A 56360-nucleotide genomic window follows, 5' to 3' on the forward strand; every position below is an offset into this window, starting at 1 on the left:
GACAGGGTCGGGGTCGGGGTCGGGAGGTCACAACACCCCGCTCAGGTTCGCCGAGCGGTCACGAACCGTCGGTTGTGCCCGTTCCAGTCGACACTTCGTGACCGTCCGGCGGCGCAGGAGCGGGGAGTCGTGGCCGGCTCGTGCGTGCGGCTTGCGCGTGTCCTGGGTCTTCTCTCCCGCACAGGAGGCCCGGCTCACCTCGTTCTCCACAGGTCCCGAGTGCGCGTGGCCGGCTCACGTGCCCCGCAACGACCATGACGGCATGCCAGCTGCCCGTCGCCTCCCTGCTCCGTTCGACCGATCCACCTTCCGCGTGGCCGATGCGGTGGGGCACGGCATCGATCCGGAACGACTCAGACGCGCCGACCTGGCAGCCCCGGTCCACGGTGTGCGTGCTCCGATCGACTCGGTGGACTTCATCGACGCCGTCGCCCTGGTCATGCGTCCCGACCAGTTCTTCAGCCACACGACCGCCGCCGCGATCTGGGGTGCGCCACTGCCGCAGTCGGTGCGCTCGGTCGGCCCGTTGCACGTCTCGACCGCGAGGGACGGGAGCCGGATGCGTCGGCCCGGCGTGGTCGCGCACCGGCTGGACCGGCCGAGGACCGTCGAACACCGCGGGTTCCCGGTCAGTGTCCCCGCGCAGATGTGGTTCGAGTGCGCCGGCGTGCTCGCACGTGACGCGCTGGTCGCGATCGGGGACCACCTCGTCGGACCAGCCGGGCTGGCGACGGCGGACGACCTCCGTGTGTCGATCCGCCCCGGCACACGCTTCGCGCTCGCTGCTCGGCGCGCGTTGGACCTCGTCCGGGCCGGGGCGGAGTCGCCGCAGGAGACCTGGCTCCGTCTGGCCGTGGTCGATGCGGGGTTCCCCGAGCCGGAGCTGAACGTCGACGTGCACGATGCTGCGGGGCGGTTCCTCGGCCGCGTCGACATGGCGTGGCCGGAGTTCGGCATCGCGTTGGAGTACGACGGCGATCACCACCGGGAGCGCGACACCTTCCGACACGATCAGCGTCGGGACAACGGGTTCGTGGTGAACGACTGGCTCGTGATCCACGCGACCGCATCGGACGCGCACCGACCCGCGGTGTTGTTCGAGCGACTCCGCCAGGCGTTCGAGGTCCGAGCGGTCGGAAGTCGTCGGCGGTCAGCGTGACGGCCGTGATCACCACGCGGAAGAGCTCTTCGCCGGGCGGTCACGACATGCCGTCGGCTGTGCGCCGGCCGGTCACGAACTGTCGGTCAGCGGGCGTGCAGACGACAGATCGTGACCGCTCGGCGGCGTCGGACGGGGTGTTGTGACCGCACGGCCCGCGGGACGCGAGCGCCCGGGCCGCACGGCGCGCGCGGGTCAGGCGGAGAAGTCGCGGGGGAGCAGGGGGAGCCAGACGCGGAAGGTGGCGCCGCCGCCCTCGGTGTCGAAGACCTCGACGGAGCCGTGGTGCGCCGCGACGATGCCGGACACGATGGCGAGCCCGAGGCCCGAACCGCCGGTGTCCCGGGCGCGGGAGGTGTCCGCACGCCAGAAGCGCTGGAAGATCTTCTCGCGCAGCTGCGGCGGGATGCCCTCACCGTGGTCGATCACGTCGAGGTGTGCCATGCCGCGCTCGTCGTCCACGCCGATGCCGATCTCGATCGGGTCGTCGTTCGCCGTGAACCGCATGGCGTTGCCCATCAGGTTCGTGACGATCTGGCGGATCTTGTTCTCCTCCGCCAGGACGATCGGCGGGCGCTTCGGCAGCACGACCGTGGGCAGCGGGGTGGTCTCGTCCGTCGGGGCGGCACCGGCGTCGATGTTCATGGCGCGGGTACGACGGGCCCGCAGGCGCGCGATGGTCTGGCGCGAGAACGCGATCGGCCCAGTGGTGTTCGCCGAGGTGGGCGACACGGGCGGTGCTTCGCCGGAGTCCGGAGAGCCGATGGACGACGACGACGCCGACGGGCGGACGGCCTGGGGCACGCTCTCGCCGGTGAGGGAGTCCTCGACGAGGACCTGGATCTCGCGGTCGGGGTTGGAGGCCATCGTGTCGAGCGCCGAGTCGCGGGCGATGGCGACGAGGTCGACCGGGCCGAGCTCGAGCGGCTTCGACTCGTCGATGCGGGCGAGCTGCAGCAGGTCCTGCACGAGCAGGCCCATCCGCTGCGCTTCCTTCTCGATGCGCTCCATCGCCTGGGCGACGTCCTCTTCCTTGCGCAGGGCGCCCATCCGGTACAGCTCGGCGTACCCGCGCAGGGACACCAGCGGCGTGCGGAGCTCGTGCGAGGCGTCCCCGACGAACCGGCGCATCTGGGCGATGGTGCGCTCGCGGTCCTCGAACGCGGAGTCGATCCGCTCGAGCATGACGTTGAGGGAGCGGTTGAGTCGGCCGACCTCGGTGTTCGGGGTGTCGGCCTCGAGGCGCTGGTTGAAGTCACCCGCGGCGAACCGTGCGGCGGTGTCCTCGACGTCGCGCAGCGGGTCGAAGGTCGCGGTGACGAGCAGCCGGGTGAGCATGGCGCCGAGCAGGATGACCGAGGCACCGAACCCGAGGAAGATCGCGGTGAACTTGCCGATCGTCTCGTCGGTACCGGCACTGGAGACCGCGATGAGCACGTAGCCGGTCTCGGTGGTGCCGTCGGACTGGTTCTGCAGCGACGCCGGGATGATCTGCGCACGCCACTCGTGGTTGTGCTGGCTGTCGTAGAGCGAGATGCGCTGGTTCGCCTGCGATGCCTCGACCAGGGTGGCTTCGCGGACGTCGGGCCGGCTCGACGCCTTCGTCTGGCAGATCCGGTCGCCGTCGGCGTCGTACGCGGCGACGTAGGCGCTCTGCGACACCACCACGGACAGCTTGCAGTACTGCTCGCCGTCACTGATGTTCTGGCCCTCGAGCTGTTCGGTCGTCTGCTTGACCGTGTTGTCGAGCTGCTGCATGAGGTAGGTGGACAGCACGGTCATCGTGCCGAGTCCGGCGACGAGCAATCCGAGCGCGACGAGCAGCACCGTGATCCCGGTGATCTTGGTGCGCAGGGAGATCCCGTCCCACCAGTGGTTCATTCGCGTGTGCATGCTGCCCCAACGATAGACAGCGGCCGCCCGGTGAAACCGGACGACCGCCGTGAAGTCGAGCCCCGTGGGACTCCTGCTCCTACGAAGCCTTGGACGCCTTCAGCATGTAGCCGAAGCCGCGCTTGGTCTGGATGATCGGCTCGGCGGAGTACTGGTCGAGCTTGCGGCGCAGGTACGAGATGTAGCTCTCGACGATGCCCGCGTCACCGTTGAAGTCGTACTCCCACACGTGGTCGAGGATCTGCGCCTTCGACAGCACGCGGTTCGGGTTGAGCATCAGGTAGCGGAGCAGCTTGAACTCGGTGGGCGAGAGCTCGATCTGCGCGTCGCCGATCGTGACCTCGTGCGTGTCCTGGTCCATCGTGAGCTCGCCGGCGCGGATGATCGCGTCTTCCTCGTCGTTCATGGTGCGACGGAGGATGGCCTTGATGCGGGCGACGATCTCGTCGAGCGAGAACGGCTTGGTGACGTAGTCGTCGCCGCCGACGGTGAGGCCGGTGATCTTGTCCTCGGTGTCGTCCTTCGCCGTCAGGAACAGGATCGGCGAGGTGTAGCCCGAGGAACGCAGGCGCTTGGTGACACCGAAGCCGTTCATGTCGGGCAGCATCACGTCGAGGATGATGAGGTCCGGCTCTTCTTCCAGCACGGCGGAGATCGCCTGTGCTCCGTTGCCCACCGCACGCACGGCGAAGCCGGCGAAGCGCAACGAGGTCGTCAGGAGGTCGCGGATGTTCGGCTCGTCGTCGACGATCAGGATCTTGGGGCCATCGCTCATGGTCTTATCTTCTGACTGTTCCCTCGGGGTTTCCTGAGAGCGGTTCGTACGTCAGCCCACGGGCGTCTGGACCTGGTCGGCGTCGAGGATCGTGTACGAGTACCCCTGCTCCGCCAGGAACCGCTGCCGGTTCTGCGCGAAGTCCTGGTCGACGGTGTCCCGGGCCACGAGCGTGTAGAACGACGCGGGCAGGCCGTCCTTGTTCGGGCGGAGGAGCCGGCCGAGCCGCTGCGCCTCTTCCTGCCGGGACCCGAACGAGCCGGAGACCTGGATGGCGACGGTCGCGTCGGGCAGGTCGATCGAGAAGTTCGCGACCTTCGAGACGACGAGCACGTCGACCTCGCCGGACCGGAACGCGTCGTACAGCCGCTCCCGTTCGTCGACCGGGGTCGCCCCCGTGATCTCCGCGGCGTCGAGCGACGCAGCCAGTTCGTCGAGCTGGTCGATGTACTGCCCGATCACCAGGATCTGCTCACCGTGGTGCTTCTCGATGAGTTCCCGCACCACCGGGGTCTTTGCCGGGGACGTCGCGGCGAGCCGGTAGCGCTCGTCGTCGCTCGACGCCGCGTACTCCAGGCGGTCCTGGTGGGGCAGGTCGATGCGGACCTCGTAGCAGGAGGCCGGCGAGATGTAGCCCTGCGCCTCGATCTCCTTCCACGGGGCGTCGTACCGCTTCGGCCCGATGAGCGAGAAGACGTCGCCCTCGCGGCCGTCCTCGCGCACGAGCGTCGCGGTGAGGCCCAGGCGTCGGCGGGCCTGCAGGTCGGCGGTCAGCTTGAACACCGGCGCGGGCAGCAGGTGGACCTCGTCGTACACGATGAGCCCCCAGTCGAGGGCGTCGAGGAGCGACAGGTGCGTGTACTCGCCCTTCCGGCGGGCGGTGAGGATCTGGTAGGTCGCGATCGTGACCGGCCGGATCTCCTTGACGCTGCCCGAGTACTCGCCGATGTCCTCCGGCTTCAGGGTCGTGCGCTTGAGGAGCTCGGTGCGCCACTGCCGCGCCGAGACGGTGTTCGTCACGAGGATGAGCGTGGTCGCCTTGACGGTCGCCATCGCACCCGCGCCGACGAGCGTCTTGCCCGCACCGCAGGGCAGCACGACGACGCCGGAGCCCTGGGCGAAGAACGTGTCGACGGCCTGCTCCTGGTACGGCCGCATGTGCCACTCGGCGGTGTCCAGGTCGATCGGGTGCGGCTGGCCCGGGGTGTAGCCCGCCAGGTCCTCCGCCGGCCAGCCGAGCTTCACGAGCTCCTGCTTGATCTGCCCCCGCGCCCACGGCTGCAGCTCGACCTCGGTCGAGGACCGCATGTCACCGAGCAACGGCTTGATGCGCTTCGACCGGATGACCTCGGCCAGCACCGACGGGTCCTCGGCGGTGAGGAGCAGGAGCGGCAGCCGCTCGAGTTCCTCGGTGGGGGAGTTCGCGATCACGGGCGCGTCGGGTCGTTCCTCGCGACGGATCACGAGCCGTCCGTAGCGCGAGACCGTGTCGCGGATGTCGACCGTGACGCTCTGCGGCACGGGGAACTTCGCGAAGCGTTCCAGGGTGTCGATCATCGCCTCGGCGTCGTGGCCCGCGGCGCGCGCGTTCCAGAGTCCGAGGCGGGTGATCCGGTAGGTGTGCACGTGCTCGGGAGCGCGTTCGAGCTCGGCGAAGGCCGCGAGCTCGTGGCGTGCGTCCTCGGCATCGGGGTGCGCGACCTCGAGGAGCACGGTGCGGTCGCTCTGCACGATCAGCGGTCCGTTCATGACCTGCCAGCCTAGCCGTCGGCACCTGCGTGCGGGTGACCGCGCGGCTCAGGCGTCGCTCTCGACCGACACCACGAGGGACAGCGGCAGGGTGCGCTCGACGTCGACGGCCGTGTCCCGCCCGCGGACGCGTCCGGCCGCGACCGAGGTCGGCACGATCGAGAACGGCCGCTCCGAGCCGTCCGGCATCCGGACGGTCACACGGATCGGCGTGCGTCCGCGCACGGCCAGGTCGATCTGCCGACCGAGCCACTCCTGCTCCGGCTCCGCGTCGCCGCGCTGCGTCGTCAGACGGAGCCGTTCGACGAGTGCGTGCGCCGACTGCTCCGGCGAGCGTCCGGTGGGGCTGCGCCGGCCGGGAGGCCCGTGGTGCGCCTCGGGGCGGGCTGCGGTCGTCAGGACGGCCGGGTAGCGCTGGTCCTCGAGCGCGGTGTGCACGACGTGCGGTGGGTAGCGAGTGGTCAGCGTCGTCAGGTCGGGCCGCTCCCACGCGAGCTGCCGGAGCTCGGCGTCCACCCCGACGAGGTCGAGCTGGTCGGCGGTGCCGCGGACCTCGGTCCCGACTCCGCCCGGCCCCCGGTCGACGACGATGCTGCCGTCGCGTCCGGCCACCTGGTCGATCAGGTAGGCGAGGGGCTGCGGGATCCCGGTCGCCGACAGCCGTCCGAGCAGGGACAGCAGGTCGTCGCGGGAGTGTCCGGCCCGGAACGCCGCACGCAGGGTGTCCTCGGAGATGCGGTAGCGCGCCGCGAGGCCCGGTGCCTCGAGCACGGCGACGGTGCGCAGGGCGTCGTCGTCCACCGGCGCGAGCGGCCCCGGTGCGATGACGGTGAGGTCGTGCTGCAGGTAGACCCGCTCGACGGTGCCCGGCAGGTCGTCGGAGGCATGCTCGGCGTCGCCGTCGAGGAGCGCCCGGCCGGTGCTCGTCACGATGCCGTCGACCGCCAGGCCGAGCGACGCCGCGGTGCCGGCGACGTCGAGCAGCAGGGCGTCGAGCCAGCGGGACCCCGCCGGGTACGCCCAGCGCCCGAGCGGCACGAGGTCGCGCAGGTCCCCGTCGGCCAGCTCGAGCACCTGGTGCACGGCGGGCGGGAGCGTGTCCGACCACGCGGACACCAGCGACACCCAGCGCTCCGGCCAGCTCGCGAGCAACCACGCGTGCCCGGGGTCGGTGACGATCCACCGCCCGGTGTCGGGGTCGGCGAACCCGATGCCGTCGAGCAGCGCCAGGCGACCGGCGACGAGCTCGGCATCGGTGCCGATGCGCTCGGCGAGGGTGCGGGCGAGCGGCATGCCGATCCCGCCCTTGACGAGTTCGCGGACCGCGCCGGCGTCGACCGCCCGCAGCAGTTCGGCGAGCACGGTCATCGTCGCGAACGCCTGCTCCGCGCCGGTGGTGCGCGCGCGCTCGAGCGCCGCGGCGTCGAGGGCGGGAGCAGCGGGGCGGACCTGCTCCGGGCCTCCAGGCTGCTCGTCGAGCGAGGTGAGGTCGGGGTGGGCGGCCACGCGTGCGGCGACCGCGTCGTCGACGGCGCCGTCCTCGTCGGCGAGGCCGAGCTCGATCGCGGGGCCGAGCGCGTCGACGGCTCCGCCGTCGCGCAGCGCCAGGATCGTGGCGCGCGGCAGGTGCTCGACGGCGGCGTCCACGGCGTCGTCGCTGCGGAGCGCCTCGGCGAGGTCGAAGAAGTCGGTGATGCGCTGCGGGCCGGTCTCGGCGAGTGCAGCGGTGGGGAGTCGCCTCGCCGCGACGAGGCGCTCGAGCGCATCGTCCGGCATCGCCCGGAGTCGGGCGGCGAGGTCGGCGGTGGTCGTCATCGTCCGGTGCCAGCGTCCGGGGGCGGACGTCAGCGAGCCGTCCGGTTCGCTCGTGCGCGACGTGTCCAGGTGATGCCGAGGAGCGTGAAGACCAGCACCATGGCGATCGGGAAGCCGTAGAGCGGGATCGCCATGACCACCGGCCACGGCATCGCACCCTGGGCGCTGGGAGCGGTGAGCCACATGATGATCATCGCGACGAAGCAGAGCAGGCCGAGGATGATGATCCCACCGATCATGAACGCCAGAGCGCGTTCGGTACGATTGAACGTCACCGGGGGTTCTGCGGAGTCCTGCGGGTTCCCGGTTGATCGGGTCGGCTTGGCCATCGACCCAGGATATCCGACGCACCACGGCCGTACCACGACCTCGAGGAGTCCACGCATGCCCACCGGCAAGGTCAAGTTCTACGACGACGACAAGGGCTTCGGCTTCATCACCGGAGACGACGGCGACCAGGTGTTCCTGCACGCGTCCTCGCTGCCCGACGGCGTCGTGACCGTCAAGGCCGGCACGCGGCTCGAGTACGGCGTCGTCCAGGGCAAGAAGGGGTCGCAGGCGTTGTCCGTGCGGCTGCTCGAGCCCCAGCCGTCGCTGTCGCGGATGACCCGTCGCTCCGCGGACGACATGGCCGTGATCGTCGAGGACCTGGTGAAGGAACTCGACCGGATCAGCGGAGACCTCCGCCACGGCCGCTACCCGAAGAACGGCGATCGCATCGCCGCCATCCTGCGGCACGTCGCAGACCAGTTGGAGGCGTGACCCCATGACCGAGTCCGAGACAGCAGGGGCCGAGACGGCTCCCGACGCAGCGTCGACTGACTACACCGACCTGGCGCGCGAGGCGCTGCTCGAGGTCACCCCGGAGTCGACCGTCGGCGCACCCGTCGGCACCGTGGACGAAGGGGACGGCGTCGTGTCCGTCCTGTTCGCCAACCGCCTGCCCGGGTACCCCGGGTGGCGCTGGACCGTCAGCGTTGCGAAGATCGGCGACGACGAACCCACCGTGCTCGAGGTCGAGCTGATGCCCGGGGACGGCTCGCTCGTCGCGCCCGAGTGGGTGCCGTGGTCCGAGCGACTGGCGGAGTACCGGGCCGCGCAGGAGCACGAGGGCGAGGACGCGGCGGACGAGGACTCAGACGACGAGGACTACGACGACGAGTCGGATGAGGACGACGACGAGGACTCGGACGAGGACGACGACTACGACGACTCGGATGACGACGAGGACGACGACGAGTCGGACGACGACGATGACGACGAGTTCGACGCCGACGAGGACGACCTCGACGAGTCGGACGACGACGACATCGAGGGTGTGGACGTCGATGCGCTCGCCGATGTGAGCGACACCGACAGCAACACCGACACCGACACCGAGGACGAGGCCCCGCAGCCGCCCCGTCGCCGCCGTGCCCGCCGCGTCCAGCCGTTCGAGCCCGACGCCGATCTCGAGGTCGACCAGCTCGACGCCGGCGAGGCCGACCCGGGCTTCCACCGCGCCTGACCCACCCGGACCGACGAACGGGCCCGGCACCACCGATCCGGTGGTGCCGGGCCCGTCCTCGTTCCGGCGGGTGTCCCCGACGTCAGCGCAGGGCGTCGATCGTGAAGTCGATCGCGCGCACGAGCTTCGCGACGTCGTCCGGGTCGATCGCGGTGAACGTCGCGACGCGCAGCTGGTTGCGGCCGAGCTTCCGGTACGGCTCGGTGTCGACGATGCCGTTCGCGCGCAGGGTCGTGGCCACGGCCTTGGCGTCGATCGAGTCGTCGAGGTCGATCGTGGCGACGACCTGGGACCGAGCGGCGGGGTCGGAGACGAACGGGGTCGCGGAGTCGCTGGCCTCGGCCCAGTCGTAGATCGTCGACGACGAGGTCTTCGTGCGGAGGTCGGCCCACGCCAGGCCGCCGGACTCGTTCATCCACCGCACCTGCTCGTCGAGGAGCAGCAGCGTGGAGATCGCCGGGGTGTTCAGGGTCTGGTTCAGGCGCGAGTTGTCGACGGCGTTCTTGAGCGACAGGAACTCCGGGATGTACCGGTCGGAGGCGGCGATCCGCTCGATCCGCTCGATCGCGGCGGGGGAGAGCAGCGCGAGCCAGAGCCCGCCGTCCGAGGCGAAGTTCTTCTGCGGGGCGAAGTAGTAGACGTCGGTGGCGCTGACGTCGAACAGGGCACCACCGGCGGCGCTCGTCGCGTCGACGACGGTGAGGGCGCCGGCGTCACCGGTCGCGCGGACGACCGGGGCCATGACGCCCGTCGAGGTCTCGTTGTGTGGGTAGGCGTAGACGTCCACGCCCTCCACCGGCTCGAGTGCGGCGAGGGAGCCACCCGGTGCCTCGACGACGTGCGGAGCCTCGAGCCACGGGGCCGCTGCGGCCTTGGCGAACTTCGACCCGAACTCGCCGAAGGACAGGTTCTCGGCACGGCGCTCGATGAGACCGAACGCGGCGGCGTCCCAGAACGCGGTCGAGCCGCCGTTGCCGAGGACGACCTCGTAGCCCTCGGGGATCTGGAACAGGTCTGCGAGGCCGGAGCGGACGCTGCCGACCAGGTCCTTCACGGGCTTCTGGCGGTGCGACGTGCCGAGGATCGTGGCGCCGCGCGTCACGAGGGACTCGAGCTGGGCGCCGCGGATCTTCGACGGACCACAGCCGAAGCGACCGTCGGTGGGGAGGAGTTCGGCCGGGATGACGATGTCTGCCATGCACCGATCCTACCGACGACGATCCGCCTGCCCGAGCCCGTGTACCGGCCGGACGGGGAGGGTCCGACCCACCCGTCCACCGCGTCGGATGACCCTTTCTCACGTGCACCCGGGCGCCGGTCGGTGTTCGTCGGTGCGAACAAGTAGTGTGGTCGGCGCTGGGCCCAGACATGAGAGGCGGACCGTGACCGATCTCGTCGACACCACGGAGATGTACCTTCGCACCATCCTCGACCTCGAGGAAGAGGCGATCGTGCCGCTGCGCGCGCGCATCTCCGAGCGCCTCGGACACTCGGGCCCGACGGTCTCGCAGACCATCGCCCGCATGGAGCGCGACGGCCTGGTCGTCGTCTCCGGCGACCGGCACCTGGAGCTCACCGACGAGGGTCGTTCCCGCGCCACGCACGTGATGCGCAAGCACCGTCTGGCCGAACGCCTGCTGGCCGACGTCATCGGACTCGACTGGGCCTTCGTGCACGACGAGGCCTGCCGGTGGGAGCACGTCATGAGCGAGCAGGTCGAGGTCCGCCTGCTCGAGATGCTCGGCAACCCGACGGAGTCGCCGTACGGCAACCCGATCCCGGGGTTGGCCGAGATCGGTGGCCCCGCGGCCGCCGGGTTCCTCGACGGCGTCCAGAACATCGTCGCCGCGACCGAGGGCACCGACGCCGTCACGACCGGGGTCGTCCGACGCCTGGGCGAGCCCGTGCAGTTCGAACCGGAACTCCTGCACCAGCTCCGCACCGCCGGCGTCATGCCCGGGCGCGTGGCGAGCGTGCAGCGTGCTGGCGCCTACGTCGCGGTCCGCGTCGAGGGTGAGGACTCGGGCATCGAGTTGCCGATCGAGGTCGCGCAGCACGTCTACATCGAACGCGGCTGACCGTTCCTGGTCGTTCCTGAGAGTCTTTACCGTTTCGTTACCTGCGGGGCGTTTGGTCTCGACTCGGTAACGACGCTTCCGTACACTCGTCCGAGTCGCCGCGCTGCCCCTGAGCCGGAGACCCGTGGCAGGACGTCTCGAACCCGTCTCCTGCCTCGATCGGAAACGATGACGAACGGATGGGGTTGCACACCGCCGGACACCCACGGCGGCGTGATGACGAGACGTTGGAGACACACCTCTTGACGCAGACCGGTACCGCCGCGGACGACCAGACGCCCGCGAACCCGACGAACACCGAGAACGCCACCACCGCCCCGCTCACCCGGCGGGCCGTGCGCGAGACCGAGGGCCGCCCGGTCCGCAAGGTCGTGCCGGTGCGCTCCGCCCCGCTGCCCGGTGGTCGTCGTGCCGCGCAGGCCGCGGCAGCCGCGAGCACCGCGAAGGCCAGCTCCTCGTCGCGCAAGCGCAAGTTCCTCGCGCCGGTCGTCCTCACCGTGGCCGCCGGCATGTTCGGCACGGTCGCGGTCGCCCCGGCCTTCGCAGCGACGACCTCGAGCAACTCGACCGCCGCCGCCGACGCCCAGCGTCAGGTCCGGGCCACGCAGAGCCAGGAACTGTCGGTCTCCGACGCCGTGGCGCTCGCCGACACGAGCCGTGACGGCTTCGGCGCGACGTCCACCGCGACGCTCGACGCCGAGAAGGCCGCGAAGCAGGCCGCCGCCGACCAGGCCGCCGCAGCCAAGGAAGCCGCAGAGCAGGCCGAGCAGACCCAGACCGCCCGTGCCGCGACCGCGAAGCAGTACTCCTCGTACACCGGGCCCACCGCCGCCGAGTACGCGGCCAGCTCGTCCGCCGCCGACACCCCGTTCTCGCTGCCGGCCGTGGTCGCCACGGGCAAGCAGTACATCGGCACCCCGTACGTCTTCGGTGGCGCGGACCCGTCGGGCTTCGACTGCTCCGGCTTCATCATGTTCGTGTACGCCCAGTACGGCATCAACCTCGCGCACTCGGTGCCGCTGCAGGACCAGGCCGGCACGACGATCCCCGAGTCCGAGGCGCAGCCCGGCGACGTCGTCATCTTCAACAACGAGGCGCACGACGGCTTCTACATGGGGAACGGCATGATCATGGACGCCCCGAAGCCCGGCGGCACCGTGCAGATCCGTCCGATCTGGACCAGCGACTACCACATCGTCCGCTTCGGCATCTAGCGAACACTGCCCCCGGGGGAGTGTGAACTTCTCCAGAACCGGCCCGCACACCCTCGTGCCGGGCCGGTTTCTGGGTTAACCTGACGCTGCACCGGTCCGCACCGGCGCGAACAGGAGACCCTCATGTCGATGTTCCGCACGACCCGCACCATGGGTCGGCGCGCGCGCGTCGACATATGGTCGAGCACAGCCTGCGTGCACGAGCACGCCCCTGCATGACGAGAGCACTGCCCATCCGGGTGGTGCTCTTCGTGGTTCCAGGGGTGTGAACAGGTCGTCCTCACCCGTTCGCGTCGTCGGTCCGACGCACCCGCAGCGCCTGGAAGCCGTCCAGGCACGTCGGAAGGGAACCCATGCGCACTCTCGTCCTCAACGCCGGTTACGAGCCCCTCGCGGTGATCTCGTTCCGACGAGCCCTCGTGCTGGTCATGAACCAGAAGGCCGCCATCGTCGCCGCCGACGTCGAACACCCGGTCACCGGGTCGACGTCGAGCTACGACCGTCCGTCCGTCATCATCCTCACCCGCTACGTGCGCATCCCGCACTCCAGGCTCGTGCCGGTGTCCCGTCGCGGTGTGCTGCGTCGGGACGGCAACCACTGTGCCTACTGCGGCCGGCACGCCACCACCATCGACCACGTGCAGCCGCGGTCGCGCGGTGGGCAGGACTCGTGGGAGAACCTCGTCGCCTGCTGCCTGGCCTGCAACAACACCAAGGGCGACCGCACCCCGCAGGAGATGGGGTGGCGCCTCCGGTTCCCGCCGAAGGTGCCGCACGGGTCCTCGTGGGTCGTGCGTGGCATCGAGCGTCCGCAGGCGGAGTGGGACGAGTACCTCGTGGCCGCGTAGCGGCTGTCGCTAAGCACCAGGAGACGGACTGGAGGCCCGTGGCGACGCCGCCACGGGCCTCCAGTCCGACGGTCGCACCGCGACTCCCGGCACCGCCGCGGGCGTCCTCGCCTGTCCGGACAGGTGCCCGCCGAGTTCACGCGCCGTCCACGCCGCGTGCACCGGGACGGAACCCCGCCCCACCGCTGACCTGCGACAGTTGCGGCATCCGCACCGGACCGGCATTCCGCGCCGCCCGAAAGGTCTTCATGCCCCGCTCCGCACGCACCGCACTCGACACTGAGACGGACCACCAGCCGCTGACCGAACGGTACGACGTCGTCGTGGTCGGCGCGGGCATCGTCGGGCTCGGCATGGCCTACGAGGCGCTCCTGCAGGGCGCCCGGGTCGCGGTGGTCGATCGTGCGGGCGCGGTCGTGGGGGCGAGCGTCCGGAACTTCGGCCACGCCTGCGTCACCCCGCAGACCGGCGAGGCGGCCGGGTACGCGCAGGAAGCACGCCGCCGCTGGCTCGCACTCGCACAGCTCGCCGGGTTCACGGCCCGCGAACGCGGTGCCCACGTCGTCGCCCGTCGTCCCGAGGAGCTGGCGGTGCTCGAGGAGTACCGCGACTCCGGCGCGGACCTGCGGCTGGCCGACGCGGCCGAGATCACAGCGGCGGTGCCGGTCGACCCCGGCTCGGCCCTCGGCGGCGCGCACCTCGCGCACGACCTGCAGGTCGACCCCCGGGAGGCGGCACCCGCGATCGTGCGCTGGCTCGCCGGGCAGGGGGTCACCTTCCACTGGCGCACTCCCGCGCTCCAGGTCACCACCGGCGCCGTCCGCACCGGTCGCGGCGTCGTGGAGGGCACCCGGATCGTCGTCTGCACCAACCACGACCTCGACCAGCTCTTCCCGGAGCTCGCCGAGTCGATCGGCCTGGTCCGCTGCCGGCTCCACATGCTGCGTGCGACGATCCCGTTCGCCTTCCCGCTCGCCACACCGCTGCTGACCGGATGGTCGCTGCTGCGCTACTCGGGGTTCGCCGCGATGCCCGGAGCGGGTGCCCTGCGGGACCGGCTCACCGCCGACCTGCCCGAGGGGATCCGCTGGGACCTCAACCAGATGTACACGTCACCGCCGGACGGCAGCGTCATCGTCGGGGACACCCACGAGCGCGGGGTCGACGCGCCACCGTTCCAGGACGAGGACGGCTTCCGGCTGCTCGTCACCGAGACCGAGCGGCTGTTCGGGGCGCCGGTCTCCGTGGTCGACCGGTGGCAGGGCGTCTACGCCTCGGCGCCGGGGCGGGAGTTCCTCATCGACCGACCGGTCCCCGGGGTCGACGTCGTGACGGTCACCACGGGCATCGGCATGACGACCGGCCTCGGCATCGCGCCGACGGTCCTCGGCTGAGGGAGACCGGCAGTCGCGGAGCCTGCCACCACGCCGGCGAACGGTGCGACCCCGGCGGCTTCCGGCACCGGTGAGGTCGTCACGCGGTCGTCACGCCCTGGCGGCGTCGTCGACCTCGGCGAGCACCGACGGCAGCTCGGCGACCGAGTCGAGGACGTGGGTGTGCGCGACCGTCGCGAAGTCCACGTCCTGATGCGTGCCGGTCCGCACGCCCGCCACGACGGAGGCGCCGGCGCGGTGTCCCGTGAGCAGGTCGGCGACGGTGTCCCCGACGACTGCCACGTCACGGACGTCGTCGGTGCCGGTCCGGAGCACGGCGGCGAGCACCATGTCCGGGTACGGGCGCCCGCGCCCGGCGTCGGCGGGCGAGAGCGCGAGGTCGACCAGCGGCCGCCAGCCGAGCTGGTCGAGCACCGCGTCGCGCGTCGCCGGCGAGAACCCGGTGGTCAGCGCGATCCGTCGCCCCGCTGCGCGGAGGGCGACGAGCGTCTCGACGGCGCCGTCCACCGGCCGCACGCCGCGGTCGAGGGTTCGTGCGTAGGCGCGTTCGAAGGCGGTGTTGGCCGCCTCGGCGCGGACACCGTCACCGTCGAACAGCGCCGTGAACACGGCGATCTTCGACTGGCCCATGGTGTCGACCGCGTACTGCACGGCGCGGTCGTGCTCGGTGCTGCCGCGCTCCAGGCCGACGTCGGTGAGCGCGGTGCGGAAGGCGTCGAGGACGACGCCGCCGTCGTCGACGGTGGTTCCTGCCATGTCGAGGCAGACGAGCGAGATCATGGGACTCCTGGGTACGTGCCGTCGCGCCGGGACCGGCGCGGTCCGACCAGCGTCGACGCACCCCGTTGCGGGCAGAGGATGCGCGGGTGTCCGCCAGGTGAACGCCGCCGGGAGGCTCGTCACGGCCTGTGCGGACATGCAGTCGGTCCGCCAGGGGGAGCGGCTCCAGTCCGCGCTCGCCGATCTGCGTCGGTGGCGCTGAGTAGCGTCGGCCGCATGGGCGAGACACCGCACATCGACGACGCGACCATCGACGACCTGCGCGCGCGGCTGCGCGCCACGCGCTGGCCGGACGCACCCGCCGGGGTCGGCTGGTCGCTCGGCGTGGACCTCGACGTCCTGCGCCCGCTCGTCGAGTACTGGGCTGACGGGTTCGACTTCGACGCGCACCGCGCCGAGCTCGCCGCGCTGCCCTCGCGCCGTGTCGACGTGGACGGCATCGGCATCCACGTCCTGCACGCCCGCGCGCCGCAGCCCGACGCCCTGCCGGTCCTGCTCGCGCACGGCTGGCCGGACTCCGGGTGGCGGTACCGCAAGGTGCTGCCGATGCTCGTCGCCGCCGGGTACGACGTCGTCGTGCCGGACATGCCCGGCTACGGATTCTCGGATGCGCCGCCCCAGGTGCTCGACGCCCGGCAGGTGGCCGGCATGTGGGCGACGCTGATGACGGACCTCGGGTACGAGCGGTTCGCGGTGTCCGGTGGCGACATCGGAACACACGTCGCCCGCTACCTGGCGCTCGACCACCCCGACCGGGCCGTCGCCGTGCACCGCATCGACGGCGGGCTCGCCTGGCCGGGGCTGGATGCGTCGACGTTGTCCGCCGCCGAGCGGGAGTTCGTCGCCGCGATCGATCGGTGGCGCACCGCCGAGGGCGCCTACGCGATGCTGCACCGGACGAAGCCGCAGACCGCGGCCGTCGGGCTGAACGACTCACCCGCGGGTCTCGCGGCCTGGATCGTCGAGAAGCTCCGGGCGTGGAGCGACTGCGACGGGGACCTGTGGTCGGTCTACACGCGTGACGAGGTCCTGGCGCTCCTCACCGAGTACTGGGCCACCGCCACGATCGGCTCAGCGATGCGGATGTACCACGCGAACGCGGCGATCCCGGCGGAGCAGCTGGAACGACGGGTCGAGGTGCCGTCCGGGTTCTCGATCTTCCCCGGCGACATCGTGCGGGCGCCGCGCGAGTGGCTCGAGCGCACCACGAACCTCGTGTTCCACCACGAACTCGACCGCGGCGGGCACTTCGCGCCGTTCGAGCAGCCCGACCTGTTCGTCGACGAACTGCACGCGTTCCTGCAGGGCTTCCGCCGCTAGAGTGGTCGGGCCAGCCTCTGTAGCTCAATGGAAGAGCAGTTCCGTCCTAAGGAAACGGTTGGGGGTTCGAGTCCCTCCAGGGGCACCAGCAGGTCGAAGGGGTTCGAGTCCCTGCAGTGCCGTCCAGGGGCACCAGCAGGATTCAGTGTCTCGGTGCCGCTCAGTGCCTCGGTGTCGCGAGGTTGACGGCGTTCACGAGGAACGAGATTCGGGTCGCGATCGTGTACTTCACGGCATCGTTCACCCCGGTCGGATCGATCGAGAACGCGTCGAGGTCGGACTCCGCGATCCCGGTGAGCGACGCGATGTTCGCGACCGTCAGCCCGGAGACCTGCGTGAGCCCCTCGAGGATGCCCCGGACACGGTCGTCGTCGGGCACGCTCCGAGCTGCGGCCAGCATCGCTGCGAGGACGGCGAGCCGCTGCGATTCGTCGGGAGTCAGCCCGGTCCCGAGGGCGGTCAGCCCCTGGTGCTCGATCCCTGGGCCGTCCAGGTACGCGGAGAGCGTGGACTCCGAGATCCTGGTCATCTGGGCGATCGCGTCGGGCGCGACGGAACGGTGCTCGATCAGCGCGCGGAGTTCCGCCCGGACGTCGAGGGCTTCGGCAGTCATCTCGTTCCCTTCCTGGTGTGACGGCGGGTCAGGTGGCAGGTCAGTTCTCCACAACCGTCGCCCCGGACGGTAGTCGAGCCCGCTGGCCCCGTACGATTGACCCCGTGTCCAAGGTCCTGAGCAGTCTCCCCGTCGGCGAACGAGTCGGCATCGCGTTCTCAGGGGGTCTCGACACCTCCTGCGCCGTTGCCTGGATGCGCGAGAAGGGAGCGATCCCCTGCACGTACACGGCCGACATCGGCCAGTACGACGAGCCGGACATCGACGCCGTCCCGAGCCGCGCCCACGAGTACGGCGCGGAGATCGCCCGACTGGTCGACGCGAAGAGCGCCCTGGTCGAAGAAGGCCTGGTCGCCCTGCAGACCGGTGCGTTCCACATCCGCTCCGGCGGCAAGACGTACTTCAACACGACGCCGCTCGGCCGCGCGGTGACGGGCACGATGCTCGTCCGCGCGATGAAGGAAGACGGCGTCGACATCTGGGGCGACGGCTCCACCTACAAGGGCAACGACATCGAGCGGTTCTACCGCTACGGCCTGATGGCCAACCCGCGTCTGCGCGTCTACAAGCCGTGGCTCGACTCCGAGTTCGTCGAGGAGCTCGGCGGCCGCAAGGAGATGAGCGAGTGGCTCGTCGCCCGGGGGTTCCCGTACCGCGACTCCACCGAGAAGGCGTACTCGACCGACGCGAACATCTGGGGCGCGACGCACGAGGCGAAGAGCCTCGAAGAGCTGTCGAGCGGCCTGGACATCGTCGAGCCGATCATGGGTGTCGCCGCCTGGCGTGACGACGTCGAGGTCGCGACCGAGATCGTCAGCGTCCGGTTCGAGGCCGGCCGCCCTGTCGCGATCAACGGCGTCGAGTACACGGACGCGGTGGCCCTGGTCTACGAGGCGAACGCCATCGGTGGCCGCCACGGCCTGGGTGCGTCCGACCAGATCGAGAACCGCATCATCGAAGCCAAGAGCCGTGGCATCTACGAGGCTCCGGGCATGGCGCTGCTGCACATCGCCTACGAGCGCCTGCTCAACGCGATCCACAACGAGGACACGGTCGCCTCGTACCACAACGAGGGTCGCCGTCTCGGTCGCCTGATGTACGAGGGCCGCTGGCTCGACCCGCAGTCCCTCATGCTCCGCGAGTCGCTGCAGCGCTGGGTCGCCTCCGCCGTCACCGGCGAGGTCACGCTGCGCCTGCGTCGTGGTGACGACTACACGATCCTCGACACCACGGGCCCCGCGCTGTCGTACCACCCGGACAAGCTGTCGATGGAGCGCGTCGGCGACGCCGCCTTCGGCCCAGACGACCGCATCGGCCAGCTCACCATGCGCAACCTCGACATCGCGGACTCCCGCTCGCGGCTCGAGCATTACGCCGCCGCCGGTCTCATCGGTGGCGCGACGGCTGAGCTCGTCGGCGAGCTCGAGGCGGGCGAGGCCGAGGAGATCCTCGGCGGCGCGATCGTCGCCTCCGACGCCGAGGACGCGATGGGTCGTCGGACGGACCTCGCCTCCGAGGGCGCGGCCTTCGACTCCGGCACCGACTGATCGAGCGGACCCGCGCCCTGGGCGCGACCCCCTGATGACGGGAGGCCCGGTGCCAGCTGGCACCGGGCCTCCCGTCCGTCGTCGCGACGTCTCAGGCCGCGGTGCTCGCGAGCAGCAGTTCGAGCTGCTCGACGACCAGCTCGGGCCGGGTGATGAAGGGATGGTGCCCGCTGGGGACATCGACGCTCCGCGTCGCCCGTGCCGCGTGCGCTCGCTGGAGGCCGACGCTGGTGCTCCGGTCCTCGGTGCAGACCAGGTAGGTGGAGTCGACTCCCTGCCAGCCCGCCGCGGTGGTCGGCGTGACGAACGCGGCAGCGGACTGTGCGGTGACGCGGTCCCACGCAGCTCGCTGCACCTCCGGGTCGGCGTCCTGCAGGAACCGCGCGCCGAACGACGAGGCGTCGTACCCGACCACTGCCAGGGCTCCGTCCCCGGCATCACCGATCGCCACCGGATCGGGCTCGTCCGACATGATCCCGGCCTGGGCCGATCCGACCTCGGGCAGGTAGGACGACGCGTACACCAGGTGCTCGACGGCATCGTGCTGGCCGGCCTCGGCGATGACCGTGCCGCCGTACGAGTGCCCGACGACGATCGCGCCGTCGCTGCGGTCGAGCGCGGCCCGGAGCGCTGCCGCGTCCTCGACGAGACCGCCTTCGGGGCGCCCGGACGGGCCCTCGCCGCAGGACGGCAGTGCCACCGATCGACTGCGGACACCGGTGCGGTCGAACAACAGGTCGGCGGTGGGTTGCCACCACCAGTCGCCGTCGCGGACGAGCGCGCCGTGGACGAAGAGGATCTCCATGGGCCGACGCTACAGCGCACCCGCCGCGCCGGTCCGTCGCGTCCGTCAGCCGCGAAGCGCATCCGCCTCGACGGCGCTCGGGCGCGACCGTATCGTTGCGGTACCGGGTCAGTCATCAGGGACTCGTCGTCACGATGCTCCTCACGATCTGTGAGGTCTGGCACAGCGGGTCGGCCCGGACGGATCCGAGATGCGCATCATCTCGACGAAGGGCTGGTCGCCATGACCGCCACCATCCAGAACGCCTGGCACCGCCACGGCCTCCGCTCGCCCGAAGACCTCGCCGCCCTCGTCGCCGAACGCCTCGAAGGAACCGGCCACCAGCTCGTCAGCGTCAGCGAAGCGCGCTACGAGCCCACCTACGCGGACTTCCTCGGCGAGCAGCTCTGACCCCCAGCGGGCTGCCGCTCCACCGTCGGTAGAGTCTGCGCATGCGCACAGCCCGAACCACGGCGGCGGCACTGGCGATCGTCGCGGCGGGACTGCTGACGCTCGTCGGTGTCCAACCCGCGTCGGCCCACTCGGCCCTCACCAGCACTACCCCGGCGGACGGGGCGGTCGTCACCGAACCGCTCGAATCCGTCGACCTGACCTTCTCGGAAGCGCCGCTCGCCGGCCTCGACGCCGGACTCCGGATCCAGGTGACGGATGCCTCCGGTGCCGACGTCGCCACGGGTGACGTGACGGTCTCCGGAACGACCATGCGCCGCGCGGTCGACCTCGACCAGGGCCGCTACACGGTGCTCTGGCGGTACGTGTCGCCGGACGGCCACCCGATCGAGGGCACGCTCGCGTTCGAGTACCGGGCCGCAGCGCCCGTGTCGACTCCGAGCGCGAGCGTCACCCCGACCCGGACGGCGAGCACCGCTCCGACGTCGAGTGCCACCGCGACGGCCACCGGAGCCTCGGACGGTGCTCCGTCCTCGTCGCCGGGCATCGCGCCGGGCGTGTGGATCGGCCTCGGCGCCGGAGCCGTCCTGGTGGCCGGCGCGGTCGTCGTGCTGCTGCTGCGGCGCGGCCGCAGCGCGTAGCGCGCGCGGCGCCGCGACGCGCGCTTCGTGAGCAGGAATGGTCGGGTCCCACGCGCGCACCCGACCGTTCCTGCTCACCAAGCGCACGCGACGCACGGAACGCGACCACGCGACGGACGGGAGGCCCGGTGCCGGACCGGCACCGGGCCTCCCGTCCGCACGTGGTGCGTGACGCCGGGGGCGACGCGCCTCACGCCACGGGGGCGGCCTCCAGCGCGGCGTCGGCGCGTGCCGCGCTGCCCTCGGCCAGGCCTCGGGCGATGCGGCCCCGCGTGGCCAGCCAGAGGACGACCGCGGCGACGAACACGATGCCCTCGGTGACGGTGAGTGCCCAGATGATCCCGGCGAGCCCGAACCACACGTTGCCGGCGATCACGATCGGGATGAACAGCACGCCCTGCGCCATCGACAGCACCATCGCGGGCATGACCATCCCGGTCGCCTGGAACAGCGAGGTGAGCAGCCCCGTGAACCCGTTGACGACGGCGGCGACGAGCTGTGCCGTCAGGATCGTCATGCCGATCGCGAGCACCGAGTGGTCACCGGAGAAGATCGTGAAGACCTGCTCGCGGAACACGAACACGGTGCCGGAGAAGACGAGCACGATGCCGCCGACGGTCAGGGCCGCGGCGCGCAGGCCGGAACGGAGTCGAGCTGCGTCACCCGCTCCGAACGCGTAGGCGAGCAGCGGCAGCACGCCGATGGTCACGCCCATCACCAGGAACTCCGGCACCTGGGCGATGCGGACCGCGACGCCCATCGCCGCCAGCGGGTCGTCACCGTAGGCGGCGGCGAGGTTGTTGAGGACGAGTGTGGTGACGATGAGGAACGCGGACTGCAGCAGCTCGCCGACGCCGATGCCGAACACGGGCTTCAGGATGTCCGCCCGCAGGGTGAACCACTTCGGCGCGAAGCTGACGTTCTCGCTGTTCCGCTGCAGCCAGGTCACCCAGTAGGCGATCGAGACCACGTTGGCCAGGCCCACCGCGAGTGCGGCGCCGCCGACACCCCAGTGCAGCCCCAGGATGAACAGGACGTCGAACACCAGGTTGCCGACCGTGGACAGGACCAGGCCGATCATCGCCTGCCTCGCGGCGCCCTCCGAGCGGACGATCTGCTCGAGCGCGAAGGACGCGGCGAGGACGGGGACGAACGCGAGCATCACGGCGACGTACTCGCTCGTGGCGGGGACCGCTGCCGCGTCGGCACCGAGGACGGCGACGAGCGGGCGGAGCAGCAGGAGTCCGACGACGCCGAGCACGGCGCCGGTCACGACGGCTCCCCACAGGGCGAACGAGGCGACGTGCTTGATGTCCCGCGCCTTGTCGGGATCGTGTTCCGAGGCGCCGAGCAGCCGGGACATCAACGCGCTGCCGCCGACGCCGAACACCCCGCCCACGGCCATCACGAGGCCGAGCAGCGGCGTGCCGAAGGTGATCGCGGCGAGCAGGGACGTGTCGTGCTGGGCGCCGATGAAGCCCGCGTTGATGACGTTGTACAGGGCGCTGACGACCATCGCGGCGGCCATCGGCACGCACAGGTGCACCAGGGCTCGGGCGATCGGGGCAGCGGAGAGGTACCAGCGGTTCGTCGCCGCAGCGGTGGTGGTGGTGGTGGTGGAGGACATGACGGTTCCCTTCCGGGCATGACGGTGGGCGCGCCGACGGACGCCGGCACGGCAGGGGGGAGCGCGCGACCGGTGGGGTCGCGGGATCGCAGGGTCGCGGGTCGGGAAGGCGCGGGATCGCGGGGTCGCGAAGGCGCGCCGGCGGATCCGGCCGGGAGGCGCGTGGTGCGTGAGCGGGTCGGTGCGGTGGCGCGGGTGGTGCGCTGGTGCGCGTGGCACCGGTGGTGCGGTGGTGCGGCTAGCGGGTCGGCGGCGCGAGTTCCGCGGTCACCTTCTGCAGCAGTCGCCGCAGGGTTTCGCGTTCGTCCTCGTCGAGGGGTGCGAGCAGGGAGTCGTCGAGGGCGACCATCGCGTCGGTGAACCCGGCGATGAGGTCGATGCCCGCCTGGGTGGCGTGCACCGTCTTCGTCCGCCCGTTCGTGGCGTCCGGTCGTCGTTCGATCAGGCCACGCCGCTCGAGCCCCTGCAGGAGACTCGAGACGCTGGCCGCGCTGGTCCGGGTGGCCTCGGCGACGTCCCGCTGGATGGCGCCGGGGTGTTCCTGCAGGTACCCGAGCACGAAGGACTGCTCGTGGGTGAGGTCGCGCTCACGGACCCACTCCTCGGCACCCTTGCGCTGTGCCCATCCGATCCACCGCATGAGCTGGAGCGGTGTCGTGAAGTCCGGTGCCTGCATGATCAGGACTCTAACTGTTAGCCATCGAACTGTCAACGAAGGCAGCCCCGGTCCTGACCCCACAACGGGGGTGTCGAGCCCTGCCCGGACCCTGATACCTTCCACAGGAAGCGGCCTCACCAGCCGCCCTCGGCCCGTTCGACGGGCCCCACATCCCCTGGCTCACCACCGGGGGCGGATCAGCGGCGGAGACCCCGTCGGGGGAGGAGGCACCGTGCCACACCACGGACCACCCACCGCGATCCCGGCGCGACGGGTTCGTCGCGCCTGACCAGGACGGGCGCCGGCGGGTACCGGCGTCCGCCTCACCGGGTCCGCGACGCGTTCGGGTCGTCGCGGATCCCCGGGGCGGTGGTGATCGGGTCACCGCCGTCCCGGGACCTCCCGGTCGATCCGATCGACGTCTTCGGGAACCCGCCGGTCCACGGAGCCGGATCGGCGTGATACTGGGGTGGTGCGTGAACTCCAAGCCGCCATCGCAGCGGACCTCAACGTCCAGCCGACCATCGACCCGGAGCAGGAGGTCGCCCGTCGTGTCGGGTTCCTGCGCGACTACCTGCTGACGACCGGGGCGAAGGGGTACCTCCTCGCCATCAGCGGCGGGCAGGACTCCACCCTGGCCGGCCGCCTGACCCAGCTCGCGGTCGAGTCGCTCCGCGCCGAGGGGCACCCGGCCGAGTTCACGACCGTCCGCATGCCCTACCGCGTGCAGGCCGACGAGGACGACGCCCAGCTCGCCCTGCAGTTCATCGCGGCCGACCCGGGCGTCACCGTGAACATCGAGCACGGGGTCGACGGGGTCATGCAGGACACCGCGGCCTCGGGCGTCGAACTGAGCGACTTCGTCAAGGGCAACGTCAAGGCGCGCATGCGCATGGTCGCCCAGTACGCGATCGCCGGGCAGCGCGGCCTGCTGGTGGTCGGCACGGACCACGCGGCCGAGGCCGTCACGGGCTTCTTCACCAAGTACGGCGACGGCGGCGTCGACCTCACCCCGCTCACCGGGCTGTCGAAGAGCCAGGGGCGGCAGCTGCTCGAGCACCTCGGCGCACCCGCCCGCCTGTACGAGAAGGCGCCCACCGCCGACCTGCTCGACGAGCTGCCCGGGCAGACCGACGAGGCGAACCTCGGACTCACCTACGCCGAGATCGACGCGTACCTGCAGGGCCACGACGTGCCGGTCGAGGTCGCCGAGGCGATCGAGTCGCGCTACCGCGCGACGGAGCACAAGCGCCAGGTGCCGGCGACGCCCTTCGACGACTGGTGGCGTGCGGGCGCGTAGGCGCTGACGCAACCCCGGCCCGGAGGCGCGGTGCAGGTGATCCTGCACCGCGCCTCCCGTCTGTTGTCCCCAACCCTCCCCAGCGCGGCCCCGCTGTCCGCGCGTGCTCCTAGGATGGGAGCCAACGGAACAACAGATGCGGAATCCAGGCTGGCGCCTGGTCCGGAGGGGGAGTCATGGAAGTCCTGTTCGCGCTCGGAGCCGTCCCGCTGATCATCGTGGGGATCATCGTCCTCGCCGTGATCGCGCTGATCTACGCCAAGGTCGTGTACCGCAACGCCGGTGCCGACGAAGCGCTCATCATCACCGGCAAGCGCTCCCGCAAGGTCAAGAACGCCGACGGCACCGAGACCGTCGAGTCCGGCATCAAGGTCGTGCTCGGCGCCGGCGTGCTCGTCCGCCCCTTCTTCGAGAAGGTCGCGAAGCTGTCGCTCAGCTCGCGTGCGATCGACATCAACGTCAACGCGCAGGACTCCCGCGGCGTCACCATCGACGTCGAGGCCGTGGCGCTCGTCAAGGTGGGCGAGGCCGACGCGTCCATCCGGGCGGCCGCACAGCGGTTCCTCGGCCAGGAGAAGAAGATCGACGACTTCGCGCGCGAGGTCCTGTCCGGCTCGCTCCGTGCCTCGATCGGCGCGACCGACGTCTCGACGATCATCCGGAACCGCGACCAGCTCACCGTCGCGGTCCTCACCGTCGCGCAGGACGCCCTGCACAGCCAGGGGCTCGACGTCGACTCGTTCGAGATCAAGGGCATCTCGGACCGCAACGAGTACATCAGCGACCTCGGCCGTGCCGAGCGTGCACGCGTGCGACTCGAGGCCGAGAACGCCGAGGCCCAGGCCGACCGCGAAGCGCGAGAAGCCCGCGCCACCGCCGACCAGGCGATCGCCGAGGCCGAGAACACCCTGGCCATCCGCCGTGCCGCGCTGCAGCTCGACGCCGACCGTGCGTCCGCCGAAGCCGCTGCCGCCGGCCCGCTCGCCCAGGCGCGTGCGTCCCAGGGCGTCGTCGAGCAGGAGCAGATCACCGCGCAGAAGCGTGCCGAGCTGCGCCGTGCCGAGCTCGAGTCCGAGGTCTCCGCCGTCGCCGAGGCCCAGGCGCGCAAGACCCGCGTCGAGGCCGAAGCCGCTGCTGGGGCCCAGGTCGAGACCGCCCGCGCCCAGGCCGAGGCCCGCCGGATCTCCGCCGAGGCCGTCGCGGCCGAGGCGAAGGCCGAGGCGGATGCCCGCAAGCTCGCCGCCGACGCCTCACGCGCCGAGGGTGAAGCCGCCGCCGACGCGATCCGTGCGAAGGGTCAGGCCGAGGCCGATGCGACCAAGGCGCAGGCCGACGCGCTCGCACAGCACTCCGAGGCCGTCCTGCGGGTCAAGGCCATCGAGACACTGCCGAGCATCGCCCGCGAGCTCGCTGCTCCGATGAGCAACATCGACACGCTCACCGTGGTGTCCTCCGACGGCGCCGGTGCACTGTCGAAAAGCGTCGTCAGCCAGTTCAGCGAGGTCGATGCGCTGCTCGGTGCCACCGCCGGGTTCACCCTGAGCGACATCGTGAAGAGCACCACGACGGGTCAGGCGGCTGCCCGTGCCGTCGTGCGCGAGCAGTCCGTGCCACAGGTCGAACCGGCCGAGTAACCGAGCGGGTGCCTGCAGCGGGCGCGACGGGGGATCAGCCCTCGTCGCGCCCGTTCTCGTTCTGCGGGTCGCGCTGCTGAGCACCGGCGTCCTCACGCTCGTCCGCGAGCCGCTGCTGCCACACGACACTGCGGGCCGCACCCTCGAGCACGTCGTCGACGCTGCGACCGCTCTGGGCGGCGAGGGCACCGCTGAGTCCGGCGGTCAGGGTGCCGCCGGCCGCGGCGAGTCGCTCGACGACCTCCTCCTGCCGCGGGGTCAGGGGCTCGTCGACCAGTTCGTCGATCGTGTCGCGGATGTTCTGCTCGCTCGCGTCCAGTGCCGCCTCGTCGCCGGACTGCAGGGCTGCTGCTTCTCCGACGACGACGAGACCGAGGCGCGCGGCGTCGTCTTCGGGACGCGGGGTGCGGTGCTCATCAGTCATGCGGTGGACCGTACGCTCCGGTGCGCTGCGCTCCCTGGACAGACGCGTCCCCCGGGCTTGCGGGCGCGCTGTCAGTCGGCCCAGCGCCGGAGCAACCAGTCGGCGGCGGCCACGCCCTCGCGACGCTGGAAGTCGCGGATCGTGGGCATGTTCGGCGGTGCCGGGGGCAGAGCGTGCTCGAAGAACAGCCCGGCCAGCCCGGCCAGCACGGCGTCGATCGTGGTGGCGGACACCCCGGCGAAGACCGGGTGCGTGGCGAGGTGGTGTTCGACGTCGGCGTCTTCACCGCGGACGAGCGTGTCGAGCAGGTAGGTCAGCGGGTCGAGCCAGTGCGCGCCCACGCTCGCCCAGGGCCAGTCGACCACCCAGACGAGCCCGGCGTCGTCGACGAGCAGGTTGTCCGCGCGGCAGTCGGCGTGCACGAGGTGTTCGCCGTCGACGAGTGCCGCTGCCCCCGATGCCGCCCGGGCGATCGCGGGGCCGGCGTCGAGGACGTGCGGCGGGACGACCTCGGCGACGCGGGCGGCGTCCGCGTCGTCGGCCAGCATCCGGTCCCAGGCGCCGAACTCACCGCGCAGGTCCTCGGCGATGCGGGGGAGCGTCGCCAGCCCACCGGTCGCGGGCGGCAGTGTGTGGAGCGCGTCGAGCACGGCCGTCGTGTCCGATCCGTCGAGGTGCCGGCCCGGGTGCTGCCCTGCGACGTCCTCGAGCACGAGCGCGACCCAGTCGTCGCCGTCGACCGTGGCGTGGAGCGCATCGAGCAGCCGCGGTGCCTGCACGGTGGTCGGCAGCTGGGCCATGACCGCGGCCTCGCGGCGGTGCAGCTCGAGGGCTGCCTCGTTGCGCGAGCGCGACACGGTCTTCACGAACGCCCGTCGTCCCGCCGCGGTCGTCACCCGGTCGGCGCTGCCGGGAGACCACCCGCTCGCCTGGGACTCGGCGGTCACGACCGGGCCGCCCAGCACCCCCTCCACCTGCTGCCGCAGCGTCGTCGGTACATCGGTCCAGGTGGTTCGCCCCATGCGCCGACGTTACCTGAGAACCCGTACACGAACATGCACGGTCGGCAACTTTGCGTTGGCAGCAAAGGTGCTGGCGGTGTAAAGTTGCAGAGCCTGCAAGGTTGACACCCGTTCGGGGTCCCGACCAGGCCGACGACCACCACGCCACATCCCCTGTGAGGAACTCCGCATGTCCACTGCCACCGCACCCGTCGAGGTGTCGCGCGGACGACAGGACTCCCCGGCGAGCACGCCGGGCAAGCCGATCATGTCGCACCGCCAGATCCTGCTCGTCATCTACGGCCTGATGGCGGGCATGTTCCTGTCGTCGCTCGACCAGACCATCGTCGGCACGGCGATCCGCACGATCGGTGACGACCTGCACGGCCTCGACCAGCAGGCCTGGGTCACGACGGCCTACCTGATCGCGTCGACCATCACCACGCCCATCTACGGCAAGCTCTCCGACGTCTTCGGACGTCGCCCGCTCTACATCTTCGGCATCGCGGTCTTCATCCTCGGATCGCTGCTCTCGACCCTGTCGACGTCGATGACCATGCTCGCCGCCTTCCGCGCGTTCCAGGGCATCGGTGCCGGTGCGCTGATGTCGCTGCCGCTGGCGATCATGGGCGACATCCTCGCGCCCCGTGAGCGTGCGAAGTACCAGGGCTACTTCCTGGCGGTCTTCGGCATCTCGTCCGTCATCGGCCCGCTGATCGGCGGCCTCTTCGCCGGTGCGAGCTCGATCGTCGGCATCACCGGGTGGCGCTGGGTCTTCCTGATCAACGTGCCGATCGGCGTCGCCGCGCTCCTCATGGTGATCGCGTTCCTGCACCTGCCGAAGTTCGGCGAGGCCAAGGCCAAGCCGCGCATCGACTGGTGGGGTGCGACCTCGGTCATCGTCACGCTCGCGCCGCTGCTCCTCGTCGCGGAGCAGGGCCGCACGTGGGGCTGGGGTTCGGCCAGCGCGATCGCCTGCTACGTCATCGGTGCGCTCGGCCTCGTCGCCTTCCTGGTGATCGAGACCCGCATGCAGGACGACGCGATCATCCCGCTCAAGCTCTTCCGCTCGAGCACGTTCTCGATGGCGACCATCCTGGGCTTCCTGGTCGGTTTCGCGATGTTCGGCGCGATGCTCACGATCCCGCTCTACCTGCAGATCGTCACCGGCCTGACGCCGACCGAGTCCGGCTTCGCGACGCTGCCGATGATCGGTGGCCTGATGATCGCCTCGATCGCCTCGGGGCAGATCGTGGCGCGCACCGGCCGCTACCGGATCTTCCCGGTCATCGGCACCGCCCTGGTGTCGCTCGGCTACGTCGTCCTGACCTTCATGACGATCGACAAGCCGCTGTGGTTCCTGATGATCGGCATGTTCCTGATCGGTCTCGGACTCGGCCAGCTCATGCAGAGCATCACCCTGGCATCGCAGAACTCGGTGGAGCCACGCGACATGGGTGTGGCGACCTCGTCCGCCACGTTCTTCCGCCAGATCGGTGGCACGCTCGGTACCGCCGTCCTGCTGTCCGTCCTGTTCTCGCTCATGCCGACGAACATCCTGCACGCCACAGCGGACGAGTCGAACCTGAAGCCCGCCCTCAGCGCGGCGCTCGACCCGGAGATCGCCAGCGCGAAGGCGAACCAGGGCGTCATGGACCAGATCTGGAACCCGATCGTCACCCCGCTCCAGCAGCAGGTGCAGTCCGGCCTCGACACCGCCACCGACCAGGTGGTCCAGGCCACCGCCGGGGCTCCCGACGCCGTGCAGCAGCAGGCGCTCACCGCCGCCGCCGACAAGGCGCACGCCAGCGTGCAGGACGGCCGGCTCGTCGTCGACTGGTCGGACTCGGGGCAGCGCACCTACTGGGTGGACCAGCTCGCACCGGAGCTGTCGAAGCAGATCGACAAGGGCGCGAGCGACTCGAGCGACTCGAACGCCGAGACGAGCGACACGTCGTACCTCAACGGTGCGGACTCGGCCCTGACCCGGCCGTTCATGTCCGGGTTCAACGCCTCGGCCGTGACCGTCTACTGGGTCGGCTTCGCGGTGATCCTGCTCGCGTTCGTCCTGAGCTTCTTCTTCAAGGCGCCGCCGCTCCGCAAGAGCTCGGCCCTGCAGGAGCAGGCGGACGACGCCGGCACCGCCGACGACCTCGAGGCGCAGGCCGTGCGGGCCGCGGACACGATGGGCTCGCCCACCGCTCCGGTCACCGGTTCGATCCCCGTCCAGGGCGGTCGGTCGCAGGTCTGAACCACGCCGGGCCTCCCCGTCACACGACGCGGAGGCCCGGCGTCGCACGGACCCGAGAACAGGACGGAGCGCAGCACGTGCACCAGCCCACCACCACCGAGGACCTCGTCGCGAGCGACTGCGGCCTACGGGAGCGCAAGAAGCAGCAGACCCGGTCCGCCATCCACCGGTCGGCACTCGCCCTGGTCACCGACCACGGGCTCGCCGGGGTGACCGTCGAGCAGATCTGCGCGGACGCCGGGGTCTCCCCGCGGACGTTCTTCAACTACTTCCCGTCGAAGGCCGAGGCGGCCCTCGGACTGCCGGCGACGACGGTCCCGGAAACGGCGCGCGCAGCGTTCCTCGGTGCCACGGGTGCGCTCGTGGCCGACCTCTGCGACCTCGTCGCGCACACGGTCACCCTGCCGCAGGACCGCCGGCGCATGAAGGAGCTCGTCCGAGCCCGCCCCGAGATGGTCCCGGCGATGATGCAGTGGATGGCGCACGCGCGGCAGACCGTGCTGGCGGTCGCCGCCGAGCGCGTCGACGAGGACACCGCGCGGACCGCGACCACCCTCGTGATGGCCGCCGTGATCGAGTCCGCCCACCGGTCGGCGGACGGCTCCCGCGACGAGCTCGCGGCGCGGCTGCGCGCGGTCGTCGCCGAGATGGGGCGGCTCGCCACCGCCTGACCAGCGTGACCACCGCGTCGCCCCCGGCGCGGGGCGACCACGGCCTGGAGGCGCGGTGCGGGTCGGACCCGCACCGCGCCTCCAGGCCGTGGTCGCGTCCACGCCGTCGGTCGCGCAGTCATCGGACGGTTGAGCGACCACCTTCGCCAGAACCGCAAGAACAAGGCTCTTGACGCGCGAGACATCGGATGTTTTGATTGCACTGTTCGGTCGACGGAGACCGGACGGCAGGAGACACAGATGAGCCGCATCACCGGTCTGCACGTGCACGACATCCGGTTCCCGACCTCGCGAGAGCACGACGGGTCCGACGCCATGAACCCCGCACCCGACTACTCCGCCGCCTACGTCGAGCTCACCACCGACGCGCTCGACGGCCTGGTCGGCACCGGCTTCGTCTTCACCATCGGCCGCGGCAACGAGGTGCAGGAGTCGGCGATCGCAGCCCTCCGTGGGCACGTCGTCGGCGCCGATGCCGAGACGGTCCTGGCCGACATGGGCGGTACCTGGCGCGCGATGGTGCACGACTCGCAGCTGCGGTGGCTCGGCCCGGAGAAGGGCGTCATGCACATGGCGATCGGCGCCGTGGTGAACGCCCTGTGGGACCTGCGTGCGAAGCGTGCGGGGCAGCCGCTGTGGGCCCTGCTCGCCGACCTGCGACCCGAGGAGCTCGTCGACCTGGTGGACTTCCGGTACCTGACCGACGCGATCACCCCGGCCGAGGCGCTCGAACTGTTCCGCACCGCCGAACCGATGCGTGCCGAACGCCGGGCCCGCCTGGAGCGCGAGGGCTACCGCGCCTACACGACGACCCCGGGCTGGCTCGGCTACGACGACGAGAAGCTCGCGCGGCTGTGCCGGGAAGCCGTGGACGACGGGTTCACCCAGATCAAGCTGAAGGTCGGCGGCGACGTCGACGAGGACGTCCGACGGATGGGCATCGCCCGCGCCACCGTCGGCCCGGACGTCCGGATCGCGATCGACGCGAACCAGCGCTGGGACGTCGACGAGGCCGTGACGTGGATCGACCGGCTCCGCCCCTTCGACGTCGCGTGGGTCGAGGAGCCGACGAGCCCGGACGACATCCTCGCCCACGCCGAGATCGCCCGGCGCATCGCCCCGATCCCGGTCGCGACGGGGGAGCACATGGCGAACCGGGTGATCGCGAAGCAGCTGATCCAGGCCGGGTCGATGTCGGTGCTGCAGATCGACGCCACCCGGGTCGCCGGGGTGAACGAGAACCTGGCGATCCTGCTCCTCGCCGCCAAGCACGGCGTCCGTGTGTGCCCACACGCCGGCGGCGTCGGCCTGTGCGAGGCGGTGCAGCACCTGTCGATGTTCGACGCGGTCGCCCTGACCGGCGACCTCGACACCCGGTGCATCGAGTTCGTCGACCACCTGCACGAGCACTTCGTGACACCGGTCGACGTCCACGACGGCCGCTACTGGCCGCCGACCACGCCCGGCGCCGGCACCGAGATGCTCGCCGACACCCTGACCACCCACGCGTTCCCGGACGGCCCGGTCTGGGCCGAGTCCGATCCCGATCGGGTCCCGGACGCCGTCCGGGTCGCCTGAACACCCCACCGCACACCCCATCACCACGACGAAGTGGAGACACCGATGCAACGACGACGCACCGCCGGGCTGGCGGCAGCAGCAGCTGCCGTGCTCGTGCTCACCGGCTGTTCCGCTGGCAGCAACGCCAGCGACGGCCAGTCGAAGGACTCCCTCACCTGGGCCATGTGGATCGCCGGGAAGGAGGACAAGGCCGCGTGGCAGAAGGTCGCCGACACGGTCAAGACCGACGACGACGTGGACGTCTCGATCCAGGGCTCACCCTTCAACGACTACTGGACCAAGCTCCGCACCCAGCTGTCCACCGGCACCGCACCCTGCATCGTGAGCATCCAGTCGCTCCGCGCCGCGAACTACACGGACGTGCTCGTGCCGATCGACGACATGGCGAAGCAGGCCGACCTCGACCTGGGTGAGTACGACCAGACCGGGCTCGACGGCATGAAGGTCGACGGCAAGCTCTACGGGCTGCCGTACGACACCGGCCCCATGGTCATGTTCTACAACAAGGACATCTTCGAGAAGGCGGGCGTCGACGAGCCGAAGCCGGGCTGGACGGTCGACGAGTTCGAGGACGCCGCGAAGGAGCTCAAGGCCGCGGGCACGCCGATCTGGGGCACGAGCGTGGAGGACATCCCCCTCGAGTCGATGATCCTCGGCTACAACGGCGGTCGGGTCATCGACGAGGACGGCACGCTCGACGCCTCGAACGCGGAGTTCGCCGAGGGGCTCGACTGGATCGGCAGCCTCGTCAAGGACGGCTACGCCACACAGGCGAGCACCGACGGTTCCACCGACGACAACGCGTTCGTGTCCGGTGACGTGGCGATGTACAGCGACGGCCCCTGGTCGATCATCAGCCAGAAGGCCAAGGTCAAGTTCGACCTCGGCATCACGACGATCCCCTCGGGAACGGACGGCCCCAGCTCGTTCGCCGCCGGGTCGGGCTTCGGCATCTCGAAGCAGTGCAAGTACCCCGAGCAGGCGTTCAAGGCCATCACCACGATGACGAACGAGGCCACGCTCACCTCGCTCGCCGAGCAGGGTCGCGCCTTCCCGGCACGCACCGCGGCGCAGCAGGCCTGGTACGACAACGCCGGCATCGACGGGGTCGAGGACGCCCTGAAGACCGGCCTCGAGAACGCCACCCCGTTGCCCGGCAACAAGCAGAGCGACCAGCTCAACCAGCTCTTCGCGCAGTACGCCCTGCAGGCGGTGAACGGACAGACCTCCGGCAAGGAGACGATGTCGTCCATCGCGAGCCAGCTCGGCTCGCAGTGACGGGCGTCACCCCCTGACGGACGGGCGCGGCCCGCTTCGAGCGACGCGAAGCGTTGCGCGGGCCGCGCCGACGGAGCCTGCGGAGTCGGAGGTCGGCCCCGCCACGGGCCTCCCGTCCGATCCCCACCCTGACCAGGACCGCGCGAACGACGAGGAGGTCGTCGCATGACCACCATCCAGGACCCACCCGCCGAGGCGGCGCTGCCCGCCCCAGCGGTCGCGGTCGCGACCGGCGCAGCTCCGCGCCGGAAGGACAGCGGCGCCGACGCCGAGCTCGGCCGCCGCTCCTGGTGGGGCGCCGCCTTCGCCGCTCCGCACTCGATCGGCCTCGTCGTGTTCACGGCGTTCCCGATCCTCGCGTCGCTCGTCGTGAGCTTCATGAACTGGCCGATGCTCGGCGAACGCTCGTGGGCCGGCCTGTCGAACTACGCGCAGCTGTTCTCCGACCCGATCTTCCGCACCGTGACGCTGAACACCGTGCTGTTCGTCGTGCTCTACGTGCCGCTCAACCTGGTCGTGTCCCTCGGACTCGCGGCCTGGCTCACGCCGAAGATCCGCCACCGGCACGTCTTCCGCGTGCTGTTCTTCATCCCGACCATCACGCCGATCGTCGCGAACGTCGTCGTCTGGCGGATGCTGTACCAGCCGGGCGGTGCCATCGACGCGACGCTGCAGTCGACCGTCGGCGTGCACGCCCCGAACTTCCTGGCCGACGACAACTGGGCCATGCTCGCCGTCGTCGCGATGAGCGTCTGGCAGGGGTTCGGCTACAACATGCTGATCTTCTCGGCGGCGCTCGACTCGGTGCCGGAGAACCAGATCGAGGCTGCGCAGCTCGACGGGGCGAACGCCTGGCAGATGTTCTGGCGGATCAAGTTCCCGCTCATCTCGCCGTCGATCTTCTTCGCGACGATGATGACCCTGATCACCTCGTTCCAGGTGTTCGTGCAGCCGTTCGTCCTGACGAAGGGCGGACCCGGCACCGCCACCGAGACCCTGGTGCAGTACATCTACAACACGGGGTTCCAGACCCAGCAGCTCGGACTCGCATCGGCCGGGGCGTGGGTGCTGTTCGTCATCATCCTCGGCATCACGGCCATCCAGTTCCTCGGACAGAAGCGGTGGGTGCACTATGAGTGAGCTGACCTCGTCCAACCGGACGATCAACCCGCGGGCGCTGCCCCGCACGCACCGGCAGACCGGCCGGGTGCGCCACACGGTGGGCTACGTGCTGCTCTGCCTGGTGGCCCTGCTGTTCGTCTCGCCGCTCATCTACATGGTGGCGACGAGCCTGAAGCCGTCGGCCGACGTGTTCACGACCCCGCCGACGCTCTGGGGCTCGTCCATCGAATGGGGCAACTACGCACAGGCGTTCACGTACCTGCCGTTCGCCCGGTTCATCCTGAACGGCGTCTTCGTCGCCGCGGCCGGCACGGCGATCAACGTCGCCGTCGCGGTGCTGTCCGGCTACGCGTTCTCGCGACTGCGGTGGCGCGGCCGGAACACGGTGTTCGTCCTGTTCCTGGCGACGCTGATGATCCCGCAGGACGTCCTCGTCATCCCGATGTACGTGATGATGCAGGGCTTCGGGTGGGTCGACACGTTCCAGGCGCTCATCATCCCGTGGGCGTTCACGGCACTCGGCGCGTTCCTGGTGCGGCAGTTCTTCCTCACCGTGCCGCAGGAGCTCGACGACGCCGCCCGGGTGGACGGAGCCGGAGCGATCCGGACGTTCTTCTCGGTGATGCTCCCGCTGGCCCGACCGACGATGGCGGTCCTCGCCGTGTTCTCGTTCATCGCGTACTGGAACTCGTTCCTCTGGCCGCTCGTCATCGTCAACGACGTCGAGGCCCGTGGCACCATCCCGCTCGGCCTGCAGCAGTTCTTCGGGCAGCAGGGCTCCGAGTGGAACCTCGTGATGGCGGCGTCGGTGATCTCGATGCTGCCCACGGTGGTCCTGCTGATCCTGCTCCAGAAGCACCTCGTCAAGGGGATCGTCACCAGCGGTCTCGGCGGCCGGTGACACCGCCGACCGTCCCCCTCGCCCTCCACTGAAAGGAACACTGGCCTCATGACCATCACCGCACCTGCCGAGCCGCAGACCGCGACCGACTCCGCGGGGTTCCCCGCGTGGTTCTCCCACGACCGGTTCGGCATGTTCATCCACTGGGGGCTGTACGCCCTGCCGGCACGGCACGAGTGGGTGAAGAACCGCGAACGGATCACCGACGAGGACTACCAGAAGTACTTCGACCACTTCGACCCGGACCTGTTCGACGCCGCGGACTGGGCACGTCGGGCACGGCAAGCGGGGATGAAGTACGTCGTCCTCACCACGAAGCACCACGAGGGCTTCTGCCTGTGGGACACCGCCCTGACCGACTACAAGTCCACGAACACCCCGTTCGGCCGCGACATCGTGCGCGAGTTCGTCGACGCCGTCCGTGCCGAAGGGCTGCGGGTCGGTTTCTACCACTCGCTCATCGACTGGCACCACCCGGACTTCACCGTCGACGGCGTGCACCCCCGGCGCGACGACTCGCCGGAGGAGATCGAGGCGTTCAACGAGGGCCGCGACATGTCGCGCTACCGCGAGTACCTCCACGGTCAGGTCGAGGAGCTGCTCACCGACTACGGGCAGATCGACTACCTGTTCTACGACTTCTCGTACCGGGACAACGACCACGAGGACATCTGGGGCGGCAAGGGCCGGGACGAGTGGGGGTCCGAGGAGCTCATGGCGCTGACGAAGCGGCTGCAGCCCGGCATCATCGTGAACGACCGGCTCGACATCCCCGGTGACCTGGTCACCCCCGAGCAGTACCAGCCCGACAAGCCGATGGAGGTCGACGGCGTCCCGGTGCCGTGGGAGGCCTGCCAGACGCTGAACGGCTCGTGGGGCTACGACCGCGACAACCTGAACCTGAAGCCGGTCGACCTGCTCGTCCGCATGCTCGTCGACGGCGTCTCGAACAACGGGAACATGCTGCTCAACATCGGCCCGACCGGTCGCGGCGAGTTCGACGGGGTCTCGCGGCAGACACTCGACGGCATCGGGACGTGGATGCACCAGCACGCCCGCTCGGTGTACGGGGCGGGGCCGTCGCGGTTCGTCGCCCCGCGGAACACCGTCTACACGCAGAACGGCAACCGCCTGTACCTGCACCTGTTCGCGTGGCCGTTCGAGCACGTGCACCTGCCCGACCTCGCCGGCCGGGTGGCGTACGCGCAGCTGCTCAACGACGCATCGGAGATCCACTTCCGCGAGATCCCGCCGGGCACCCGGGCGCAGAACACCGGTCTCGGCGGTCAGCCCGCCGGCACGCTCACCCTGACGCTGCCGATCGTGCGGCCCGACGTCGCCGTGCCCGTCGTCGAGCTGTTCCTGCGCGACTGATGCAACGGATCCTGACGCGGACGCGACTGCGGGCCGGGAACGAGGCGGCGTACGACACCGTGCACGCCTCGGTCCCGCCCGCGCTCGCGGCGCGACTGCGCGAGGCCGGCGTGCACGACTGGACGATCTGGCGGGACGGGCTCGACCTGGTCCACCTGATCGAGGTCGAGGACCACCGGGCGATGCGCCGGGCGCTCGCCGACGACCCGGTCAACGCCGAGTGGCAGGAGACGATCAACCCGCTGCTCGAGGCGGACGACGACTACTCGGGCGACGACGACGGGGTCCCGCGGGTCTGGTCGCTGGCGGACCAGGTGCACCACGCGGACCAGGTGGACCCGTGACGGCCCTCGACCTGGACCTCGACCGCGGTCCGTTCTGGTTCGGCGGGGCCGGCCTCGGCAACCTGCTCCGTCCGGTGTCCGACGACGACGCCCGCGCCACGGTCGACGCCGCGTGGGACGCCGGGGTGCGCGGGTTCGACACCGCCCCGCACTACGGCCTGGGCCTGTCCGAACGGCGGCTCGGGGCGGCGCTCGCCGGGCGCCCCCGGACGGAGTTCCTCGTGTCGACGAAGGTCGGGCGGGTGCTCGTGCCCGGGCGCGGTGACGGCGACGACCTGGCGTCCGGGGGCTTCGCGGTGCCGGACGACACCGTGCGGCAGTGGGACCCCTCGCCGTCGGGCGTGCGGCGCTCGCTCGACGAGTCGCTCGGCCGCCTCGGGCTCGACCACGTCGACGTCGCCTACCTGCACGACCCGGACGTGTACTCACTCACCGACGGTCTGACCCAGGCGCTGCCGACGCTCGCCGAGCTCCGTGACGAGGGCCTGGTGCGCGCGATCGGCGTCGGGTCGAACTCCGTCGAGGCGCTGTCGGCGGCCGTCGACACCGGGCTCTGCGACGTCGTCATGCTCGCCGGGCGGTACACCCTGCTCGAGCAACCGGCGTCGGCGCTCGTCGACCGGTGCGCGTCGCTGGGCGTCGCGGTCGTGGCGGTCGGCGTCTACAACTCGGGGCTGCTCGGGCAGGAGCGCCCTTCGGCGGGTGCGACCTACGACTACGCCGAGGCCTCCGCGCAGCTGCTCGCGCGGGCGAATTCCATCGCCGACGTCTGCGAGCGCCACGGGGTCACGCTGCCCGAAGCCGCGCTGGCGTTCCCGCGTCGGGCCCCGGCGGTCGCGGCGATCGCCCTCGGGGTGCAGTCTGCCGACCAGGTGCGCTCGAACGTCGCCCGGGCCGCCGCCGTCGTGCCCGAGGCGCTCTGGCACGACCTGCGTGCAGCGGGCCTGCTCGCGATGTGACGCCACGTACGACGAAAGTCACCCCGAACCACGCGTCTGCGTGGTTCGGGGTGACTTCGGTGGTGCGCCGGTCGGACCGGCAGCGTGGTGCCTAGCGGCGCGAACCGCGGCCGGCGACGCGCGTGTAGATGAACAGCACGATGATGGCGCCGATGATCGAGCCGATGATGCCGGCGGGCTGGAAGAAGCCGTCGTTCCCGTCGTGGTTGAAGATCAGGTAGCCGAGGAACCCGCCGACGAACGATCCGACGATGCCCAGGACGATCGTCATGAGGATGCCGATGTTCTGCTTGCCGGGGATGATGAGCCGGGCGAGAGCGCCGGCGATGAGTCCGATGATGATCAAGCTGATGATGAGACCGAGCACGGTGTCCTCCTCGTGGGTGCGGTTGCCGCGGCATGGTTGCCGGAGTCAGGGCCGAGGACCGACACAACTCCGAGGTTCCTGGGAGGATTGTCGGGTTCAGTCGAGGGAGCGCCGCAACCAGCGCTCGACACCTTCGACGTGGGACACGACGAGGGCCTGCACGAGCTGCGGATCCCGGCGCCGGATGGCGTCGACGATGGCCGCGTGCTCGTCGAGCGTGCGCTGCACCGACCCGTTCTGCGTCAGCCCGCGCCACACCCGCACCCGCACCGTCTTGCTCGACAGGGCGTCGAGCAGCCCGGACAGGTACTGGTTGCCGCCGATGCCCGCGATGGTCGAGTGGAACAGCAGGTCGTGGGCGACGAGGTCCTCGACGCCGGTGTCCTCGCCGACGGACTGCATCAGGGTCGCGAGCTCGTCGATCTGCTGCTCCGTGGCACGGGCCGTCGCCAGGACGGCGGACGCCGGTTCCAGGATGCGGCGCACCTCGAGCAGGTCGACGAGCGACCGGTCGTGGTGCATGTCGACGACGAACGACACCGCCTCGAGGAGGACGCCCGGTTCGAGCGACGTCACGTAGGTGCCGTCGCCCCGTCGGACGTCGAGCACGCGGATCAGCTCGAGCGCCTTCACGGCTTCGCGGAGACTGTTGCGGGACAGGCCGAGCGACTCGCTCAGTTCCTTCTCGGGCGGGAGGCGCTGGCCGGGTTGGAGCTCGCCGCTCACGATCATCTGCTGGATGCGTGCGATCGCATCGTCGGTCAACGACGCCACGTCACCACCTCCTGTGGACCCGGCCGCGTGCGCGACGGGACGTCCCGACGATACTCGGGACGGGCCTCCAGGCCGGTGCGGCGGAGCCGCGGGGCGACCATCAGGCCGGCCGCAGCCGGAGTGCCTGCATCCCGCCGTCGACCGCCAGCTCGACGCCCGTCGTCGACCGGGCGAGCGGGCTCGTCAGGTAAGCGACCGCCTCGGCGACCTCCGCCGCCTGCACCAGACGTCCGTGCGGCTGGCGTGCCTCGAGCGCGGCGCGTTCGGCGGCCGGGTCGTCCGCGGACGACAGGAGTCGCGCGATCCACGGGGTGTCGGCGGTGCCGGGGTTGACGGCGTTGACGCGGATGCCCTCGCGGACGTGGTCGGCGGCCATCGCGCGGGTGAGTGCGGAGATCGCCCCCTTCGTGGCGGAGTAGAGCGCCCGCTGGGGCAGCCCGGCGGTGGCCGCGACGGAGCACGTGTTGACGATGCTCGCGCTGTCCGACGCTCGGAGGTGGGGGAGCGCGGCGCGGGACAGGCGCACGGCGCCGAGCACGTTGACCTCGTACACGCGGCGCCACTCGTCGTCGGAGTTGTCCTCGACCGTCCCCTGGGCGCCGATGCCGGCGTTGTTCACGAGCACGTCGAGACCGCCGAGCTGGTCGACGGCCGACGCGACGGCGGCACGGACGGACTCGTCGGACGACACGTCGCAGGTGACGGAGACGAGTCCGTCGGCGGCGGACGGTTGCAGGTCGAGCACGGCGACCGCTGCGCCGCGCTCCTGCAGCGCGGCCGCGATGGCCGCGCCGATGCCGGAGGCGCCGCCGGTGACGATCGCGCGGAGACCCGCGTGGGTGCTGGGCATCCCGGTCGCGGTGGTGTCGGTCATCAGGCTGCTCCCACTGTCTGGCGCTGCGAGCCGAGTCCGTCGGCGGTGAGCTCGACCACGTCGCCGGGCTGCAGGTACGGCGCGTGTCCGGCCAGGGCGACCCCGGCCGGTGTGCCCGTGCTGATGACGTCGCCCGGGTACAGCACCATGAACTGCGACAGGTACCGGACGATCTCGACGGGTCGGAAGATCATGTCGGCGGTGGTGCCGTCCTGCCGCACCTCGCCGTTGACGGTGAGCCGGAGTGCGAGCGCCGCCGGGTCGACCTGGTCGGGGGTGACCAGCCACGGGCCGAGCGGGTTGAACGTCTCGCAGGACTTCCCCTTGTCCCACTGCCCGCCGCGCTCGAGCTGGAAGGCCCGTTCGGAGACGTCGTTGGCGATGGCGTAGCCGGCGATGCAGGCGCTCGCGGCCTCGTCGGAGTCGCAGTAGCGGGCGGTCTGCCCGATGACGACGGCGAGTTCGATCTCCCAGTCGGTCTTCTCGCTGCCGCGGGGGATCAGGACCTCGTCGTCCGGGCCGATCACCGTCATCGGGTCCTTCATGAACACGATCGGCTCGGTCGGGATCTCGGCGCCGGTCTCGGCGGCGTGGTCGCGGTAGTTCAGGCCGATGCAGACGACCTTGCCGGGACGGGCCACCGGTGCTCCGCGGCGGAGACCCTCGGCGTCGGGCAGCGCTCGGAGGTCCCCGGCGCTCCGCGCGTGCTGGACGCGGGCGACCGGGTCGGACGCCAGGAAGGCCCCGCCGATGTCGGTCGTGATCGGGCGGAGGTCGAGGACCTCGCCGTCGGTGTCGACCGCGACGGGGATCTCGCCGCCCGCGGGGCCGAGTCGTGCGAACTGCATCGTTCCTCGCTCTCCGGCTGCACCGGCGCAACCAGAGACATCCTATGTCTGCGCCGGGTTGCCGACAAGGTCGCGGGTGCTGAGGGTCCTCCCATGCAGGTACGTGCGCTCCGCCGTCCCGCTCAGCACCGACTGCCGTTCGTCCGGGGTCAGGTCGGCCAGCGCGTCGGTGGTCCGCCGCACCACGTCGTCGTAGGTCGTGGCGAGCGTCGAGACGGGCCAGTCCGACCCGAACAGCGACCGCTCCGGGCCGAACCGCTCGACCACCGCACGGACGTACCGGTCGACGGGCTGCCGGCGCCACTCCGGTCCGGCCTCGGTGAACAGTCCGGACACCTTGCAGGCCACGTTCGGCCGCGTGGCGAAGTCGTCGATCCGGGCCGCCCACCCGGGGTCCCCGCCCGCGATGTCGGGTTTGCCGGCGTGGTCGAGGACGAACGATCCCTCGGGCACGGCGTCGAGCAGCGCGAGGGCAGCGCGGTGCTCACGCGCTCGGACGAGCACGTCGAACACCAGGCCGGCGGCGGCCACCGCACGGACCCCGCGGACGACCTCGGGGCGGGCGAGCCAGTCCGGGTCCGGTTCGTCGTGCGCCTGGTGCCGGATGCCGACCAGGCGGGTGCTGGCCGGCCGATTGCCCACCAGCTGGCTGCTGGCCGGCCGGTTGCCCGCCAGCTGGCTGCTGGCCGGCCGGTTGCCCGCCAGCCGGCTGCTGGCCGGCCGGTCTCCGCCGGACCCCGCGATCAGTGCGGCGATGCGGTCGACGACGTCCGGGGTGGTCAGGTCCACCCAGCCGACGACCCCGGCGACCGGCTCGGGCTGCTCGAGGAGCCAGGCGGTCTCGCCGGGGTCGTGCACGGCCTGCACGACGATCGTCCGGGTGACGTCGGTGCTCCGGGCGGCGGCGCGGAGGTCGTCCACGTCGAACCGGCGGCGGATCGGAGCGACCGAGTCGTCCATCCAGGGGTACGGCCGGTCGGCGGGATCCCACAGGTGGTGGTGAGCGTCGATGATCACGCGCTCATGATGCCTGATTCATCCGATGTCCGCCCGGGGGTGCCGGTGCGGCGACCGATCGCGCTCAGCGACACCTCACGCGCCACAGTGCCCGTGAGGTGTCGCTGGGTGCGTGGAGTCGCAGCGGCCAGTGGCGATCAGACGACGCCGGAGGCCTCGAGCTCTGCTCGCAGCTCGGCGTCGGACGGCTCGACGAAGTGCTTGCCGTTGGGCAGCACCACGACGGGGATGTTCTTCCGGCCGCTGATCGCCTCGGCACGGTCGGCCGCGGACAGGTCCTGCTCCACGTCGACGTACTCGTAGTCCACGCCGAGGGTGTCGAGCAGCGCCTTGGACCGACGGCAGTCGCGGCACCAGTCGGCACCGAACATGGTCACGCGGTCGGGGGCAGTCGTCGCATCGCTCATGTGCAGAGAGTACGTCGGAGTGCCCCCGGGCATTCCCGGAGCGCCGCCGGACCCGCGCCCCGCTCGCCCTACGATTGGCACATGCCGCCAGCACCCGATCCCGCGACGCTGGCCTGGGCCTCGGCGGCCGTCCGGCGCTTCGCCGCCGCGACCAACCTGCTCGTCGCCGCCCGACGGTTCCGCATCGTCGGCGGTGACCCCCGTGACGCCGCGGCACTGCGGCACCTGCTGACCGCACTCGGGGCGCGCGAGGCCGAGCAGCCGAACCACCAACACCAGCACCGGCAGCACCCGTCCGACCTCGTCGACCAGCTCTGGTGCCTCGGCACGCCCGAGGAATCGACCCCCGCCGTCGAGCAGGCGGCCGACCGCCCGCGCGGCACCACCCTGGTCGTCATCGACGCCGGTCGGCACATGCCTGCCGTCGACGAGGACGCCTTCGGTCCCGTCACACCCGCCCGCCCCGGCGTCCTCGCCGTCCCGATGCTCTCCGACGACGTCTTCCTCGTCTCCACCGGCCGCGACCCCGAGGACGACCCCGCAGCGGACGCCCGCCTGCGCTGGGCACGGCGTTCCATGCCGGTCGCCCGGTCGGTCGCCGCGGAACTCCGCGACGGTGGACTCCTGCGCGGCACCCGCATCGGCGTCGCGATGTTCCTCGAGCCCAAGACGGCGGTACTGAGCCTGCTCCTCCGTGACGCCGGCGCCGAGGTCGTCGTCTACGCCCACGCCGACGAGACCGACGACGCCGTCGCCGACGCACTGCGGTCCGCCGGCCTGACGGTGTTCGCGAGCAGCACGGCGACGCTCCCCGAGCAGAAGCAGCTGGCCCTCGCGATGCTCGACACCGCGCCGCACATCCTGCTCGACGACGGCTCGCACGTCATCCGGCTCGCCCACCAGGAACGCCCGGACCTGCTGCCGACGATGCTCGGAGCGGCCGAGGAGACCACGAGCGGCCTGCGGCCCCTGCGTGTGCTGGCAGCGCGCGGCGAGCTCGGCATCCCCGTGATCGCGGTGAACGACGCCCGCACCAAGACGTTCTTCGACAACCGGTACGGCACCGGGCAGTCGACGGTGTTCGCGGTGCTCGACCTGGTCGACGGGCTCGCGTCCGGCACGCACCGGGTGATCCCGGGAGGCGCGGCGGCGGTCGCCGGGTTCGGGCACGTCGGCGAGGGGGTCGCCCTGGTGCTCACCGCCCTCGGGTTCCGGGTGACGGTCGCCGAGACCGACCCGGTCCGCGCCCTGCAGGCGCGCTTCGCCGGGTACGCCGTGGCCCCGCTCGTCGAAGCGGTGCGTGACGCCGACCTCGTGATGAGCGCCACCGGGGTGTCGCACACCATCGACCTCGAGGTGCTCCGTGCCTGCGCGGACGGTGCGGTCCTCGCCGTCGCCGGCGGGGTCGACCAGGAGATCGCCACCGACGACGCGCTCGCGGCCGGGGCCCGGCGCCAGGACGTGGGCCCGAAGGCTGAGCGGTTCGTGTTCCCCGGAGTCGACGGTGGGCCGATCGTGCTCGACGACGGTGGCTGCATCAACATCACCGCGGCCGAGGGCAACCCGGTCGAGATCATGGACCTGTCGTTCGCCGTGCAGCTCGGCGCCGTCCGGATGCTCCTGGAGCGCGGCGACGAGCTGGAGCGTGCCGTCGTGCCGATCGACCCCGCGGTCGACGACGTGACCGCCCGCACGGCGCTCGCCGCCTTCGGGAGCCGACCCCTGCCTCCCGGCCTCCCCGCTGAGCACCCGGCGGACCGCGAGCCGGACGTCCGGACGCACCGTTTCGGAGACCCGGCGTGAGCGCCCGACAGCACCCGGTCACGGTGCACTCGGCGCGCGTCGTCGTCCCGATGACGGCGCCACCGATCGCGGACGGCGCGGTCGCCGTGCAGGACGGCCGGATCCTGCACGTCGGCGACCGGTCGTGGGTCATCGACCAGCTCACCGGGTCCGACGCGACCTTCACCGAGCGGCAGTGGCGTGGCGCGCTCCTGCCCGGACTCGTGAACGCGCACTCGCACCTCCAGTACACCGGCATGGCCAGTGTCGGCCAACGGCAGTACAGCGGATTCGAGGACTGGGCCGCAGCGTTCAACGTCGACTACGCCGAACCGCACGACTGGCGGGCCGAAGCCGCGGACGGTGCACGGGCGTCGATCCTGGCCGGCGTCACGAGCATCGCGGACATCGTCACCGACATCGAGGCCTCGACCGCGCTGCAGGACGCCGGGCTCGGCGGCATCGCGTACTGGGAGGTGATGGACTGGGAGAACGACGCCTGGCAGTCGCACGGTCGCGACCAGGTGCTCGACGAACTCGACCGGATCCCCACGACGCCCGGAGCTGGCCTGTCCCCGCACGCGCCGTACTCGCTCGAGGTCGCCCCGCTGCTCGAGCTCCCCGACATCGTGCGGCAGCGCGGTCTGCGACTGCACCTGCACCTCGGTGAGGCGGCATTCGAGGGGGAGCGCACCGCCCTCGGTCCGGTCCCCGGGCTCGACGGGGTCGACGGCGTCGGCCACGGGAACGACTGGCACCTGGCGAACGTGCCGTCGTTCCGCGCACTGCGGGCCCTCGGCTTCGGTGCCAGCGCGACCGCGTTCGTCGACCGCCTCGGCGTGCTCGGTCCGGACTGCCACATCGCCCACGGCGTGTACATGACCGCCGCCGACCGGGCGCTCCTGCGTGCCCGTGGCACCGCGGTGGCGCTGTGCCCCCGCTCCAACGCCGTCATCGGCCTCGACCCGCCGCCCGTCGCCGACTACCTGCGCGAGGGCAGCCCGATCGCGATCGGCACCGACTCCCTGTCGTCGTCGCCGTCCCTCGACCTGATGGCCGACGTCACCGCGCTCCACCGCATCGCTCGTGCCCAGGGCTACGGGCACCGTGACCTGCACGAGCGGCTGCTCGCGGCGGCGACCCTCGGTGGTGCGCACGCGATGGGCCTCGCCGTCGGGCCGGACCGCATCGGGCACCTCGCCGTCGGGGCGCGCGCCGACCTGGCGGTCTTCGACGTCGACGCCAGGACCGTGCCGGACGCGCTCGCCGAGCTCGTCGAGGACGGCGCCGGGCGGGCGGCCGCCACCGTGATCCGCGGGGTCGTCCGCGCCGCGGCGGGCGTCGTCACCGAACCGGCTTCCCCGCACATGGACGTCCCCGCACCGCACCAGGAGGAACGATGACCGAGTCCGCACCCCACCCCGGAATGGCCGCACGCCGAACCGTCACCGGTGAGCTGATCGAGTGGCTCGACGTGCCGAAGCGCGCGATCGCCCTCGGCATGGAACCGCACCCCGAGGGTGGCTGGTACGTCCGCACCTGGACCTCGCCGGCGACGGTCACCACCCCCGCGGGGGAGCGTCCCGCCGCTACCCTGATCCACTTCCTGCTGCCCCCGGGCGAGGCCTCCGCCTGGCACCGGGTCACGAGCGACGAGATCTGGATGTGGCACGGGCCGGACACCGTCGACCTGCAGCTCGGCGGTGACGGCGACGTCCCCGAGCCCGGTGCGACGATCACCCTCGGCCCGGACGCCGGGCGCGACCGGGTGAACGACGCGCAGGCGTTCGTGCGCGGCGGGGTGTGGCAGCGGACGATCCCGGGCGACGGCGAGGTGCTGCTGAGCTGCCTGGTGTCGCCGGGCTTCTCGTTCGACGACTTCACGATGGCCGACGACGGGGACCCTGCCGCCGAGTAGCACCGCGACACTGTTTCGCGTTGGTATCCCACTGCGAAGTACACTTCGACCTGCCCCCACCCCCCTCGCACGAAGGCCCGACCGTGACCCGTCACCTCCGCTTCACCCTCGCCGTCGCCACCGCCGCGGTCGCCGCCCTCGCCCTGTCGGCCTGCTCCGCCGGGGGCAGCAGCAACGCCGACGGCACCGTGACCGACGGCAAGCTCACGATCGCCACCGGCGACCCGGCGTACTCGCCCTGGGTGGAGGACAACAAGCCGCAGTCCGGCAAGGGCTTCGAGTCCGCCGTGGCCTACGCGGTCGCGAAGGAGATGGGCTACGGCAAGTCCGACGTCGTGTGGAAGCGCAGCACCTTCGACAGCGCCATCGCGCCGGGCCCGAAGGACTGGGACCTCAACGTCCAGCAGTTCTCGATCGACGCGAAGCGCAAGAAGGCCGTCGACATGTCGAGCGCCTACTACACGACGACCCAGGCGGTCGTGACGACCTCCGGGTCGAAGGCCGCCGGCGACACCACGATCGCTGCCCTCAAGCAGGACGCGATCGGCGTCGCGACCGGTTCGACGAGCATCGCGAGCGTCAAGGACGTCCTCGGTGTCACGCCGCAGGTGTTCAACTCCAACGACGACGCCGTGCTCGCGCTCAAATCCGGGCAGATCGACGCGATCGTCACCGACCTGCCGACGGCGTTCTACATGGCCTCGGCCCAGGTCGACGACGGCACCGTGTCCGCGCAGTTCCCCGACGACGGCAAGGGCGACCAGTTCGGCTTCGTCCTGCCGAAGGACTCGGCGCTGACGAGCAAGGTCTACAAGGCCCTGAAGACCCTCGACGACGACGGCACCCTGCAGGACCTGCAGACCAAGTGGCTGTCGTCGGAGACCGGCACGCCGGTCCTGAAGTAACCGGATGACCCTGCCAGCAGGGGCCGGCACCCCGGTCGCCGCACCCGCGCCGAGCCAGGTCGAGCTCGAGCGTCGGCTCTACCGCCGCCAGCGTGGCCGTCGCTCGGTCGTGGTGTCGGTCGTCTCCACCCTGGTCGTGCTCGCCGTCGTGTACTTCGGCGTCGTGAACACCCCCGGCTGGGCAGCGGTGCAGCAGTCGTTCTTCGACCCGGAGACCGCGGTCGACACGTTCCCGGACATCCTGCTGGGCCTCTGGCTGAACGTCCGGATCCTGTTCTTCAGCGCCATCGGCGTCGCCGTGTTCGGCACGCTGCTCGCGGTCGTCCGCGGCCTGCGCAACCCGGTGTTCTTCCCGCTGCGGATGCTCGCGACCGGCTACACGGACCTGTTCCGTGGCCTGCCGCTCATCATCGTGCTCTACCTGGTCGGCTACGGCATCCCCGGGCTCGGGGTGTTCCCGCGGCTCCCCGCCGAGGTCTGGGGCACGATCGCGATCACCCTGACCTACTCGTCCTACATCGCCGAGGTGCTCCGCGCCGGCATGGAGGCCGTGCACCCCTCCCAGCGCCTGGCCGCCCGGTCGCTCGGACTCTCGCACGCCAAGACGCTGCGGCTCGTGGTGCTGCCGCAGGCGATCCGCAAGGTCACCCCGGCGCTGATGAACGACTTCGTGTCGATGCAGAAGGACGTCGGTCTGGTGTCGATCCTCGGGGCCGTCGACGCGGTCCGCTCCGCCCAGATCGCGCAGGCCGAGACCTACAACTTCACGCCGTACTTCGTCGCCGGGCTGCTGTTCGTGGTGATCAGCCTGCCGCTGATCCGCGTCACGGACGCGATCGCGCGTCGCCAGCAGCGGCGCGAGCAGATCGGAGGGACCGTATGAGCGAGGCCGGCCAGGAGGCCCGTGGTGCGTCCGGTACGGACGCCGCGGTCCTCGAACTGCGCGGGTTGCGCAAGGCCTTCGGCGAGCACGAGGTCCTGCGCGGGATCGACCTGACGGTCCACCGCCACCAGGTCATCTGCGTCATCGGGGCCTCGGGCTCCGGCAAGTCGACGCTGCTCAAGACGGTCAACCTGCTCGAGGGCATCGACGACGGCGAGATCCTGCTGCAGGGCACGGACATCGCCGATCCGCGCGTCGCCGTCGACGCCGTGCGGGCACGCATCGGCGTGGTGTTCCAGCAGTTCAACCTGTTCCCGCACATGAGCGTGCTCGACAACGTCACGCTCGCGTCCCGCCAGGTGCACGGCATCGGACGGGCCCAGGCCGAGGACACCGCGCGCCGGCTGCTCGACCGGATCGGTCTCGCCTCGTTCGCCGATGCGTACCCCGACCGCCTGTCCGGCGGGCAGCAGCAGCGCGTCGCCATCGTCCGGGCGATCGCGTCGGACCCGGAACTCCTGCTGCTCGACGAGGTCACGAGCGCCCTCGACCCGCAGCTCGTGGGCGAGGTGCTCGACCTGGTCACCGAGCTGAAGCGGCAGGGTTCGACGATCCTGATGACGACGCACGAGATGCACTTCGCGCGGAACGTCGCCGACCGGATCGTGTTCCTGCACCGCGGCGAGGTCGTCGAGCAGGGTTCCCCCGCCGACGTCCTCGACCACCCGCAGCACCCGGCGCTCGTCGAGTTCCTCGCCCGCGTGCATGCCTAGGGCGTCAGCAGCACCTTGCCGATCACCTCGCCGTCGCGCACGCGGCGGTGGGCCTCCTCGACCTCGGCCAGGGGCAGCACCGAGTCGATGACCGGGCGCACCCGGCCGTCGGCGACCAGCGGCCAGACGTTGTAGCGGACCGCCTCGACGATGGCGGCCTTCTCGGCGAGCGGCCGTGCACGCAGGGTCGTGCCGCTGATCGTCGCGCGCTTCCGCATCAGCACCCCGAAGTCGAGCTCGGCGGTGCGGCCGCTGCCCGAGGCGATGACCGCGATGTGCCCGTTCGGGGCGAGGGCCTGCAGGTTCCGCTCCAGGTAGGACGGTCCGACGACGTCGAGCACCACGTCGACGCCGACACCGTCGGTGAACGCCATGACGCGCTCCACGAAGTCCTCGGTGCGGTGGTCGACCACCAGGTCGGCGCCGAGCGCACGGGACGCGGCGACCTTGCGGTCGCCGCCGCTCGTCGCGATCACCGTCGCACCGAGGGCCTTCGCCCACAGCACCGCGTGTGACCCCATACCGCCGGTACCGCCGTGCACCAGGAGCGTCTGCCCCGGCCGGAGCCCGGCGAGCATGCCGATGTTGGAATAGACGGTGCAGGTGGCCTCGGGCAGCCCGGCCGCCTCGACCAGGTCGACGCCCTCGGGGACCGGCAGCACCTGGGTGACCGGCGCGACGACGAGCGACGCGTACCCGCCGCCGGAGAGCAGCGCGCACACCCGGTCGCCCACCGCCACGGTCGTGACGCCCGCACCGACGGCCCGCACCGTGCCGGAGACCTCGAGCCCGAGGATCTCCGAGGCCCCGGGCGGCGGCGGGTAGTTCCCCGCGCGCTGCTGCAGGTCGGCGTTGTTGACGCCGGCCGCGGCGACCTCGATCAGGACCTCGTCCGTACCGGGTTCCGGGTCGGGCAGGTCGGTGACGGACATGGAAGCGTCGTCGAACGTGATGGCTCGCATGCCCTCGACGGTACGCGCCACCCGCCTCCGGCCGGGTGCCGGTCGCCCACAACCCGGCCGGTCCCCCTGTGGATGTTCCCTGTACGCTCGATGACGGATCTGCACCTCATCCGGGGGAGTGCGGACAGATCGAGGGGGACTCTCCACCATGCCCAAGAAGCTCATCGCGCTGGCCACCGCCGGCCTCGCACTCACGCTGCTCGCCGGTTGCTCGACCGGGCCGTCCAAGGCCGAGCAGTGCACGCAGTTCGAGAAGACGGTCAAGTCCGCCGCCCAGGGCGTCCAGTCCGAGGCCGCGAACCTGCAGTCCGACCCGGACGCCGCCGTCACGAAGCTCAAGGAGCTCGACGAGAAGATCTCCGACGGCGTCGACGACCTGTCGGACGACGACCTGAAGGCCAAGGGCGACGCCTTCGAAGAGGCCTACGGCGACCTGGTCGACGACATCGAGGACATCGCCGACGACCCGCAGTCGGCCGACGTCTCGGCCCTGACGAAGTCCAGCACCAAGGTGCAGGACGCCGGCAACGCGTTCCAGAAGGAGTGCAACTCCTGATGCGCCGTACCCTCACCGCGCTCGCCACCGCCGGCCTCGCACTCACGCTGCTCGCCGGCTGCTCGGGCGGCGACGGCGGTTCGTCCGACGGCGGCTCCTCCGGGGGCGACTCGGGCTCGTCCAGCGCCCCGTCGGCCTCGAAGACCGCCGCAGCGGCACCCGACCAGACCAAACAGGAAGCCTGCTCGCTGCTCGAGAACGAACTCGCGTCGTTCCTCAAGGAGCAGGGTTCGAGCTCCGCCCCGGCCGAGCCGAAGGCCCGTGCGGCGCTCGTCGACGAGTTCGTCCAGCGCATCGACTCGGCGCTGACGAAGGTCTCGAACGACCAGGTGCACGACACGTTCGAGGACTTCTCCGGCGCGGCCAAGGGCTACAGCTCGGCCATCCGCTCCGGCGCGGCCGAGGACTCCACCGAGGTCACGAAGGCCCAGTCCGAGGTGCAGACCACGCTCGACCAGGTCTCGGCGGTCTGCCCCGCCAAGAGCTGAGCGGGCACACGCCCGGCCACGCATGACGACGCCCCGCCGCTCCTGGACCAGGAGCGGCGGGGCGTCGTGCTTCCCCCGTCGGGGGAAGGGCGTCAGACGGCCGCGGGCTGCGAGGCGTCGAGGCGTGCGACGTCCTCCGGCCGCAGCCGCACGGTCGGCGCCGTGATCGAGTTCAGGATCGACTGCGGCCGCGACGCACCGGGGATCGGCACGACGACGTCGCTCTTCTGCAGCTCCCACGCCAGGGCGATGACCTGCGGGGTGACCCCACGGTCGCGGGCGATGTACGCGAAGTCCTCGAACGCCGTGCCGAGGTCCGCCGCGCTCCCGATGCCACCGAGGGGGCTCCACGGCAGGAACGCGATGCCGAGCTCGTCGCACAGCTCGAGTTCCGGCTCGCTCGACCGGAACTTCGGCGAGTACTGGTTCTGCACCGACGCCAGGCGTCCGCCGAGCACCTCGTTCGCGGTGCGGATCTGGTCCGGGTCGGCGTTCGAGATGCCCGCCATCCGGATGACGCCCTCGTCGAGCAGCTCGGCGAGCGCCCCGATCGAGTCGGCGTACGGCACCGCAGGGTCGGGGCGGTGGAACTGGTACAGGCCGATCTGCTCGACGCCGAGCCGCTTCGCCGAGGCCTTCGCCGCCTCCTTCAGGTACTCCGGGTGCCCGTTCTGTGCCCAGTTGCCGGCCTCGGGGCGCAGGTGTCCGCCCTTCGTCGCGATGAGGACGTCCGAGGTGTCGTCGTGGAACTCCCGGACGGCCCGCGCGATGAGCTCCTCGTTGTGCCCCACCTCGTCGTGGCCGCCCAGGTGGTAGGCGTCGGCGGTGTCGATGAGCGTGACACCGTTCTCGAGCGCTGCGTGGATCGTGGCGATGGACTGACGCTCGTCCGGTCGGCCCTCGATCGACATGGGCATCCCGCCCAGACCGATGGCACTGACGGACACGTCTCCGATGACTCGTTGCTTCATCGGCCCAGCATGCGCCGGGGGTGCGCTCGCACGCCCAGGTGGTCACGCCGTGGCCGTGACCGACAGGCGGACTGGAGGCGCGTGGCGGCCCCGCCTTCGCGCCTCCAGGCCGGAACGCACACGCGTTCTCGGACAGGACACGCGTCGATCGACGCGTGTCCTGTCGGAAGCGTGGTGTCGGTCAGGCGCTGGCGGACACCGACGACGAGGCAGAACCGCTGTCGACGGCGTTCGCGAAGACGACCCCGCCCCACACGATGACGACGATCGCGAGCACGAAGCCGATCGCGGCGATCCACCACGACGGCTTCCGTCGGATCCACGCGCCGATCGACAGCACGATCGTGGCGACCCCGATGACGAAGGCGCCACCGACCGCGATGGCCGCGCCACCGAAGTACCCGCCGGGCGTGCAGCCCGACGAGGCGTCGCACTCCGCCGTGGCCGAGGCGATCGCGACGATGCCGACGACCGCCGTGATCGCGGTCATGACGGCGCCGAACACCAGGAGCAGCACCGTCGAGATCCGGTCGGCGAGCTTCGCCGGCGGGAACAGCGTGGTGCCACCGCGCTCCCACGCCGCGCGCTGCGCGTCCGTGGGGCCGGAGGAGGACTGCGGCGGAGGGCCGGGGACGTTGGACCAGGTCATGCGTGCAGTCCTACCGCGCCTCGACCCCGAACGCCTGTGCGAGCCGCTGGATCTTCTGCGCCCGACCGAGCCGCGGCAGGTCGGAACCGTCGCGGATGACCCGGCCGCGGGCCTCGAAGTCGTCGAGGAAGTCCTGCGCCCAGGCGACGTCGGTCGGTGTGGGGGAGATGACCTCGTTGATGACGGGGAGCTGCTCGGTGTCCAGGCAGAGCTTCCCGGTGAGGCCGAGCGACACGGCCACCTGCGACTGCTCGCGGAGGATCGGGTGCGACGACCCGACCGTGGGGCCGTCGATCGGGCCCGGCAGGTCGCCGACGCGCGAGGCGACGACCAGCTTCGACCGCGGGTACGCCATCGCGAGCGTGTCGGCGCTGGTCCCGGTGTCGCGGCGGTAGTCGCCGGAACCGAAGGCCAGGCGGAACGCGCCCTGCGCCTTGGCGATCGACACGGACTCCTCGATGCCCAGGGCCGACTCGACCAGGGCGATCACCGGCGTCTGGCCGCCGAGCCGGTGCCAGGTGTCGGTCACCTGGGCGGGGGACTCGGTCTTGGCGAGCATGACACCCTGCAGCCCGGGCAGGCCGCGGAGCTCCTCGACGTCGTCCGCCCAGAAGTCCGTCGTGACGTCGTTGATGCGCACCCAGGCCTCGCCACCGCCGGCCAGCCAGGCGGCGACGCCCTGCCGGGCCGAGGGCTTCGCGGCGGGGTCGACGGCGTCCTCGATGTCCAGGATGATCTGGTCGGCGCGGGAGCGCTGGGACTTGTCGAACCGGTCGGTGGCGGTGCCGGAGACCAGCAGCCACGACCGTGAGATCTCGGCGGGGACCGATCGACGCCGGTTCGGCGTGGGGGCGGACGGAGCGGTGCGGTCGTCGATGGCCATGCCCCGTTGGTACCACACCGAACGGGGCTGCCGTCGGATCGGGCGCGCCGCCCGTCGGGTCGGACGGTGGCGCACGTCGGGCCGGACGGCGGTCACGTCCGTGCGGAAACCCCGAAACCTCGGTTCATTGCCAGAGAGGCCGTCCGGTTCCGCCTACAGTGTCGGATGTGTGGCGAGCGGACAGGGTGACCGACGGTGAGGACGACGTGAACGACGACGTCCCCGTCGAGGGTGCCCGCGCGCGCCCCGACGACGATCGAGACGAGCAGCAGGACGTGGACCAGGAACGGACCGACGACGAGCCGGACCGCACGCTCCGCCCGGAGCTGCAGATGACGAGCCCGCAGGCGATCAGCCTCGGCGACCCGCGGCTGCAGGCCGGCAACGCGGCCGAACCGACGTGGGACGGCTGGCGCACCCAGCTGACCGGTGTCGGCGGCACGAGCCCGCTCACGCACTTCAGCGACCACCCGCGCGCCCGCATCGAGCTCTCGACCACCCACCCGGGCGGTCTCGCGCAGTTCATCACCGGCAAGACGACCCTGCTGTCCAGCCTGATCCGCGACGAGGTGGCGCTCCGTGCCGCCCGCGTGGCCGCCGGACACGTCGAGGCGAAGGGCACCGAGCTGGCCACCGTGCGCGGCATCGACGCCGTGAAGCTCGGCATCGGCATGGCCGACTGGAAGCACGGCGACGAGCAGTTCCGCGGCCCGGTGCTCCTGCGCCCCCTGGCGATCCGCCGACACGGACGCGACTTCGAGGTGCGCCTGCTCGGCGAACCGGTGCTCAACCCGGGCCTCGCCGACGCCCTGCACGAGCAGTTCGGGGTCATCCTCGACGCGCAGTCCTTCGTGGCCCTCGCGCAGCAGGACGGCTCGTTCACGCCGAACCCCGTCATCGACCGCCTGCGTGGCCTGACCGCGCACATCCCCGGCTTCTCGGTGCACGCACGCCTCGTGGTGTCCACCTTCGCCGAGGTCGCCACCGGCATGGTCGAGGACACCGGCGACCTGTCGCACCCCGTGCTCGACGCCCTCGCCGGCAACCCGAGCGCGAAGTGGCAGGTCGAGCAGTCCTACCACCCGGTCGAGCAGACCCCGTCGGACGAGCGCAGCCCGGAGACCGACACGCTCCTGCTCGACGCCGACGACGAGCAGGAGAACGTGATCGCGCAGATCACGGCCGGCAACTCCATCGTCGTGAAGACCCTGCCCGGCACCGGTGGCACGCAGACCATCGTGAACGCCCTGGGTGGCCTGGTCGCCGCGAACAAGCGCGTGCTCGTCGTGAGCCCGCGCCGCGCCACCCTGCGGGGCATCGCCGCCCGCTTCGGCGAGGTCCAGCTGCCCGGGGTCGCGGTCACGCCGTCGACCCTGCGCCGTGACGTCGTCCGTGCCATCGCCCGGAACGAGAAGGCCGCGCGTCCGAACCTCCGCGAGGTCGACGACGCCCTGGTCCGCCTCCGCAAGGTGCTGAAGGACTACCGCGGCTCGCTCACCCGCAAGGACCCCGACTTCAGCGTCTCGGTGCTCGACTGCCTGGTGGAGCTGTCGCGCCTGTCGCTGCTGCCCGTCGCCCCGTCGACCACCGCGCGCCTGTCGAAGCAGTCCGTCGCCTCGATGGTCGAGGGCCGCTCGCGCGTCGCCGAGACGATGGTCAGCGCCGCGAACCTCGGTGAGTTCCGCTACGGCCCCGACGACTCGCCCTGGTACGGCGCGAAGTTCGGTTCGAGCGACGGCGCCCAGCGTGCGCACCGCATCGCGAAGGACCTCGACGCCGACGGCCTGCCGACCCTGCTCCGCCGCGCCCACGACCTGGTGAGCTCGACGCACATGCGCCAGTTCACGACCATCAACGAGCTCGGCATCTACCTGCGCCTGCTCACCGAGATCCGTGACACGCTCGACCGCTTCCTGCCGGTGGTCTTCGACCGCTCGGTGTCCGAGCTCGTGGCCGCCACCGCGCCCCGCGGCGAGGGTGCCCCGATGTCGTCGACGAACCGTCGCCGGCTCAAGAAGCTCGCCCGCGAGTACGTCCGTCCGGGCGTGCACGTGTCCGACCTGCACGAGGCCTTGACCCGCGTCCAGCAGCAGCGGGTGCTCTGGCAGCGCTACGTCGCCGCCGGCGTGAACCCCGAGGTGCCCACCGGCATCGCCGACGTCCAGGTGCTGTTCTCGAACGTCGCCGAGGACCTCGCGCGCCTCGACGAGCCGCTGGGCCGCACCGAGCGTGACCGCCAGCTCGCGAACACCCCGGTCGACCAGCTCGTCCCGACCATCGCCGAGCTCGCCGCCGAGTCCGACGTCCTGCACAACCTGCAGGAGCGCACCGAGCTCATGCAGACCCTGCGCGACCTGCAGCTCGAACCGCTCATCACCGACCTGGCGAACCGGCACGTGCCGGACGTGCAGGTGCCGGCCGAGCTCGAGCTCGCCTGGTGGCAGTCCGCCCTCGAGACCATGCTCGAGTCCGACCGGGCACTGCTCGGCGCCAACACCGACATGCTCGACCGGGTCGAGGCCGACTTCCGCCTGGTGGACGACGCCCACGCGGCCGGGGTCTCCCAGGGCCTGGCGTGGCAGCTCGCCGAGAACTGGAAGGTCGGTCTCGTCGACTGGCCCGAAGAAGCGACCGCGCTCAAGACCCAGCTCCGCGACGGCGCGATCACCTCGCGCCTGCTGCAGGACTCCGCACCGCACCTGTCCCGGTCGATCGCACCCGTCTGGCTCGCCAGCCCGTACGAGGTGCCGCAGATCGCCGACACGATGCCGTTCGACACCGTGATCCTGGTCGACGCCGGTGCCGTGACGATCGCCGAGACCGTCGGTGCCGTCCGTCGTGCCCGCCAGACCGTCGTGTTCGGCGACCCGGTCACGCAGACGCCGTCGCCGTTCCGCATCGCCGTGGACCCCGAGCACCGGGCGCTGCAGGTCGACGAGGGCACGCTCGACGCGTTCCACGCCGACTCCGCCCTGGCGAAGCTGTCCACCCTGCTGCCGACCCTGTCGCTGTCGCGGTCGTACCGCGCCGGCGGTGAGGACCTGGCCGAGCTCGTGAACCGTCGCTTCTACGGCGGCAAGATCGAGTCCCTGCCGTGGGCCGGCTCGTTCCTCGGCCACGGCTCGATCGCGCTCGACTACGTCAGCGACGGCAAGGCCGTCCCGGACCCGGAGTCCGGTGCCGTCGAGAGCGTCGATGCCGAGGTCGACCGCGTGGTCCGGCTCGTCATCGACCACGCCCGCACCCGTCCGACCGAGTCGCTCATGGTCATCACCGCATCGGCGAAGCACGCCGTGCGCGTCGAGCAGGCCGTGCTGACCGCCGCGCAGGGCCACAAGGACCTGACCGAGTTCGTCATCGGCGACCGTGCCGAGCCGTTCATCGTGGCGACGCTCGAGCAGTCGGTGGCGCAGAGCCGCGACCGCGTCGTGTTCTCCATCGGCTACGGCCGCACCCCGCACGGCCGCGTGCTGCGCGACTTCGGTCCGCTCGGCAAGCCCGGCGGCGAGCGGCTGCTCGCGGTCGCGATGACCCGTGCGCGTCGCTCGATGGTCATCGTCACCTGCTTCCAGCCGTCGGACATCGAGGCCGAGCGCATGGGCCACGGCACCGTCGCCCTCGCCGAGATCCTGGCCGAGGTGCGTGCCCGC

At 71.2% G+C, this 56360-nt stretch carries 54 protein-coding genes and 1 tRNA gene (1 of these 55 running past the window's edge); 32 read left to right on the plus strand and 23 right to left on the minus strand.

Translation table 11 applies throughout. From position 1 onward, the window contains the following. Positions 1-262: 262 nt before the first annotated feature. On the plus strand, positions 263-1159 hold the full coding sequence (locus DEJ12_RS15480; protein ID WP_146245076.1) for a hypothetical protein: 897 nt from the start codon (positions 263-265) through the stop codon (positions 1157-1159). Positions 1160-1354: 195 nt separating this feature from the next. Here the strand turns inward: DEJ12_RS15480 and DEJ12_RS15485 are convergent, their stop codons facing one another. The 5 genes from DEJ12_RS15485 to DEJ12_RS15505 all read right to left on the minus strand — a co-directional run bounded on the left by DEJ12_RS15485 (position 1355) and on the right by DEJ12_RS15505 (position 7720). After that, on the minus strand, positions 1355-3052 hold the full coding sequence (locus DEJ12_RS15485) for a cell wall metabolism sensor histidine kinase WalK (protein ID WP_111030672.1): 1698 nt from the start codon (positions 3050-3052) through the stop codon (positions 1355-1357). Between the two features lie 79 nt (positions 3053-3131). Continuing rightward, a complete protein-coding gene (locus DEJ12_RS15490; protein ID WP_017888045.1) occupies positions 3132-3827 on the minus strand; it encodes a response regulator transcription factor in 696 nt (231 codons plus the stop codon). Between the two features lie 51 nt (positions 3828-3878). After that, positions 3879-5576, minus strand: a complete 1698-nt coding sequence (locus tag DEJ12_RS15495) for a DNA repair helicase XPB (RefSeq protein WP_111030673.1) — start codon at positions 5574-5576, stop codon at positions 3879-3881. Positions 5577-5624: 48 nt separating this feature from the next. Beyond that, the gene (locus tag DEJ12_RS15500; protein ID WP_111030674.1) at positions 5625-7391 is read right to left on the minus strand and encodes a helicase-associated domain-containing protein; all 1767 of its coding nucleotides are present in this window, start codon (positions 7389-7391) and stop codon (positions 5625-5627) included. Positions 7392-7420: 29 nt separating this feature from the next. After that, positions 7421-7720: a hypothetical protein gene (locus DEJ12_RS15505; RefSeq protein WP_128780559.1), complete on the minus strand. Its 300-nt coding sequence runs from the start codon at positions 7718-7720 to the stop codon at positions 7421-7423. Positions 7721-7775: 55 nt separating this feature from the next. On the opposite strand from DEJ12_RS15505, the gene DEJ12_RS15510 reads away from it, so the two are divergent. Both DEJ12_RS15510 and DEJ12_RS15515 read left to right on the plus strand, forming a co-directional pair. Beyond that, the gene (locus DEJ12_RS15510) at positions 7776-8153 is read left to right on the plus strand and encodes a cold-shock protein (protein ID WP_017888041.1); all 378 of its coding nucleotides are present in this window, start codon (positions 7776-7778) and stop codon (positions 8151-8153) included. A gap of 4 nt (positions 8154-8157) precedes the next feature. Continuing rightward, the gene (locus DEJ12_RS15515) at positions 8158-8898 is read left to right on the plus strand and encodes a DUF3027 domain-containing protein (RefSeq protein WP_111030675.1); all 741 of its coding nucleotides are present in this window, start codon (positions 8158-8160) and stop codon (positions 8896-8898) included. Between the two features lie 82 nt (positions 8899-8980). On the opposite strand, the gene serC is transcribed toward DEJ12_RS15515, so the two are convergent. Then, positions 8981-10096, minus strand: a complete 1116-nt coding sequence (gene serC, locus DEJ12_RS15520) for a phosphoserine transaminase (protein ID WP_111030676.1) — start codon at positions 10094-10096, stop codon at positions 8981-8983. 184 nt (positions 10097-10280) lie between these two features. Here serC and DEJ12_RS15525 point away from each other — a divergent pair, with 184 nt between their 5' ends. The 4 genes from DEJ12_RS15525 to DEJ12_RS15540 all read left to right on the plus strand — a co-directional run bounded on the left by DEJ12_RS15525 (position 10281) and on the right by DEJ12_RS15540 (position 14432). Then, on the plus strand, positions 10281-10976 hold the full coding sequence (locus tag DEJ12_RS15525) for a metal-dependent transcriptional regulator (RefSeq protein ID WP_071404062.1): 696 nt from the start codon (positions 10281-10283) through the stop codon (positions 10974-10976). A gap of 242 nt (positions 10977-11218) precedes the next feature. Next, a complete protein-coding gene (locus DEJ12_RS18315) occupies positions 11219-12190 on the plus strand; it encodes a C40 family peptidase (RefSeq protein WP_111030677.1) in 972 nt (323 codons plus the stop codon). 353 nt (positions 12191-12543) lie between these two features. Next, a complete protein-coding gene (locus DEJ12_RS15535; protein WP_027466591.1) occupies positions 12544-13038 on the plus strand; it encodes an HNH endonuclease in 495 nt (164 codons plus the stop codon). Between the two features lie 248 nt (positions 13039-13286). Continuing rightward, complete coding sequence (locus DEJ12_RS15540) at positions 13287-14432, plus strand: TIGR03364 family FAD-dependent oxidoreductase (RefSeq protein WP_111030678.1); 1146 nt, start codon at positions 13287-13289, stop codon at positions 14430-14432. Positions 14433-14522: 90 nt separating this feature from the next. On the opposite strand, the gene DEJ12_RS15545 is transcribed toward DEJ12_RS15540, so the two are convergent. Next, entirely contained in the window at positions 14523-15212 is a 690-nt protein-coding gene (locus DEJ12_RS15545) for an HAD family hydrolase (RefSeq protein WP_111030679.1), read from the minus strand. Between the two features lie 216 nt (positions 15213-15428). Between DEJ12_RS15545 and DEJ12_RS15550 the strand changes: the two genes are divergently transcribed. After that, positions 15429-16532 carry an epoxide hydrolase family protein gene (locus tag DEJ12_RS15550; protein ID WP_111030680.1) on the plus strand — a complete coding sequence of 368 codons (1104 nt, stop codon included), beginning with the start codon at positions 15429-15431 and terminating at the stop codon, positions 16530-16532. Between the two features lie 13 nt (positions 16533-16545). Continuing rightward, positions 16546-16620 (plus strand) — tRNA-Arg (locus DEJ12_RS15555). Between the two features lie 72 nt (positions 16621-16692). Here DEJ12_RS15555 and DEJ12_RS15560 read toward each other — a convergent pair. Beyond that, positions 16693-17145 carry an HTH domain-containing protein gene (locus DEJ12_RS15560; protein WP_111030681.1) on the minus strand — a complete coding sequence of 151 codons (453 nt, stop codon included), beginning with the start codon at positions 17143-17145 and terminating at the stop codon, positions 16693-16695. Between the two features lie 104 nt (positions 17146-17249). Here DEJ12_RS15560 and argG point away from each other — a divergent pair, with 104 nt between their 5' ends. Next, positions 17250-18692 carry an argininosuccinate synthase gene (gene argG / locus DEJ12_RS15565; protein ID WP_111030682.1) on the plus strand — a complete coding sequence of 481 codons (1443 nt, stop codon included), beginning with the start codon at positions 17250-17252 and terminating at the stop codon, positions 18690-18692. 91 nt (positions 18693-18783) lie between these two features. Here argG and DEJ12_RS15570 read toward each other — a convergent pair whose 3' ends face one another. Then, entirely contained in the window at positions 18784-19497 is a 714-nt protein-coding gene (locus DEJ12_RS15570) for an alpha/beta hydrolase (protein WP_111030683.1), read from the minus strand. Between the two features lie 222 nt (positions 19498-19719). Between DEJ12_RS15570 and DEJ12_RS18135 the strand changes: the two genes are divergently transcribed. Together DEJ12_RS18135 and DEJ12_RS15575 are read left to right on the plus strand one after the other, a co-directional pair. Then, on the plus strand, positions 19720-19887 hold the full coding sequence (locus DEJ12_RS18135) for a hypothetical protein (RefSeq protein ID WP_155896891.1): 168 nt from the start codon (positions 19720-19722) through the stop codon (positions 19885-19887). 41 nt (positions 19888-19928) lie between these two features. Continuing rightward, positions 19929-20528 carry a copper resistance CopC family protein gene (locus tag DEJ12_RS15575; protein ID WP_111030684.1) on the plus strand — a complete coding sequence of 200 codons (600 nt, stop codon included), beginning with the start codon at positions 19929-19931 and terminating at the stop codon, positions 20526-20528. Positions 20529-20718: 190 nt separating this feature from the next. Here the strand turns inward: DEJ12_RS15575 and DEJ12_RS15580 are convergent, their stop codons facing one another. Both DEJ12_RS15580 and DEJ12_RS15585 read right to left on the minus strand, forming a co-directional pair. After that, positions 20719-22155, minus strand: coding sequence for an MATE family efflux transporter (locus DEJ12_RS15580; protein WP_111030685.1), 1437 nt, complete (start codon positions 22153-22155; stop codon positions 20719-20721). A gap of 238 nt (positions 22156-22393) precedes the next feature. Then, the gene (locus tag DEJ12_RS15585) at positions 22394-22831 is read right to left on the minus strand and encodes a MarR family winged helix-turn-helix transcriptional regulator (protein ID WP_111030686.1); all 438 of its coding nucleotides are present in this window, start codon (positions 22829-22831) and stop codon (positions 22394-22396) included. A gap of 454 nt (positions 22832-23285) precedes the next feature. Between DEJ12_RS15585 and nadE the strand changes: the two genes are divergently transcribed. Together nadE and DEJ12_RS15595 are read left to right on the plus strand one after the other, a co-directional pair. Beyond that, positions 23286-24113 (plus strand): ammonia-dependent NAD(+) synthetase, encoded by an 828-nt coding sequence (gene nadE, locus DEJ12_RS15590; RefSeq protein WP_110863289.1) that lies wholly within the window; start codon positions 23286-23288, stop codon positions 24111-24113. Positions 24114-24289: 176 nt separating this feature from the next. Beyond that, positions 24290-25747: an SPFH domain-containing protein gene (locus DEJ12_RS15595; protein ID WP_111030687.1), complete on the plus strand. Its 1458-nt coding sequence runs from the start codon at positions 24290-24292 to the stop codon at positions 25745-25747. Between the two features lie 34 nt (positions 25748-25781). On the opposite strand, the gene DEJ12_RS15600 is transcribed toward DEJ12_RS15595, so the two are convergent. Both DEJ12_RS15600 and DEJ12_RS15605 read right to left on the minus strand, forming a co-directional pair. Next, the gene (locus DEJ12_RS15600; protein WP_110863065.1) at positions 25782-26171 is read right to left on the minus strand and encodes a hypothetical protein; all 390 of its coding nucleotides are present in this window, start codon (positions 26169-26171) and stop codon (positions 25782-25784) included. Positions 26172-26242: 71 nt separating this feature from the next. Then, positions 26243-27193, minus strand: a complete 951-nt coding sequence (locus DEJ12_RS15605) for a phosphotransferase family protein (RefSeq protein ID WP_111030688.1) — start codon at positions 27191-27193, stop codon at positions 26243-26245. A gap of 169 nt (positions 27194-27362) precedes the next feature. Between DEJ12_RS15605 and DEJ12_RS15610 the strand changes: the two genes are divergently transcribed. From DEJ12_RS15610 to DEJ12_RS15650, 9 genes are all read left to right on the plus strand, one after another. After that, on the plus strand, positions 27363-29423 hold the full coding sequence (locus DEJ12_RS15610) for an MDR family MFS transporter (RefSeq protein WP_111030689.1): 2061 nt from the start codon (positions 27363-27365) through the stop codon (positions 29421-29423). A 77-nt stretch (positions 29424-29500) separates the two neighbouring features. Beyond that, complete coding sequence (locus tag DEJ12_RS15615) at positions 29501-30094, plus strand: TetR/AcrR family transcriptional regulator (RefSeq protein WP_111030690.1); 594 nt, start codon at positions 29501-29503, stop codon at positions 30092-30094. 240 nt (positions 30095-30334) lie between these two features. Beyond that, positions 30335-31672, plus strand: coding sequence for an enolase C-terminal domain-like protein (locus tag DEJ12_RS15620; protein ID WP_111030691.1), 1338 nt, complete (start codon positions 30335-30337; stop codon positions 31670-31672). A 45-nt stretch (positions 31673-31717) separates the two neighbouring features. After that, on the plus strand, positions 31718-32953 hold the full coding sequence (locus tag DEJ12_RS15625) for a sugar ABC transporter substrate-binding protein (RefSeq protein WP_258370513.1): 1236 nt from the start codon (positions 31718-31720) through the stop codon (positions 32951-32953). 165 nt (positions 32954-33118) lie between these two features. Further along, complete coding sequence (locus DEJ12_RS15630; RefSeq protein WP_111030693.1) at positions 33119-34093, plus strand: carbohydrate ABC transporter permease; 975 nt, start codon at positions 33119-33121, stop codon at positions 34091-34093. Further along, entirely contained in the window at positions 34086-34976 is an 891-nt protein-coding gene (locus tag DEJ12_RS15635) for a carbohydrate ABC transporter permease (protein WP_111030694.1), read from the plus strand. The genes DEJ12_RS15630 and DEJ12_RS15635 overlap by 8 nt, the downstream gene beginning before the upstream one ends. Positions 34977-35024: 48 nt before the next feature. Then, the gene (locus DEJ12_RS15640; RefSeq protein WP_111030695.1) at positions 35025-36350 is read left to right on the plus strand and encodes an alpha-L-fucosidase; all 1326 of its coding nucleotides are present in this window, start codon (positions 35025-35027) and stop codon (positions 36348-36350) included. Continuing rightward, entirely contained in the window at positions 36350-36694 is a 345-nt protein-coding gene (locus tag DEJ12_RS15645; RefSeq protein WP_110865414.1) for an L-rhamnose mutarotase, read from the plus strand. The genes DEJ12_RS15640 and DEJ12_RS15645 overlap by 1 nt, the downstream gene beginning before the upstream one ends. Beyond that, positions 36691-37653, plus strand: a complete 963-nt coding sequence (locus tag DEJ12_RS15650; RefSeq protein ID WP_111030696.1) for an aldo/keto reductase — start codon at positions 36691-36693, stop codon at positions 37651-37653. The genes DEJ12_RS15645 and DEJ12_RS15650 overlap by 4 nt, the downstream gene beginning before the upstream one ends. Before the next feature lie 91 nt (positions 37654-37744). Here the strand turns inward: DEJ12_RS15650 and DEJ12_RS15655 are convergent, their stop codons facing one another. The 6 genes from DEJ12_RS15655 to DEJ12_RS15680 all read right to left on the minus strand — a co-directional run bounded on the left by DEJ12_RS15655 (position 37745) and on the right by DEJ12_RS15680 (position 41940). Further along, positions 37745-38020: a GlsB/YeaQ/YmgE family stress response membrane protein gene (locus tag DEJ12_RS15655; RefSeq protein WP_110865416.1), complete on the minus strand. Its 276-nt coding sequence runs from the start codon at positions 38018-38020 to the stop codon at positions 37745-37747. A gap of 96 nt (positions 38021-38116) precedes the next feature. Continuing rightward, complete coding sequence (locus DEJ12_RS15660; protein ID WP_110862381.1) at positions 38117-38794, minus strand: FadR/GntR family transcriptional regulator; 678 nt, start codon at positions 38792-38794, stop codon at positions 38117-38119. 100 nt (positions 38795-38894) lie between these two features. Next, on the minus strand, positions 38895-39668 hold the full coding sequence (locus DEJ12_RS15665) for an SDR family NAD(P)-dependent oxidoreductase (protein WP_244993256.1): 774 nt from the start codon (positions 39666-39668) through the stop codon (positions 38895-38897). Next, positions 39668-40516 (minus strand): fumarylacetoacetate hydrolase family protein, encoded by an 849-nt coding sequence (locus DEJ12_RS15670; protein WP_110865417.1) that lies wholly within the window; start codon positions 40514-40516, stop codon positions 39668-39670. The genes DEJ12_RS15665 and DEJ12_RS15670 overlap by 1 nt, the downstream gene beginning before the upstream one ends. Before the next feature lie 42 nt (positions 40517-40558). After that, entirely contained in the window at positions 40559-41533 is a 975-nt protein-coding gene (locus tag DEJ12_RS15675) for an amidohydrolase (protein WP_111030697.1), read from the minus strand. 137 nt (positions 41534-41670) lie between these two features. Then, positions 41671-41940: a glutaredoxin family protein gene (locus tag DEJ12_RS15680; RefSeq protein WP_017888006.1), complete on the minus strand. Its 270-nt coding sequence runs from the start codon at positions 41938-41940 to the stop codon at positions 41671-41673. A gap of 81 nt (positions 41941-42021) precedes the next feature. Between DEJ12_RS15680 and DEJ12_RS15685 the strand changes: the two genes are divergently transcribed. The 6 genes from DEJ12_RS15685 to DEJ12_RS15710 all read left to right on the plus strand — a co-directional run bounded on the left by DEJ12_RS15685 (position 42022) and on the right by DEJ12_RS15710 (position 48201). Then, on the plus strand, positions 42022-43743 hold the full coding sequence (locus tag DEJ12_RS15685; protein WP_111030698.1) for an adenosylhomocysteinase: 1722 nt from the start codon (positions 42022-42024) through the stop codon (positions 43741-43743). Next, positions 43740-45125, plus strand: a complete 1386-nt coding sequence (locus DEJ12_RS15690) for an amidohydrolase family protein (protein ID WP_220034790.1) — start codon at positions 43740-43742, stop codon at positions 45123-45125. The genes DEJ12_RS15685 and DEJ12_RS15690 overlap by 4 nt, the downstream gene beginning before the upstream one ends. Then, positions 45122-45640, plus strand: coding sequence for a cupin domain-containing protein (locus tag DEJ12_RS15695; protein WP_250895887.1), 519 nt, complete (start codon positions 45122-45124; stop codon positions 45638-45640). Before DEJ12_RS15690 ends, DEJ12_RS15695 begins: the two co-directional genes overlap by 4 nt. An 83-nt stretch (positions 45641-45723) precedes the next feature. Further along, a complete protein-coding gene (locus DEJ12_RS15700; protein WP_111030699.1) occupies positions 45724-46545 on the plus strand; it encodes an ABC transporter substrate-binding protein in 822 nt (273 codons plus the stop codon). A 4-nt stretch (positions 46546-46549) separates the two neighbouring features. Next, on the plus strand, positions 46550-47428 hold the full coding sequence (locus tag DEJ12_RS15705) for an amino acid ABC transporter permease (RefSeq protein ID WP_110862374.1): 879 nt from the start codon (positions 46550-46552) through the stop codon (positions 47426-47428). Then, entirely contained in the window at positions 47425-48201 is a 777-nt protein-coding gene (locus DEJ12_RS15710) for an amino acid ABC transporter ATP-binding protein (protein ID WP_111030700.1), read from the plus strand. The genes DEJ12_RS15705 and DEJ12_RS15710 overlap by 4 nt, the downstream gene beginning before the upstream one ends. On the opposite strand, the gene DEJ12_RS15715 is transcribed toward DEJ12_RS15710, so the two are convergent. Next, positions 48198-49163, minus strand: coding sequence for an NAD(P)H-quinone oxidoreductase (locus tag DEJ12_RS15715; RefSeq protein ID WP_111030701.1), 966 nt, complete (start codon positions 49161-49163; stop codon positions 48198-48200). The two genes, DEJ12_RS15710 and DEJ12_RS15715, sit on opposite strands and share 4 nt — an antisense overlap. A 148-nt stretch (positions 49164-49311) precedes the next feature. On the opposite strand from DEJ12_RS15715, the gene DEJ12_RS15720 reads away from it, so the two are divergent. Both DEJ12_RS15720 and DEJ12_RS15725 read left to right on the plus strand, forming a co-directional pair. Further along, entirely contained in the window at positions 49312-49719 is a 408-nt protein-coding gene (locus DEJ12_RS15720; protein ID WP_071404030.1) for a hypothetical protein, read from the plus strand. Further along, entirely contained in the window at positions 49719-50207 is a 489-nt protein-coding gene (locus tag DEJ12_RS15725) for a hypothetical protein (RefSeq protein WP_111030702.1), read from the plus strand. The genes DEJ12_RS15720 and DEJ12_RS15725 overlap by 1 nt, the downstream gene beginning before the upstream one ends. A gap of 92 nt (positions 50208-50299) precedes the next feature. Here DEJ12_RS15725 and DEJ12_RS15730 read toward each other — a convergent pair whose 3' ends face one another. From DEJ12_RS15730 to DEJ12_RS15740, 3 genes are all read right to left on the minus strand, one after another. Beyond that, complete coding sequence (locus DEJ12_RS15730; protein ID WP_071244093.1) at positions 50300-51178, minus strand: aldo/keto reductase; 879 nt, start codon at positions 51176-51178, stop codon at positions 50300-50302. 181 nt (positions 51179-51359) lie between these two features. Beyond that, a complete protein-coding gene (locus DEJ12_RS15735; protein WP_111030703.1) occupies positions 51360-51827 on the minus strand; it encodes a DUF6264 family protein in 468 nt (155 codons plus the stop codon). Positions 51828-51837: 10 nt separating this feature from the next. After that, positions 51838-52710 carry a CoA ester lyase gene (locus tag DEJ12_RS15740; protein ID WP_017887994.1) on the minus strand — a complete coding sequence of 291 codons (873 nt, stop codon included), beginning with the start codon at positions 52708-52710 and terminating at the stop codon, positions 51838-51840. A 185-nt stretch (positions 52711-52895) separates the two neighbouring features. Here DEJ12_RS15740 and DEJ12_RS15745 point away from each other — a divergent pair, with 185 nt between their 5' ends. Beyond that, positions 52896-56360: the 5' portion of an ATP-binding protein gene (locus tag DEJ12_RS15745; RefSeq protein ID WP_111030704.1), read on the plus strand. It continues 363 nt past the right edge of the window; the window shows 3465 of its 3828 coding nt (coding positions 1-3465); it begins with the start codon at positions 52896-52898; the stop codon falls past the right edge of the window.

It is taken from the genome of Curtobacterium sp. MCLR17_059, assembly GCF_003234665.1.
GTDB classification, from domain to species: Bacteria; Actinomycetota; Actinomycetes; order Actinomycetales; family Microbacteriaceae; genus Curtobacterium; species Curtobacterium flaccumfaciens.

What these genes read in the sequence shown, in the direction of transcription:
- DEJ12_RS15570 (WP_111030683.1), bottom strand. Translation starts at nt 19,497, where the DNA reads ATGGAGATCCTCTTCGTCCACGGCGCGCTCGTCCGCGACGGCGACTGG.
- DEJ12_RS15640 (WP_111030695.1), top strand. Translation starts at nt 35,025, where the DNA reads ATGACCATCACCGCACCTGCCGAGCCGCAGACCGCGACCGACTCCGCG.
- DEJ12_RS15695 (WP_250895887.1), top strand. Translation starts at nt 45,122, where the DNA reads ATGACCGAGTCCGCACCCCACCCCGGAATGGCCGCACGCCGAACCGTC.
- DEJ12_RS15500 (WP_111030674.1), bottom strand. Translation starts at nt 7,391, where the DNA reads ATGACGACCACCGCCGACCTCGCCGCCCGACTCCGGGCGATGCCGGAC.
- DEJ12_RS15540 (WP_111030678.1), top strand. Translation starts at nt 13,287, where the DNA reads ATGCCCCGCTCCGCACGCACCGCACTCGACACTGAGACGGACCACCAG.
- DEJ12_RS15645 (WP_110865414.1), top strand. Translation starts at nt 36,350, where the DNA reads ATGCAACGGATCCTGACGCGGACGCGACTGCGGGCCGGGAACGAGGCG.
- DEJ12_RS15715 (WP_111030701.1), bottom strand. Translation starts at nt 49,163, where the DNA reads ATGCGAGCCATCACGTTCGACGACGCTTCCATGTCCGTCACCGACCTG.
- DEJ12_RS15630 (WP_111030693.1), top strand. Translation starts at nt 33,119, where the DNA reads ATGACCACCATCCAGGACCCACCCGCCGAGGCGGCGCTGCCCGCCCCA.
- DEJ12_RS15680 (WP_017888006.1), bottom strand. Translation starts at nt 41,940, where the DNA reads ATGAGCGATGCGACGACTGCCCCCGACCGCGTGACCATGTTCGGTGCC.
- DEJ12_RS15740 (WP_017887994.1), bottom strand. Translation starts at nt 52,710, where the DNA reads ATGGCCATCGACGACCGCACCGCTCCGTCCGCCCCCACGCCGAACCGG.
- DEJ12_RS15665 (WP_244993256.1), bottom strand. Translation starts at nt 39,668, where the DNA reads ATGACCGACACCACCGCGACCGGGATGCCCAGCACCCACGCGGGTCTC.
- DEJ12_RS15535 (WP_027466591.1), top strand. Translation starts at nt 12,544, where the DNA reads ATGCGCACTCTCGTCCTCAACGCCGGTTACGAGCCCCTCGCGGTGATC.
- DEJ12_RS15485 (WP_111030672.1), bottom strand. Translation starts at nt 3,052, where the DNA reads ATGCACACGCGAATGAACCACTGGTGGGACGGGATCTCCCTGCGCACC.
- DEJ12_RS15605 (WP_111030688.1), bottom strand. Translation starts at nt 27,193, where the DNA reads ATGGGGCGAACCACCTGGACCGATGTACCGACGACGCTGCGGCAGCAG.
- DEJ12_RS15600 (WP_110863065.1), bottom strand. Translation starts at nt 26,171, where the DNA reads ATGACTGATGAGCACCGCACCCCGCGTCCCGAAGACGACGCCGCGCGC.
- DEJ12_RS15625 (WP_258370513.1), top strand. Translation starts at nt 31,718, where the DNA reads ATGCAACGACGACGCACCGCCGGGCTGGCGGCAGCAGCAGCTGCCGTG.
- DEJ12_RS15505 (WP_128780559.1), bottom strand. Translation starts at nt 7,720, where the DNA reads ATGGCCAAGCCGACCCGATCAACCGGGAACCCGCAGGACTCCGCAGAA.
- DEJ12_RS15705 (WP_110862374.1), top strand. Translation starts at nt 46,550, where the DNA reads ATGACCCTGCCAGCAGGGGCCGGCACCCCGGTCGCCGCACCCGCGCCG.
- DEJ12_RS15575 (WP_111030684.1), top strand. Translation starts at nt 19,929, where the DNA reads ATGCGCACAGCCCGAACCACGGCGGCGGCACTGGCGATCGTCGCGGCG.
- serC (WP_111030676.1), bottom strand. Translation starts at nt 10,096, where the DNA reads ATGGCAGACATCGTCATCCCGGCCGAACTCCTCCCCACCGACGGTCGC.
- DEJ12_RS15585 (WP_111030686.1), bottom strand. Translation starts at nt 22,831, where the DNA reads ATGCAGGCACCGGACTTCACGACACCGCTCCAGCTCATGCGGTGGATC.
- DEJ12_RS15515 (WP_111030675.1), top strand. Translation starts at nt 8,158, where the DNA reads ATGACCGAGTCCGAGACAGCAGGGGCCGAGACGGCTCCCGACGCAGCG.
- DEJ12_RS15595 (WP_111030687.1), top strand. Translation starts at nt 24,290, where the DNA reads ATGGAAGTCCTGTTCGCGCTCGGAGCCGTCCCGCTGATCATCGTGGGG.
- DEJ12_RS15735 (WP_111030703.1), bottom strand. Translation starts at nt 51,827, where the DNA reads ATGACCTGGTCCAACGTCCCCGGCCCTCCGCCGCAGTCCTCCTCCGGC.
- DEJ12_RS15545 (WP_111030679.1), bottom strand. Translation starts at nt 15,212, where the DNA reads ATGATCTCGCTCGTCTGCCTCGACATGGCAGGAACCACCGTCGACGAC.
- DEJ12_RS15560 (WP_111030681.1), bottom strand. Translation starts at nt 17,145, where the DNA reads ATGACTGCCGAAGCCCTCGACGTCCGGGCGGAACTCCGCGCGCTGATC.
- DEJ12_RS15720 (WP_071404030.1), top strand. Translation starts at nt 49,312, where the DNA reads ATGCCCAAGAAGCTCATCGCGCTGGCCACCGCCGGCCTCGCACTCACG.
- DEJ12_RS15610 (WP_111030689.1), top strand. Translation starts at nt 27,363, where the DNA reads ATGTCCACTGCCACCGCACCCGTCGAGGTGTCGCGCGGACGACAGGAC.
- DEJ12_RS15620 (WP_111030691.1), top strand. Translation starts at nt 30,335, where the DNA reads ATGAGCCGCATCACCGGTCTGCACGTGCACGACATCCGGTTCCCGACC.
- DEJ12_RS15725 (WP_111030702.1), top strand. Translation starts at nt 49,719, where the DNA reads ATGCGCCGTACCCTCACCGCGCTCGCCACCGCCGGCCTCGCACTCACG.
- DEJ12_RS15550 (WP_111030680.1), top strand. Translation starts at nt 15,429, where the DNA reads ATGGGCGAGACACCGCACATCGACGACGCGACCATCGACGACCTGCGC.
- DEJ12_RS15730 (WP_071244093.1), bottom strand. Translation starts at nt 51,178, where the DNA reads ATGAAGCAACGAGTCATCGGAGACGTGTCCGTCAGTGCCATCGGTCTG.
- DEJ12_RS15635 (WP_111030694.1), top strand. Translation starts at nt 34,086, where the DNA reads ATGAGTGAGCTGACCTCGTCCAACCGGACGATCAACCCGCGGGCGCTG.
- DEJ12_RS18135 (WP_155896891.1), top strand. Translation starts at nt 19,720, where the DNA reads ATGACCGCCACCATCCAGAACGCCTGGCACCGCCACGGCCTCCGCTCG.
- DEJ12_RS15510 (WP_017888041.1), top strand. Translation starts at nt 7,776, where the DNA reads ATGCCCACCGGCAAGGTCAAGTTCTACGACGACGACAAGGGCTTCGGC.
- DEJ12_RS15710 (WP_111030700.1), top strand. Translation starts at nt 47,425, where the DNA reads ATGAGCGAGGCCGGCCAGGAGGCCCGTGGTGCGTCCGGTACGGACGCC.
- DEJ12_RS15495 (WP_111030673.1), bottom strand. Translation starts at nt 5,576, where the DNA reads ATGAACGGACCGCTGATCGTGCAGAGCGACCGCACCGTGCTCCTCGAG.
- DEJ12_RS15670 (WP_110865417.1), bottom strand. Translation starts at nt 40,516, where the DNA reads ATGCAGTTCGCACGACTCGGCCCCGCGGGCGGCGAGATCCCCGTCGCG.
- DEJ12_RS15685 (WP_111030698.1), top strand. Translation starts at nt 42,022, where the DNA reads ATGCCGCCAGCACCCGATCCCGCGACGCTGGCCTGGGCCTCGGCGGCC.
- DEJ12_RS15580 (WP_111030685.1), bottom strand. Translation starts at nt 22,155, where the DNA reads ATGTCCTCCACCACCACCACCACCACCGCTGCGGCGACGAACCGCTGG.
- DEJ12_RS15490 (WP_017888045.1), bottom strand. Translation starts at nt 3,827, where the DNA reads ATGAGCGATGGCCCCAAGATCCTGATCGTCGACGACGAGCCGAACATC.
- DEJ12_RS15480 (WP_146245076.1), top strand. Translation starts at nt 263, where the DNA reads ATGCCAGCTGCCCGTCGCCTCCCTGCTCCGTTCGACCGATCCACCTTC.